Origin of the sequence: Streptomyces flavovariabilis, from assembly GCF_000725785.1 — a bacterium.
GTDB classification, from domain to species: Bacteria; Actinomycetota; Actinomycetes; order Streptomycetales; family Streptomycetaceae; genus Streptomyces; species Streptomyces hawaiiensis.
This window is the reverse complement of sequence record NZ_JNXD01000014.1, coordinates 57,672-113,585: the sequence shown is the minus strand read 5'-3', so window position 1 is coordinate 113,585 and position 55,914 is coordinate 57,672. Positions and strand designations below refer to the sequence as shown.

The 55,914-nt window shown below is 71.9% G+C and carries 53 protein-coding genes and 1 riboswitch (2 of these 54 running past the window's edge); of the genes, 38 read left to right on the top strand and 15 right to left on the bottom strand.

Features of this window, described 5'->3' with window-relative positions; all coding sequences use genetic code 11:
- The 8 genes from IO24_RS0124660 to IO24_RS0124625 all read left to right on the top strand — a co-directional run.
- Positions 1–459: the end of a quinone-dependent dihydroorotate dehydrogenase gene (locus IO24_RS0124660; RefSeq protein ID WP_031138952.1), read on the top strand. Its footprint begins 648 nt before the window's first position; the window shows 459 of its 1,107 coding nt (coding positions 649–1,107); its start codon lies off the left edge, out of view; it ends in the stop codon at positions 457–459.
- A complete protein-coding gene (pyrF, locus tag IO24_RS0124655; protein WP_031138950.1) occupies positions 456–1,301 on the top strand; it encodes an orotidine-5'-phosphate decarboxylase in 846 nt (281 codons plus the stop codon). Before IO24_RS0124660 ends, pyrF begins: the two co-directional genes overlap by 4 nt.
- Before the next feature lie 277 nt (positions 1,302–1,578).
- Positions 1,579–1,902 (top strand): integration host factor, encoded by a 324-nt coding sequence (locus IO24_RS0124650; RefSeq protein WP_003977346.1) that lies wholly within the window; start codon positions 1,579–1,581, stop codon positions 1,900–1,902.
- Between the two features lie 58 nt (positions 1,903–1,960).
- Complete coding sequence (gmk, locus tag IO24_RS0124645) at positions 1,961–2,554, top strand: guanylate kinase (protein ID WP_031138943.1); 594 nt, start codon at positions 1,961–1,963, stop codon at positions 2,552–2,554.
- 68 nt (positions 2,555–2,622) lie between these two features.
- The gene (rpoZ, locus tag IO24_RS0124640; RefSeq protein ID WP_003988945.1) at positions 2,623–2,895 is read left to right on the top strand and encodes a DNA-directed RNA polymerase subunit omega; all 273 of its coding nucleotides are present in this window, start codon (positions 2,623–2,625) and stop codon (positions 2,893–2,895) included.
- A 114-nt stretch (positions 2,896–3,009) separates the two neighbouring features.
- Positions 3,010–4,212: a bifunctional phosphopantothenoylcysteine decarboxylase/phosphopantothenate--cysteine ligase CoaBC gene (gene coaBC, locus IO24_RS0124635; protein WP_031138940.1), complete on the top strand. Its 1,203-nt coding sequence runs from the start codon at positions 3,010–3,012 to the stop codon at positions 4,210–4,212.
- 237 nt (positions 4,213–4,449) lie between these two features.
- Complete coding sequence (gene metK / locus IO24_RS0124630; protein ID WP_031138938.1) at positions 4,450–5,658, top strand: methionine adenosyltransferase; 1,209 nt, start codon at positions 4,450–4,452, stop codon at positions 5,656–5,658.
- Between the two features lie 104 nt (positions 5,659–5,762).
- Positions 5,763–7,916 carry a primosomal protein N' gene (locus tag IO24_RS0124625; RefSeq protein ID WP_031138936.1) on the top strand — a complete coding sequence of 718 codons (2,154 nt, stop codon included), beginning with the start codon at positions 5,763–5,765 and terminating at the stop codon, positions 7,914–7,916.
- A 276-nt stretch (positions 7,917–8,192) separates the two neighbouring features.
- Here IO24_RS0124625 and IO24_RS0124620 read toward each other — a convergent pair whose 3' ends face one another.
- Positions 8,193–8,744, bottom strand: a complete 552-nt coding sequence (locus IO24_RS0124620; protein ID WP_031138934.1) for a hypothetical protein — start codon at positions 8,742–8,744, stop codon at positions 8,193–8,195.
- A gap of 315 nt (positions 8,745–9,059) precedes the next feature.
- Between IO24_RS0124620 and fmt the strand changes: the two genes are divergently transcribed.
- Together fmt and IO24_RS0124610 are read left to right on the top strand one after the other, a co-directional pair.
- Positions 9,060–9,992 carry a methionyl-tRNA formyltransferase gene (gene fmt, locus IO24_RS0124615; protein ID WP_031138932.1) on the top strand — a complete coding sequence of 311 codons (933 nt, stop codon included), beginning with the start codon at positions 9,060–9,062 and terminating at the stop codon, positions 9,990–9,992.
- Between the two features lie 68 nt (positions 9,993–10,060).
- The gene (locus IO24_RS0124610) at positions 10,061–11,488 is read left to right on the top strand and encodes an RsmB/NOP family class I SAM-dependent RNA methyltransferase (protein ID WP_031138930.1); all 1,428 of its coding nucleotides are present in this window, start codon (positions 10,061–10,063) and stop codon (positions 11,486–11,488) included.
- Here the strand turns inward: IO24_RS0124610 and IO24_RS0124605 are convergent.
- Positions 11,469–13,607, bottom strand: coding sequence for an MMPL family transporter (locus tag IO24_RS0124605; RefSeq protein ID WP_031138928.1), 2,139 nt, complete (start codon positions 13,605–13,607; stop codon positions 11,469–11,471). The genes IO24_RS0124610 and IO24_RS0124605 overlap by 20 nt on opposite strands.
- Before the next feature lie 140 nt (positions 13,608–13,747).
- On the opposite strand from IO24_RS0124605, the gene rpe reads away from it, so the two are divergent.
- The 7 genes from rpe (at position 13,748) to IO24_RS0124570 (ending at position 21,125) form a co-directional block, all read left to right on the top strand.
- Positions 13,748–14,434, top strand: a complete 687-nt coding sequence (gene rpe / locus IO24_RS0124600; protein WP_031138926.1) for a ribulose-phosphate 3-epimerase — start codon at positions 13,748–13,750, stop codon at positions 14,432–14,434.
- Positions 14,435–14,512: 78 nt separating this feature from the next.
- Positions 14,513–15,556, top strand: coding sequence for a sugar-binding transcriptional regulator (locus tag IO24_RS0124595; protein WP_031138924.1), 1,044 nt, complete (start codon positions 14,513–14,515; stop codon positions 15,554–15,556).
- A gap of 3 nt (positions 15,557–15,559) precedes the next feature.
- Positions 15,560–15,931, top strand: a complete 372-nt coding sequence (locus tag IO24_RS0124590) for a barstar family protein (protein ID WP_199808860.1) — start codon at positions 15,560–15,562, stop codon at positions 15,929–15,931.
- A gap of 109 nt (positions 15,932–16,040) precedes the next feature.
- Complete coding sequence (locus tag IO24_RS0124585; RefSeq protein WP_031138920.1) at positions 16,041–17,483, top strand: GuaB1 family IMP dehydrogenase-related protein; 1,443 nt, start codon at positions 16,041–16,043, stop codon at positions 17,481–17,483.
- 375 nt (positions 17,484–17,858) lie between these two features.
- Positions 17,859–19,328 carry an amino acid permease gene (locus IO24_RS0124580; protein ID WP_031138918.1) on the top strand — a complete coding sequence of 490 codons (1,470 nt, stop codon included), beginning with the start codon at positions 17,859–17,861 and terminating at the stop codon, positions 19,326–19,328.
- A gap of 10 nt (positions 19,329–19,338) precedes the next feature.
- Positions 19,339–19,791 carry an Lrp/AsnC family transcriptional regulator gene (locus IO24_RS0124575; protein WP_031138916.1) on the top strand — a complete coding sequence of 151 codons (453 nt, stop codon included), beginning with the start codon at positions 19,339–19,341 and terminating at the stop codon, positions 19,789–19,791.
- Between the two features lie 137 nt (positions 19,792–19,928).
- Positions 19,929–21,125: an MFS transporter gene (locus tag IO24_RS0124570; RefSeq protein ID WP_031138914.1), complete on the top strand. Its 1,197-nt coding sequence runs from the start codon at positions 19,929–19,931 to the stop codon at positions 21,123–21,125.
- On the opposite strand, the gene IO24_RS0124565 is transcribed toward IO24_RS0124570, so the two are convergent.
- Entirely contained in the window at positions 21,094–21,630 is a 537-nt protein-coding gene (locus IO24_RS0124565; RefSeq protein WP_031138912.1) for a hypothetical protein, read from the bottom strand. The two genes, IO24_RS0124570 and IO24_RS0124565, sit on opposite strands and share 32 nt — an antisense overlap.
- Positions 21,631–21,929: 299 nt before the next feature.
- Between IO24_RS0124565 and IO24_RS0124560 the strand changes: the two genes are divergently transcribed.
- Both IO24_RS0124560 and IO24_RS0124555 read left to right on the top strand, forming a co-directional pair.
- Entirely contained in the window at positions 21,930–22,718 is a 789-nt protein-coding gene (locus IO24_RS0124560; protein ID WP_031138910.1) for a carbon-nitrogen hydrolase family protein, read from the top strand.
- 49 nt (positions 22,719–22,767) lie between these two features.
- Positions 22,768–24,465: a flavin monoamine oxidase family protein gene (locus IO24_RS0124555; protein WP_031138908.1), complete on the top strand. Its 1,698-nt coding sequence runs from the start codon at positions 22,768–22,770 to the stop codon at positions 24,463–24,465.
- Here IO24_RS0124555 and IO24_RS0124550 read toward each other — a convergent pair.
- Entirely contained in the window at positions 24,462–25,175 is a 714-nt protein-coding gene (locus IO24_RS0124550; protein WP_031138906.1) for a DUF5995 family protein, read from the bottom strand. The genes IO24_RS0124555 and IO24_RS0124550 overlap by 4 nt on opposite strands.
- 175 nt (positions 25,176–25,350) lie before the next feature.
- Between IO24_RS0124550 and IO24_RS0124545 the strand changes: the two genes are divergently transcribed.
- Positions 25,351–26,487, top strand: a complete 1,137-nt coding sequence (locus IO24_RS0124545; RefSeq protein WP_031138904.1) for a glycoside hydrolase family 6 protein — start codon at positions 25,351–25,353, stop codon at positions 26,485–26,487.
- A 3-nt stretch (positions 26,488–26,490) separates the two neighbouring features.
- Here IO24_RS0124545 and IO24_RS0124540 read toward each other — a convergent pair whose 3' ends face one another.
- On the bottom strand, positions 26,491–27,870 hold the full coding sequence (locus IO24_RS0124540; protein ID WP_031138902.1) for a uracil-xanthine permease family protein: 1,380 nt from the start codon (positions 27,868–27,870) through the stop codon (positions 26,491–26,493).
- A gap of 101 nt (positions 27,871–27,971) precedes the next feature.
- Positions 27,972–29,177 carry an MFS transporter gene (locus IO24_RS0124535; protein ID WP_031138900.1) on the bottom strand — a complete coding sequence of 402 codons (1,206 nt, stop codon included), beginning with the start codon at positions 29,175–29,177 and terminating at the stop codon, positions 27,972–27,974.
- Positions 29,178–29,311: 134 nt separating this feature from the next.
- Here IO24_RS0124535 and IO24_RS0124530 point away from each other — a divergent pair, with 134 nt between their 5' ends.
- The gene (locus IO24_RS0124530; RefSeq protein WP_031138898.1) at positions 29,312–30,601 is read left to right on the top strand and encodes an ROK family transcriptional regulator; all 1,290 of its coding nucleotides are present in this window, start codon (positions 29,312–29,314) and stop codon (positions 30,599–30,601) included.
- A gap of 71 nt (positions 30,602–30,672) precedes the next feature.
- Here IO24_RS0124530 and IO24_RS0124525 read toward each other — a convergent pair whose 3' ends face one another.
- On the bottom strand, positions 30,673–31,464 hold the full coding sequence (locus tag IO24_RS0124525; protein WP_037668359.1) for an SDR family oxidoreductase: 792 nt from the start codon (positions 31,462–31,464) through the stop codon (positions 30,673–30,675).
- A gap of 102 nt (positions 31,465–31,566) precedes the next feature.
- The gene (locus IO24_RS0124520) at positions 31,567–32,454 is read right to left on the bottom strand and encodes an RNA polymerase sigma-70 factor (protein ID WP_031138893.1); all 888 of its coding nucleotides are present in this window, start codon (positions 32,452–32,454) and stop codon (positions 31,567–31,569) included.
- Between the two features lie 303 nt (positions 32,455–32,757).
- A riboswitch (FMN riboswitch) is annotated at positions 32,758–32,888 on the top strand.
- A 145-nt stretch (positions 32,889–33,033) separates the two neighbouring features.
- Here IO24_RS0124520 and IO24_RS0124515 point away from each other — a divergent pair.
- From IO24_RS0124515 to IO24_RS0124475, 9 genes are all read left to right on the top strand, one after another.
- Positions 33,034–33,642, top strand: a complete 609-nt coding sequence (locus IO24_RS0124515; RefSeq protein ID WP_031138891.1) for a riboflavin synthase — start codon at positions 33,034–33,036, stop codon at positions 33,640–33,642.
- Positions 33,639–34,280: a nicotinamide mononucleotide transporter family protein gene (locus IO24_RS0124510; RefSeq protein ID WP_031138889.1), complete on the top strand. Its 642-nt coding sequence runs from the start codon at positions 33,639–33,641 to the stop codon at positions 34,278–34,280. The genes IO24_RS0124515 and IO24_RS0124510 overlap by 4 nt, the downstream gene beginning before the upstream one ends.
- A complete protein-coding gene (locus tag IO24_RS0124505) occupies positions 34,277–35,566 on the top strand; it encodes a bifunctional 3,4-dihydroxy-2-butanone-4-phosphate synthase/GTP cyclohydrolase II (RefSeq protein WP_031138887.1) in 1,290 nt (429 codons plus the stop codon). Before IO24_RS0124510 ends, IO24_RS0124505 begins: the two co-directional genes overlap by 4 nt.
- Positions 35,567–35,586: 20 nt before the next feature.
- The gene (gene ribH / locus IO24_RS0124500) at positions 35,587–36,072 is read left to right on the top strand and encodes a 6,7-dimethyl-8-ribityllumazine synthase (protein ID WP_004002733.1); all 486 of its coding nucleotides are present in this window, start codon (positions 35,587–35,589) and stop codon (positions 36,070–36,072) included.
- 34 nt (positions 36,073–36,106) lie between these two features.
- The gene (locus IO24_RS0124495; protein ID WP_003988914.1) at positions 36,107–36,379 is read left to right on the top strand and encodes a phosphoribosyl-ATP diphosphatase; all 273 of its coding nucleotides are present in this window, start codon (positions 36,107–36,109) and stop codon (positions 36,377–36,379) included.
- 55 nt (positions 36,380–36,434) lie between these two features.
- Positions 36,435–37,283, top strand: a complete 849-nt coding sequence (gene hisG, locus IO24_RS0124490) for an ATP phosphoribosyltransferase (RefSeq protein WP_031138882.1) — start codon at positions 36,435–36,437, stop codon at positions 37,281–37,283.
- Positions 37,284–37,296: 13 nt separating this feature from the next.
- Entirely contained in the window at positions 37,297–37,752 is a 456-nt protein-coding gene (locus IO24_RS0124485) for a PH domain-containing protein (RefSeq protein WP_031138880.1), read from the top strand.
- Positions 37,753–37,997: 245 nt separating this feature from the next.
- Positions 37,998–39,332 (top strand): hemolysin family protein, encoded by a 1,335-nt coding sequence (locus IO24_RS0124480; RefSeq protein ID WP_031138878.1) that lies wholly within the window; start codon positions 37,998–38,000, stop codon positions 39,330–39,332.
- Positions 39,329–40,414, top strand: a complete 1,086-nt coding sequence (locus IO24_RS0124475) for a hemolysin family protein (RefSeq protein WP_031138876.1) — start codon at positions 39,329–39,331, stop codon at positions 40,412–40,414. The genes IO24_RS0124480 and IO24_RS0124475 overlap by 4 nt, the downstream gene beginning before the upstream one ends.
- A 30-nt stretch (positions 40,415–40,444) precedes the next feature.
- On the opposite strand, the gene IO24_RS0124470 is transcribed toward IO24_RS0124475, so the two are convergent.
- The gene (locus IO24_RS0124470; RefSeq protein WP_031138874.1) at positions 40,445–42,304 is read right to left on the bottom strand and encodes an AAA family ATPase; all 1,860 of its coding nucleotides are present in this window, start codon (positions 42,302–42,304) and stop codon (positions 40,445–40,447) included.
- Positions 42,305–42,736: 432 nt separating this feature from the next.
- Positions 42,737–43,393: a uridine kinase family protein gene (locus IO24_RS0124465; protein ID WP_031138872.1), complete on the bottom strand. Its 657-nt coding sequence runs from the start codon at positions 43,391–43,393 to the stop codon at positions 42,737–42,739.
- A 194-nt stretch (positions 43,394–43,587) separates the two neighbouring features.
- On the opposite strand from IO24_RS0124465, the gene IO24_RS0124460 reads away from it, so the two are divergent.
- From IO24_RS0124460 to IO24_RS0124450, 3 genes are all read left to right on the top strand, one after another.
- On the top strand, positions 43,588–44,967 hold the full coding sequence (locus IO24_RS0124460; protein ID WP_031138871.1) for a peptidase C39 family protein: 1,380 nt from the start codon (positions 43,588–43,590) through the stop codon (positions 44,965–44,967).
- Between the two features lie 91 nt (positions 44,968–45,058).
- The gene (locus IO24_RS44555; protein WP_107063011.1) at positions 45,059–45,199 is read left to right on the top strand and encodes an SCO1431 family membrane protein; all 141 of its coding nucleotides are present in this window, start codon (positions 45,059–45,061) and stop codon (positions 45,197–45,199) included.
- Between the two features lie 76 nt (positions 45,200–45,275).
- On the top strand, positions 45,276–45,932 hold the full coding sequence (locus tag IO24_RS0124450) for a TetR/AcrR family transcriptional regulator (protein ID WP_031138869.1): 657 nt from the start codon (positions 45,276–45,278) through the stop codon (positions 45,930–45,932).
- Positions 45,933–45,983: 51 nt separating this feature from the next.
- Here IO24_RS0124450 and IO24_RS0124445 read toward each other — a convergent pair whose 3' ends face one another.
- Complete coding sequence (locus IO24_RS0124445; protein ID WP_031138867.1) at positions 45,984–47,249, bottom strand: glycoside hydrolase family 18 protein; 1,266 nt, start codon at positions 47,247–47,249, stop codon at positions 45,984–45,986.
- 330 nt (positions 47,250–47,579) lie between these two features.
- On the opposite strand from IO24_RS0124445, the gene IO24_RS0124440 reads away from it, so the two are divergent.
- On the top strand, positions 47,580–48,752 hold the full coding sequence (locus IO24_RS0124440; RefSeq protein ID WP_031138865.1) for an acyl-CoA dehydrogenase family protein: 1,173 nt from the start codon (positions 47,580–47,582) through the stop codon (positions 48,750–48,752).
- On the opposite strand, the gene IO24_RS47670 is transcribed toward IO24_RS0124440, so the two are convergent.
- Together IO24_RS47670 and IO24_RS0124435 are read right to left on the bottom strand one after the other, a co-directional pair.
- A complete protein-coding gene (locus IO24_RS47670; protein WP_078899372.1) occupies positions 48,715–48,963 on the bottom strand; it encodes a hypothetical protein in 249 nt (82 codons plus the stop codon). The two genes, IO24_RS0124440 and IO24_RS47670, sit on opposite strands and share 38 nt — an antisense overlap.
- Before the next feature lie 165 nt (positions 48,964–49,128).
- On the bottom strand, positions 49,129–49,563 hold the full coding sequence (locus IO24_RS0124435) for a hypothetical protein (RefSeq protein WP_031138863.1): 435 nt from the start codon (positions 49,561–49,563) through the stop codon (positions 49,129–49,131).
- 270 nt (positions 49,564–49,833) lie between these two features.
- Here IO24_RS0124435 and IO24_RS0124430 point away from each other — a divergent pair, with 270 nt between their 5' ends.
- The 4 genes from IO24_RS0124430 (at position 49,834) to fxsA (ending at position 53,937) form a co-directional block, all read left to right on the top strand.
- Positions 49,834–50,274, top strand: a complete 441-nt coding sequence (locus IO24_RS0124430; RefSeq protein ID WP_016434164.1) for an Lrp/AsnC family transcriptional regulator — start codon at positions 49,834–49,836, stop codon at positions 50,272–50,274.
- A 59-nt stretch (positions 50,275–50,333) separates the two neighbouring features.
- Positions 50,334–51,935: an amidohydrolase gene (locus IO24_RS0124425; protein ID WP_031138859.1), complete on the top strand. Its 1,602-nt coding sequence runs from the start codon at positions 50,334–50,336 to the stop codon at positions 51,933–51,935.
- A gap of 534 nt (positions 51,936–52,469) precedes the next feature.
- Positions 52,470–53,273 (top strand): polyprenol monophosphomannose synthase, encoded by an 804-nt coding sequence (locus IO24_RS0124420; RefSeq protein ID WP_031138857.1) that lies wholly within the window; start codon positions 52,470–52,472, stop codon positions 53,271–53,273.
- Positions 53,274–53,361: 88 nt separating this feature from the next.
- On the top strand, positions 53,362–53,937 hold the full coding sequence (fxsA, locus tag IO24_RS0124415; RefSeq protein ID WP_031138855.1) for an FxsA family membrane protein: 576 nt from the start codon (positions 53,362–53,364) through the stop codon (positions 53,935–53,937).
- Positions 53,938–54,055: 118 nt separating this feature from the next.
- On the opposite strand, the gene IO24_RS0124410 is transcribed toward fxsA, so the two are convergent.
- Positions 54,056–54,430, bottom strand: coding sequence for an RNA polymerase-binding protein RbpA (locus IO24_RS0124410; RefSeq protein WP_030247095.1), 375 nt, complete (start codon positions 54,428–54,430; stop codon positions 54,056–54,058).
- Positions 54,431–54,696: 266 nt separating this feature from the next.
- Positions 54,697–55,914, bottom strand: partial view of an MFS transporter gene (locus IO24_RS0124405; RefSeq protein WP_031138851.1) — the 3' portion only. 129 nt of this gene lie beyond the right edge of the window; only the last 1,218 of its 1,347 coding nucleotides appear in the window; its start codon lies beyond the right edge, outside the window; the stop codon is at positions 54,697–54,699.

Here is a 55,914-nt window from a genome sequence, read left to right as displayed (position 1 = left end):
GTCCCGCTCCTGGTCAAGATCGCGCCGGACCTCGCCGACGAGGACGTCGACGCCGTCGCCGACCTCGCCGTGGAGCTCGGCCTGGACGGGATCATCGCGACGAACACCACCATCGCGCGCGAGGGACTCGGCCTGAAGTCCGGCCCCGGTCTGGTCAAGGAGACCGGCGGCCTGTCCGGGGCGCCCCTGAAGGAGCGCTCCCTGGAGGTCCTGAGGCGCCTCTACGCGCGCGTGGGCCACCGGATCACCCTGGTGGGCGTCGGCGGCATCGAGAACGCCGAGGACGCCTGGCAGCGCATCCTGGCCGGTGCCACGCTGGTCCAGGGCTACAGCGCCTTCATCTACGAAGGGCCGTTCTACGCTCGCGACCTCCACAAGGGGCTCGCCGCACGCCTGGCCACGAGCCCCTACGCCACGCTCGCCGACGCGGTGGGCGCCGATGTGAGGAAGACGGCATGAGTGGTCTCGAGCCCTTCGGCGCGCGCCTGCGCCGGGCGATGGACGAGCGCGGCCCGCTGTGCGTGGGCATCGACCCGCACGCCTCCCTGCTCGCCGAGTGGGGCCTGAACGACGACGTGGCGGGCCTGGAGCGGTTCAGCCGCACGGTCGTCGAGGCGGTGGCCGACCGGGTCGCCGTGCTCAAGCCGCAGAGCGCGTTCTTCGAGCGGTTCGGCTCGCGCGGGCTGGCCGTCCTGGAGACCTGCGTGGCCGAGGCGCGGGAGGCGGGCGCGCTGGTCGTGATGGACGCCAAGCGCGGCGACATCGGCTCCACCATGGCCGCCTACGCCGAGTCCTTCCTGCACAAGGACGCCCCGCTGTTCTCCGACGCCCTGACGGTCTCGCCGTACCTCGGCTACGGCTCGCTCAGCCCGGCCGTCGCACTGGCCCGGGAGAGCGGCGCGGGCCTGTTCGTGCTGGCGCTGACCTCCAATCCGGAGGGCGGCGAGGTCCAGCACGCCGTGCGGTCCGACGGCCGGAACGTCGGAGCGACGATGCTCGCGCATCTGGCCGCCGAGAACACGGGGGAGGAGCCGCTGGGGTCCTTCGGCGCGGTCGTCGGCGCCACCCTCGGTGATCTGTCGACGTACGACCTGGACATCAACGGCCCGCTCCTCGCGCCCGGCATCGGCGCCCAGGGGGCCACGCCGGCCGATCTTCCCGGGGTCTTCGGGCCGGCGGTGCGCAACGTCGTGCCGAACGTCAGCCGGGGAGTGCTACGCCACGGTCCCGACACGGTCGCTCTGCGTGACGCCGCGGAACGCTTCGCGGAGGAGATCCGTCACACAGTGACGGCCTCGTGAGGCGGTCCAGACCTTGTCGCGAGACCTCCGATGAGTGGTCCGCGACCCGCTTGAGTCTGAATACATCCTCAAATCCGGGGCAGTATGTCCTAAATGTCCGTTCAGATGAAGGCTGACCAGGACTTTTCCGCTGTTCTCGCTGACTCTGGCGGACTTGCCCGCTAGTCTCCGACGAGAGTGAACGGGCAAGCGTGTTGCTCGTAGCTCCCCAGGTGTGGGGCGACTAGGTTCCTCACCGGTCCGTATCCGACAGTTCGACATCCGAGGTGACGTAGGCGTGGCTCTTCCGCCCCTTACCCCTGAACAGCGCGCAGCCGCGCTCGAAAAGGCCGCCGCGGCTCGCCGGGAGCGGGCCGAGGTCAAGAATCGACTCAAGCACTCCGGCGCCTCCCTTCACGAGGTCATCAAGCAGGGCCAGGAGAACGACGTCATCGGCAAGATGAAGGTCTCCGCCCTCCTCGAGTCGCTGCCCGGCGTGGGCAAGGTCCGCGCCAAGCAGATCATGGAGCGACTCGGTATCTCCGAGAGCCGCCGTGTGCGTGGTCTCGGTTCCAACCAGATCGCTTCCCTGGAGCGTGAGTTCGGCAGCACCGGCTCCTGAACCGGGCTCTCCGGGGAAGCGAGTCCCGGGCACTCCGGGATTGCTGGATAATCGCTGCATGGCTGCAACACCCCGGGGGACGACCCCCGTACCCCCGGACGTACGTCCGCGGCTGACCGTGCTCTCCGGCCCCTCAGGGGTCGGCAAGAGCACGGTCGTCGCCCATATGCGCAAGGAACACCCCGAGGTCTGGCTCTCCGTGTCGGCGACGACCCGCAAGCCCCGCCCCGGCGAGCAGCACGGAGTCCACTACTTCTTCGTCTCAGACGACGAGATGGACAAGCTGATCGCCAACGGGGAACTGCTGGAGTGGGCCGAGTTCGCCGGCAACCGTTACGGCACGCCGCGTGCGGCCGTGCAGGAGCGCCTGGAGAACGGCGAGCCCGTGCTCCTGGAGATCGACCTGCAGGGCGCTCGCCTGGTCCGGGAGTCGATGCCCGAGGCCCAGCTGGTGTTCCTGGCTCCTCCCTCCTGGGAGGAGCTCGTGCGCAGACTCACCGGGCGGGGCACCGAACCGCCCGAGGTGATCGAGCGCCGGCTCGGGGCGGCGAAGATCGAACTCGCTGCCGAGCCGGAGTTCGACACCACCCTGGTCAACACCTCCGTCGAGGACGTAGCACGCGAGCTGCTAGCCTTGATGGACGTCGTGTGACCATCGCTGATCGTTCCGGTCTGCTGATCACCCCGACAAATTCTTTCCCATCCATCGGAAGGTAGAGCGTGTCCTCTTCCATCTCCGCGCCCGAGGGCATCATCAACCCGCCGATCGACGAGCTCCTCGAGGCCACCGACTCGAAGTACAGCCTCGTGATCTACGCGGCCAAGCGTGCCCGCCAGATCAACGCGTACTACTCGCAGCTCGGCGAGGGTCTCCTCGAGTACGTCGGTCCGCTCGTCGACACCCACGTCCACGAGAAGCCGCTCTCGATCGCCCTCCGCGAGATCAACGCGGGGCTCCTGACGTCCGAGGCCGTCGAGGGCCCGGCGCAGTAAGTAGGATTTACAGCTTGACGCTGACTCATCCACAGGCCCGGCAGGCCGACTGCCGGGCCTGTGGTGTGTCATGGAGTCGTACGGTGTGCCGGTTGCCGAGGTCCGGGGAGAGACGTGGACAAGCCGAAGGTCGTTCTGGGGGTCAGCGGAGGCATCGCCGCGTACAAGGCCTGTGAGCTGCTGCGGCGGCTGACGGAGTCAGGCCACGACGTGCGCGTGGTGCCCACCGCCTCCGCGCTGCACTTCGTCGGCGCCGCCACCTGGTCCGCGCTCTCCGGCAACCCGGTCTCCACCGAGGTCTGGGACGACGTGCACGAGGTCCCGCACGTCCGCATCGGGCAGCACGCGGACCTGGTCGTCGTCGCCCCGGCCACCGCCGACATGCTCGCCAAGGCGGCCCACGGCCTCGCCGACGACCTCCTCACCAACACGCTGCTCACCGCCCGCTGCCCGGTCGTCTTCGCCCCCGCCATGCACACGGAGATGTGGGAGCACCCGGCCACCTGGGAGAACGTGGCGACGCTGCGCCGCCGCGGCGCTCTGGTCATCGAGCCGGCCGTGGGCCGCCTCACCGGCGTCGACACCGGCAAGGGCCGGCTGCCCGACCCGGGCGAGATCTTCGAGGTCTGCCGCCGCGTGCTGGCCCGGGGCGTGAGGGAACCGGACCTCGTGGGCCGGCATGTCGTCGTGAGTGCCGGTGGCACCCGCGAACCCCTGGACCCCGTCCGGTTCCTCGGCAACCGCTCCTCCGGCAAGCAGGGCTACGCCCTCGCCCGCACCGCCGCCGCCCGCGGCGCCCGGGTCACGCTGATCGCGGCCAACAGCACCCTGACCGCCCCGGCGGGGGTCGACGTCGTACCGGTCGGCACCGCCGTGCAACTGCGTGAGGCGGTGCTGCGGGCCGCCCCTGAGGCCGACGCCGTGGTGATGGCGGCCGCGGTGGCGGACTTCCGCCCGGCGGCGTACGCGGCAGGGAAGATCAAGAAGAAGGACGGCCAGGAACCGGAGCCGATCACCCTGGTGCGGAATCCGGACATCCTCGCCGAGATCTCCGCGGACCGTGCCCGCGCCGGACAGGTGATCGTCGGCTTCGCCGCGGAGACGGACGACGTTCTCGCCAACGGTCGCGCCAAGCTCAAGCGAAAGGGCTGCGATCTGCTGGTGGTGAACGAGGTGGGGGAGCGCAAGACCTTCGGATCCGAGGAGAACGAGGCGGTCGTGCTCGGCGCCGACGGCAGCGAGACCGCGGTGGCGCACGGGCCCAAGGAAGCCCTGGCCGAAACCGTATGGGACCTGGTGGTCGAGCGCCTCCGCTGATGTCGCAGTCGCCGCGTACCCCCTCGAAAGCGGGCGGATCGGGCCGTGGCGCCTCTGGCCAACGCCGCTCGGCATTGGGCAGAATGCCCGTGCCGCAGGTCACAGCACTCCCGAGTGGCGAGACAGGGGGGCCGTGGCCGAAGCGTGACCCGTAAACTGTTCCACGGACGGCGCCGGGTGCAGCCCCCGCCGTCCGCCACTGATCAGCCAGCAGCCGCTGCAACCCCAGGGAGCGTTGTGTCCCGTCGTCTGTTCACCTCGGAGTCTGTCACCGAGGGTCACCCCGACAAGATCGCTGACCAGATCAGCGACACCATTCTCGACGCGCTCCTGCGCGAGGACCCGTCCTCCCGGGTCGCCGTCGAGACCCTGATCACGACCGGCCTGGTGCACGTGGCCGGCGAGGTCACGACCAAGACGTACGCGGACATCGCGACGCTGGTCCGGAACAAGATCCTCGAGATCGGCTACGACTCCTCCAAGAAGGGCTTCGACGGCGCCTCCTGCGGCGTGTCGGTGTCGATCGGCGCGCAGTCCCCGGACATCGCCCAGGGCGTGGACACGGCGTACGAGACCCGGGTCGAGGGCGACGACGACGAGCTCGACAAGCAGGGTGCGGGTGACCAGGGCCTGATGTTCGGCTATGCGACGGACGAGACGCCGACGCTGATGCCGCTGCCGATCTTCCTGGCGCACCGCCTGTCGAAGCGTCTGTCCGACGTGCGCAAGAACGGCACGATCCCCTACCTGCGCCCGGACGGCAAGACGCAGGTCACCATCGAGTACGACGGTGACAAGGCGGTCCGTCTGGACACGGTCGTCGTCTCCTCCCAGCACGCCTCCGACATCGACCTGGACTCGCTCCTGGCTCCGGACATCAAGGAGTTCGTCGTCGAGCCGGAGCTGAAGGCGCTGCTGGACGAGGGCATCAAGCTCGACACGGAGAACTACCGTCTCCTGGTCAACCCGACCGGCCGTTTCGAGATCGGCGGCCCGATGGGCGACGCCGGCCTGACCGGCCGCAAGATCATCATCGACACCTACGGCGGCATGGCCCGTCACGGCGGCGGCGCCTTCTCCGGCAAGGACCCGTCCAAGGTCGACCGTTCCGCGGCGTACGCGATGCGCTGGGTCGCGAAGAACGTCGTGGCCGCGGGTCTCGCCACGCGCTGCGAGGTCCAGGTCGCGTACGCGATCGGCAAGGCCGAGCCGGTCGGCCTGTTCGTCGAGACCTTCGGCACCGCCAAGATCGACACGGAGAAGATCGAGAAGGCGATCGACGAGGTCTTCGACCTCCGTCCGGCCGCCATCATCCGCGACCTCGACCTGCTCCGCCCGATCTACTCCCAGACCGCGGCGTACGGCCACTTCGGCCGCGAGCTGCCCGAGTTCACCTGGGAGCGGACGGACCGCGTGGACGCGCTGCGCAAGGCTGCGGGGCTGTAAGTCCCGCGATCGTGAGCCCGGCCCCTCAGGGGCCGGGCTTTGCCGTGTCCCGGGCGCCTCCCGGGCGGCGCCGGTTGTCAGTGGTGTTTGGTAAGAATGCAAGCGTGAGCAGCGAGAACGAACAGACGGGCGACGGGGCCGAGGGTGCGCCGCCCGAGCAGCTCGCGCTCATCCGGGACAGTGTGCGCAAGGCGAAGACGCCCCGGGCCAAACCCCGGACCTGGCGGGGGGCCGCGCTCGCCGAGGAGCTGCCCGTCGCCCGCGTCCTCGTCGACAAGGGCGTCCTGCATCTCGACCGGTACTTCGACTACGCCGTGCCCGAGGAGCTGGACGCGGACGCCCAGCCGGGTGTGCGGGTGCGGGTGCGCTTCGGGGCCGGGCGGCATCGCGTGCGGGAAGGACGGCGCGAGGGGGGCGGGCTGATCGACGGGTTCCTCGTCCAGCGGCTGGCCGAGTCCGACTACTCCGGGCCGCTGGCCGCCCTCGCCCAGGTCGTGTCGCCCGAGCAGGTGCTGAGCGAGGAGCTGCTGGGTCTGGCCCGGGCGGTCGCCGACCGGTACGCGGGCAGCCTCGCCGACGTCCTGCAGCTCGCCGTACCGCCGCGCAACGCACGAGCCGAGCAGCGGCGCTCACCCGAGCCGCTGCCACCGCCCCCCGCTCCCGAGGCGGGATCCTGGCAGCGGTACGAGCGGGGAGCGGCCTTCCTGGAGTCGCTGGCCTCCGGCGGAGCGCCCCGGGCCGTGTGGAACGCGCTGCCCGGGCCGCTGTGGAGCGAGGAGCTGGCCCGGGCCGTCGCCGCGACGCTGGCCTCCGGGCGCGGGGCGCTCGCCGTCCTGCCCGACGGACGCGCGGTCGCCCGGGTCGACGCCGCCCTGACCTCCCTGCTGGGGGAGGGACGGCATGCGGTGCTCACCGCCGACGCGGGCCCCGAGAAGCGGTACGCGCAGTGGCTCGCGGTGCGGCGCGGTTCCGTACGGGCTGTGATCGGGACCCGGGCCGCGATGTTCGCGCCGGTCCAGGACCTCGGCCTGGTCGCCCTCTGGGACGACGGCGACGACAGCCACAGCGAGCAGCACGCCCCGCAGCCCCACGCCCGCGAGGTGCTCCTGCTGCGGGCCGCCCAGGACAAGTGCGGCTTCCTGCTGGGGAGCTGGGGCTGCACGGTGGAGGCCGCGCAGCTCGTCGAAAGCGGCTGGGCACGGCCGCTCGTCGCCGGCCGGGACCAGGTGCGGGCGGCCGCTCCGCTCGTCCGGACCGTCGGGGACCAAGACCTCGCCCGGGACGAGGCCGCCCGGGCCGCCCGGCTGCCGACTCTGGCCTGGCAGGCCGTCAGGGACGGCCTGCGGCACGGACCGGTGCTGGTGCAGGTGCCCCGCAGGGGGTACGTGCCGCGCATGGCGTGTGCCGCCTGCCGGGCGCCTGCGCGGTGCCGGCACTGCTCCGGGCCGCTGGAGGCGCCGGACGGCGGTGTCCTGAACTGCGGGTGGTGCGGACGCGAGGAGAGCGGCTGGCACTGCCCGGAGTGCGGTTCCTTCCGGCTGCGCGCCTCGGTCGTCGGGGCGCGGCGGACCGCGGAGGAACTCGGCCGGGCCTTCCCCGCCGTACCGGTACGCACCTCGGGGCGGGAACACGTGCTCGACACGGTGCCGGGGGCGCCCGCGCTGGTCGTGAGCACGCCGGGAGCAGAGCCCGTCGCCGAGGGCGGGTACGCGGCGGCGCTGCTGCTGGACGGGTGGGCCATGCTCGGGCGGCCCGATCTGCGGGCCGGGGAGGACGCGTTGCGGCGGTGGATCGCGGCCGCGTCCCTCGTCAGGCCGCAGTCGGACGGCGGCACGGTGGTGGTCGTGGCCGAGCCGACCCTGCGGCCCGTGCAGGCACTCGTCCGGTGGGACCCCGTCGGTCACGCGGTGCGGGAACTCGCCGAGCGGGCCGAGCTGGGGTTTCCGCCGGTGTCGCGGATGGCGGCCGTGTCGGGCCCGGCGGAGGCGGTGGCCGGCTTTCTCCGCACGGCCGAGCTGCCGCCGGAGGCCGAGGTGCTGGGGCCGGTGCCGTTGCCCGTCCTCGCCGCCGGGCGCCCGCGACGGGCGGGGGCGCCGCCGCCCGGGGAGCAGTGGGAGCGGGCGTTGGTGCGTGTGCCGCCGGGGAGGGGGGCAGCGCTGGCCGCCGCGCTCAAGGCGGCGCAGGCCGCGCGGATGGCCCGGGGGAGCGGAAGCGGCCCCGGTGTGTGGGTGCGGGTCGATCCGGCCGACATCGGGTGATCCGTGGTCGGCGGGGAGCGATCGGCGGTCGGGTGGGAGCGGGTCGGCGGGAGCGATCCGTGACCGGGTGGGAGCGGCACGTCGGGTGATCCGTGTCGGCGGGAGCGGGGCGTCGGGTGATCCGTGGCCGGCGGGGAGCGATCCGGCGGCCGGATGGGAGCGGGCCGGCGGGAGTGAGCCGTGGCCGGCTGTGGCGGCGCTGGTTGACGCTGGGCGTCGTCCGGATACGAGGCCGCCCTCCCGGAGGTGTTCCAGGAGGGCGGATGCGAGCGTGCGTCAGCCGTTGCGCGGACCCGGGAAAGCCGTGGGCCTCGCCTCGTCGCGGAGCGCAGGACTGCCGGCCGTCGGCTGCGTGGGCATGGAGCGGGCCGCGGGGACCGTCGGCACCGTGGGCAGGCCGGTGGTCACATTGACCGAGCGGCCGCCGGTCGGAGTCGGCTCCGGCGTGCGCTCGGGCTCGGGCGCCGCCGACGGGGTCGTGGCCCGTCGGGCGCCGTAACGGCGGTGGACCGCCTGCTTGGTGACTCCGAGCGCGGAGCCCACCGCGTCCCACGAGAAGCCGAGTGAGCGGTCGAAGTCCACGGCCGCCGTGACCAGGGTCTCGACGCTGTCCCGCAGCTCCTGGGCGAGACGTACCGTCGGGGCGGGGGCGCGTCCGTAGACGACGAAGCCCGTGGAGGAGCCGGAGCGGCGCGGGCGGTAGACGTTGCCCAACTGGGCGGTGAGTGTGCGCAATGCGTCCACCTGCCGGCGGACCCGCTCGATGTCCCGCACCAGCAAGTGCAGGCTGGCCCGAGCCTGGGCGTCGTGGGTTGCGTGGTCGGCCATGAACAAGCCTCTCGAACCGGCGTTGAAAGGAATGGGCCGCGATCGCGGCCCGTTGTGGTCAACTCTGTCTTGACCAACGCGGATTCGCTCCGCGGGTCACGGTGTGGGGGCGCGGGGGAATATGCGTGCGCCCGTTTGCGCGGGGTGTGCGCCTCGGCCTTCGGCTTTCGTCTCCGGCATGCGCACCACCCGTGACTCCCCGTCGAGTGGCCCGGCTCTCCCGTGGGGCGGGCACCGTCGGCGGCTTTCCGTTTCCGGCTCATAGACTTGGGCGCTGCCCGTCATCGACCCCGTCCGAGAGGCCCCCACCACCCCATGAAGCTCGTCTTCGCCGGTACACCCGAGGTCGCCGTTCCCGCTCTGGACGCTCTGCTCGCCTCCGGGCGCCACGAGGTGGCCGCCGTCGTCACCCGGCCCGACGCGCCGGCCGGGCGTGGACGCAGGCTCGTCGCGTCGCCCGTCGCCGACCGGGCGGAGGAGGCGGGGATCGAGGTGCTGAAGCCCGCGAAGCCGAAGGACCCCGAGTTCCTGGAGCGGCTGCGGGAGATCGGGCCGGACTGCTGCCCCGTCGTCGCCTACGGGGCGCTGCTGCCCCGGGTCGCGCTCGACATCCCCGCGCACGGGTGGGTCAATCTGCACTTCTCCCTGCTGCCGGCCTGGCGTGGAGCCGCGCCCGTGCAGCACGCCATCATGGCCGGCGACGAGATCACCGGGGCGTCGACCTTCCTGATCGAGGAGGGGCTCGACTCCGGGCCGGTGTACGGCACGGTGACCGAGGAGATCAGGGCCACCGACACCAGCGGGGACCTGCTGACACGGCTGGCGTTCGCAGGTGCGGGGCTGCTCGCGGCGACCATGGACGGCATCGAGGACGGCACGCTGAAGGCCGTACCGCAGCCGGCCGACGGCATCAGCCTCGCCCCGAAGGTCAACGTCGGGGACGCGCACCTCGACTGGAGCGCGCCCGCCCTGCGCGTCGACCGGATGGTGCGGGGCTGTACCCCGGCTCCCGGCGCCTGGACCACCTTCCGCGGGGAGAGGCTCAAGCTCATCCAGGTCACCCCCGTGCCGGACCGGACGGATCTCGCGCCGGGGCAGATCTCCGCCGGGAAGAACAACGTGTACGTCGGCACCGGCTCGTACGCCGTCGAGCTGGTCTGGGTGCAGGCCCAGGGCAAGAAGCCGATGCGGGCGGCGGACTGGGCACGCGGGGTGCGGATCGCCGAGGGCGAGCGGCTCGAGGGCTGACACAGCGACACGTCCGGGGCGGCGTAGGCTTGACGGCGCACCTCTTCTCACCCCCGGAGCACCTTTTCGTGAGCGAACAGCCTCGCCGAGCCCGCACGTCGGGCAAGCCCTACCGCCGGCCCAAGAAGGACCCCGTCCGCATCCTCGCCTTCGAGGCCCTGAGGGCCGTGGACGAGCGGGACGCCTACGCCAACCTCGTGCTGCCGCCCCTGTTGCGCAAGGCGCGGGAGAAGGAGGGACCCGAGACGTTCGACGCCCGGGACGCGGCGCTCGCCACCGAGCTGGTGTACGGGACGCTGCGGCGGCAGGGGACGTACGACGCGGTCCTGGCGTCCTGCGTGGACCGGCCGCTCAGGGAGGTCGACCCGCCGGTGCTGGACGTGCTGAGCCTCGGCGCGCACCAGCTGCTCGGCACGCGGATCCCGACGCACGCGGCCGTGTCCGCGACCGTCGAGCTCGCGCGGGTCGTGCTCGGCGACGGGCGGGCCAAGTTCGTCAACGCCGTGCTGCGCAAGGTCGCGCAGCACGATCTGGACGGCTGGCTGGAGCGGGTCGCACCGCCCTACGACGAGGATCCCGAGGACCATCTCGCCGTCGTCCACTCGCATCCGCGGTGGGTCGTGTCCGCGCTGTGGGACTCTCTCGGCGGCGGGCGCGACGGCGTCGAGGAGTTGCTGCGCGCCGACAACGAGCGGCCTGAGGTGACCTTGGTGGCACGGCCCGGGCGCGCCACCGCGGAGGAACTGCTCGACGAGGACGCCGCGGTACGGGGGCGCTGGTCGCCGTATGCCGTGCGGCTGACCGAGGGCGGGGAGCCGGGCGCCATCACGGCCGTGCGCGACGGCCGTGCGGGCGTGCAGGACGAGGGCAGCCAGCTCGTCGCGATCGCCCTTGCCGCCGCGCCGCTGGACGGGCCCGACCGGCGCTGGCTGGACGGGTGCGCGGGGCCCGGCGGCAAGGCGGCGCTGCTCGGTGCGCTGGCCGCCGAGCGGGGCGCCCTGTTGGTCGCCTCCGAGAAGCAGACCCATCGGGCCGGCCTCGTCGCGAAGGCGCTGGAGGGCAATCCCGGGCCCTATCAGGTGATCGCCGCCGACGGGACGCGTCCGGCGTGGCGGCCCGGCAGCTTCGACCGGGTCCTGGTCGACGTGCCGTGCACCGGCCTCGGCGCCCTGCGGCGGCGCCCCGAGGCGCGCTGGCGGCGCCGCCCGGAGGACCTGGAGGGCTTCGCGCCGCTGCAGCGCGGGCTGCTGCGCACCGCCCTGGAGTCGGTCCGGGTCGGCGGCATCGTGGGCTACGCGACCTGTTCGCCGCACCTCGCCGAGACCCGGGCCGTCGTCGCCGACGTGCTCAAGCAGCACCCGGACACCGACCTCGTCGACGCCCGGCCGCTGCTGCCCGGCGTACCGGACCTGGGCGAGGGGCCCGATGTGCAGCTGTGGCCGCACCGGCACGGGACCGACGCGATGTACCTCGCGCTCATTCGCCGGACCGGCTGACCCCCGCACCGACACTCTCCCGGGCCGACGCGCCGTCCTCCCGCGCCAGCCGGTGCGGCCACCACACCTTCGGTCCGACGTCCAGGAACAGCGACGTCACCAGGACCGAGCGGACGATGAAGGTGTCGATGAGGACGCCGAGGGCGACCGTGAAGCCGATCTCGGCGAAGGCGACCATCGGGAGGGTGCCGAGGGCGGCGAAGGTGCCGGCCAGGACCAGGCCGGCGGAGGTGATGACCGCCCCCGTGGCGGCCAGGCCCGTGACCACGCCCGCTCTGGTGCCCTGGCGGGCCGCCTCCTCGCGGATACGGGTGGTCAGGAAGATGTTGTAGTCGATGCCCAGGGCGACCAGGAACACGAAGACGAACAGCGGGAAGTCGGTCGCCTCGCCCGCGTAGTCGAAGACGTACCGGAACGCGAGCGCGCTGATGCCGAGCGCCGCCGCGAACGACAGGATCACCGTCCCGATCAGCAGCAGCGGGGCGATCAGGGCGCGCAGCAGGGCGCACAGGATCAGCAGGACGACCACCAGCACCAGCGGGATGATCAGCATGTTGTCGTGCGTCGTCGCCTCGTCCATGTCCAGCAGGGCCGCCGTACCGCCGCCGACCTGGGCATCGGCGTCCGGCACCTCGTGCACGGCGTCCCGCACCCGCTCGACCGTCTGTTTGGCGGCCTCGCTGTCCGCTGGCGCGGTCATGGTGGCCTCGAAGAGGACCTTGCCCTCGAAGGCCGGTTTGGTGCCGGGTGGCAGACCGAGGGACTGGGGGACCACACCCGGCGTTCCGGCGACGGTCCGGCCCACCTGCTCGGCCTGCGCCTGGTTGCTGACGATGACCAGGGGGTCGCCGCTGCCCGCCGGGAAGTACCGCGCCGACACCTCCTGCCCGGTGATCGAGTCCGGTTTCCCGGTGAACGCGTCCGCGTTGCCGATGCCCTCCGCGCGCAGCTGGATCAGGCCCAGCGAGCAGACCGCCAGCGCGAGTGCCGTCACGATCCAGGTCATCCGGGGGCGGCGGGCGATACGGCGGCCCGTGCGGGTCCAGATGCCGCGCTCGGTCGGGTCCGGCGTGCCGTGGTGCGGGACCACCGGCCAGAAGATCCAGCGGCCGAAGATCACCAGCAGGGCCGGGAACAGGCTCATCATCGCCACCAGGGCGACGGCGACGCCAATGGCGGCCACCGGGCCCAGGCCGCTCGTGGAGTTCATCTCCGCGGCGAGCAGCACCAGCATGCTCAGCACGACCGTCGCGCCGGAGGCGAGCACGGCCGGGCCGGCGCGGTGCAGCGCCAGGGCCATCGCCTCGTGCCGGTCCTCGTGCCGGCGCAGTTCCTCCCGGTAGCGGGCCACCAGCAGCAGGGCGTAGTCCGTCCCGGCTCCGAAGACCAGCACCGTGAGGATGCCGGCGCTCTGGCCGTTCACCGTCAGTCCGCCGTGCTCGGCCAGCAGGTAGATCAGCGCCTGGGAGGTGAACAGCGCGCAGACCACCGCGACCAGGGGGACCAGCAGCAGGGTCAGGCTGCGGTACGTGATGAGCAGCATGACGACGACGACCACCATCGCCGAGAGCAGCAGGGTCGAGTCGATGCCCTCGAAAGCCTCCGCGAAGTCCGCGGACGTGCCGCCCGGGCCCGTGATGTGCACGCTCAGCCCGTCGCCGCCCGTACCGACGTCGTCCCGGATGGACTCCACGGCGGGTGAGATCCGCTCCCAGCCCTCCTCGTCCATCATGATCGGCACGAAGACCTGGGCCGCCCGCGGATCGGTCTGCCGGTCGAACACCGGCCCCCGCGTCTGCTCACCGAGAATGCCGTGGTCACGCAACTGCTTCAGCTGCGTGACGTCCTCGGCGATCTCCGTACGGTCCTGCGCCGTCAGGCCGCTCTCCCGCGCGTAGATCACCACCGCCGGGATCTGCTCCGGACGGAAGTCCTCGGAGATCTGGAGCACCTGCGTCGACTCCGCGGATCCCGGCAGCCACGACGCGGCGTCGTTGTCCTGCGCGTCGGTGAGCTTCATGGCGAACGGCGCGGCGATGAACAGCACGACCACCCACAGGCCCAGGACCAGCCACTTGGCCCGCCGCCCGCAGACGAGATGCGCGACGCCCTGCTTCATGCCGACCCCCTCGGCGGCATCGCCCCGCGAGGGACGCGGGCAACTGCGCGAGTGACCCACAACGGCCCGCGGCCGACGTCCCACCATTCCCACCCGGGACCGATGCCCACAACCCCCGGAGGGCATGGCAGTCTTAGGCCATGGCCGCGCAGATCAACCCCAGCATCCTCTCCGCCGACTTCGCCCGCCTCGCGGACGAGGCGAAGGCCGTGGAGGGAGCCGACTGGCTCCACGTCGACGTCATGGACAATCATTTCGTCCCGAACCTCACCCTCGGCGTGCCGGTCGTAGAGTCGCTCGCCCGTGCGACGGACACCCCGCTGGACTGCCATCTGATGATCGAGGCCCCCGATCGCTGGGCGCCCCAGTACGTGGAAGCGGGGGCGGGTTCCGTCACCTTCCACGTCGAGGCCGCCGCCGCCCCGGTCAGGCTCGCCCGGGAGATCCGTGCCAAGGGCGCCCGCGCCTCCATGGCGCTGAAGCCCGCGACCCCCATCGAGCCGTACGAGGACCTGCTCCCCGAGCTCGACATGCTGCTGATCATGACGGTCGAACCGGGCTTCGGGGGACAGGCCTTCCTCGACATCATGCTTCCGAAGATTCGCCGCACCCGCGAGTTGATCAGCAAGCACGGCCTGGAGCTCTGGCTCCAGGTCGACGGCGGGGTTTCCGCTTCCACGATCGAGCGGTGCGCCGACGCCGGAGCCGACGTCTTCGTGGCCGGATCGGCGGTCTACGGGGCAAACGACCCGGCCGAGGCGGTACGTGCACTACGCACACAGGCGGAGGCGGCCACCGCGAAGGCCTCCTGGGCCTGCGACCACTGAGCCACAGCAAAGTGAACGGCTCTCATCAGGGCTGATCAACCGCGCCGGATCTGCAAGGATGAACGGCGAATCCAGAGTGTGAACAGCAGTGAGGAGAACGCCGTGTCGGGTATGTCGGCGGGCCGGTCAGCCATGCGGATGGGACCCGCTGAGCTGGTGCAGGCGGCGGCCATGGCCCGCCGCTTCTACCTCGAGGGGAAATCCAAGATCCAGATCGCGGAGGAGTTCGGCGTCAGCCGCTTCAAGGTGGCCCGGGTCCTGGAGACCGCCCTCGAACGGGATCTCGTACGCATCGAGATCCGTGTGCCCGCCGAGCTGGACGCCGATCGCTCGGACGCGCTCCGCGCCCGCTACGGCCTCAGGCACGCTGTCGTGGTCGAGTCCCCGGCCGAGGCCGAGGAGTCACCCGACCCCGAGAACCTGGGAGAGGTGGGCGCCGACCTGCTCGGCGAACTGGTCGACGAAGGTGATGTGCTGGGCCTGGCCTGGGGCCGCTCCACCATCCACATGGCGGCGGCGCTCGACCGGCTGCCCCCGTGCACGGTGGTGCAGCTGACGGGCGTGTACGACGCCGGGACCGCCGAACGCGGCTCCGTCGAGGCCGTCCGCCGCGCCGCCCAGGTGTCCGGCGGCGACGCCCATCCCATCTACGCCCCGATGCTGCTGCCCGACGCGGCCACGGCCACGGCGCTGCGCAACCAGACGGGCATCGCCCGGGCCTTCGAGCACTTCGACAAGGTCACCGTCGCCTGCGTCTCCATCGGCTCCTGGGAGCCGGGCATCTCCACGGTGCACGACATGCTCACCGAGGAAGAGCGCGCGCACTACGCCTCCCTCGGTGTCGCCGCCGAGATGTCCGCGCACCTCTTCGACGCCGATGGGCGCCGGATCGGACGGGACCTGGGCGAGCGGTGCATCACCGTGAAGGCCGACCAGCTCCGCCGGATCCCCGAGGTCGTGGCGATCGCGGGCGGGCAGCGCAAGGGGCCCGCGATCGACGCGGTGCTGCGCTCCGGGCTCGTCACCAGCCTGGTGACGGACACCTCGGCCGCGGACTACCTGTTGACGGCCGGCCCGGCGCCGAAGTCGGCGCTCAACAGGTCCGACCCGGACGGAGTCTGAAGGGTGGCCGGACAGGCGCACGGAGTGCACGACCCGGCGGGGCGGGTCGTGGTCGTCCTGGACCTGGACGGGGTCACGGACAAGGCGGGCCTCATGGACCGCTGCGCCCGCGACCTGGCCCTGCCCGACTGGTTCGGCCGCAACTGGGACGCCCTCGCCGACTCCATGGCCGACCCCGCCCTCTGGCCCGAGGGGGCCGGGGAGCGGGGCCTGCTGGTCGTCGTCGCGGGCTGGCGGAAGTACGCCGAGACGCGGCCCGAGGAGTGGCAGGTCGCCGAGGAGATCTTCGCCGAGGCGACGGACCGGGGCCCGGGGCTGTTCGTGACCCTCGGCCTTGGAGAATCCTCCGAGAGCACCCCTGACCAGCCTGGATGATCCGCTGGGGGTGGTTCGGGCGTCCGTCATGGGAGAATGAAGTACGTGCTCTTTTCCCCCTGGCCGGCCGGTCCGGGGGTCACCTCTGATCGACTGGGATGTGCAGCACGTGCGTTTCCTCAATGACATCCAGCCCGGGTACGACCTGACGTACGACGACGTCTTCATGGTGCCGAGCCGCTCCTCCGTGGGCTCGCGGCAGGCCGTCGACCTCAGCTCCCCGGACGGCACGGGCACCACCATCCCGCTCGTCGTCGCCAACATGACCGCCATCGCCGGCCGCCGCATGGCCGAGACCGTGGCCCGCCGCGGCGGCCTCGTGGTGATACCTCAGGACATCCCGATCGAGGTGGTCACCGAGGTCGTCTCCTGGGTGAAGAGCCGCCATCTGGTGCTGGACACCCCGATCATCCTGTCCCCGCACCAGACGGTCGCGGACGCGCTGGCCCTGCTGCCCAAGCGCGCGCACGACGCCGGTGTCGTCGTCGACGAGAACCACAAGCCGGTCGGCGTGGTCACCGACGCCGACCTCTCCGGCGTGGACCGCTTCACGCAGCTCGCCGAGGTCATGTCCCGGGACCTGCTGCTCATCGACGCGGACATGGACCCGGGCGAGGCCTTCGACACCCTCGACCACGCCAACCGCCGCTACGCCCCGGCCGTGAACAAGGACGGCACGCTCGCCGGCATCCTGACCCGCAAGGGCGCCCTGCGCGCCACGCTCTACACGCCGGCGACCGACGCTCAGGGGCGGCTGCGCATCGCCGCCGCCGTCGGCATCAACGGCGACGTCGCGGGCAAGGCGCAGGACCTGCTGGACGCGGGTGTCGACGCACTCGTCATCGACACGGCGCACGGGCACCAGGAGTCGATGATCAGCGCCCTGAAGCTGGTGCGCGACCTCGACCCGCAGGTGCCGATCGTCGCCGGCAACGTGGTCGCCGCCGCGGGCGTGCGCGACCTGATCGAGGCGGGCGCGGACATCGTCAAGGTCGGTGTCGGCCCCGGCGCCATGTGCACCACGCGCATGATGACCGGCGTCGGCCGGCCGCAGTTCTCCGCCGTCCTGGAGTGCGCCGCCGAGGCGAAGAAGTACGGCAAGCACGTCTGGGCCGACGGCGGCGTCCGCCACCCGCGCGACGTGGCCATGGCCCTCGCGGCCGGTGCGTCCAACGTGATGGTCGGCTCCTGGTTCGCGGGCACCTACGAGTCCCCGGGCGACCTCCAGCACGACGCCCAGGGCCGCGCGTACAAGGAGTCCTTCGGCATGGCCTCCGCCCGGGCCGTGCGCAACCGCACCTCGGAGGAGTCGGCGTACGACCGCGCCCGCAAGGCGCTCTTCGAGGAGGGCATCTCCACCTCCCGCATGTTCCTCGACCCGGCCCGTCCGGGTGTCGAGGACCTGATCGACTCGATCATCGCGGGCGTCCGCTCCTCGTGCACCTACGCCGGTGCGGGCTCCCTGGAGGAGTTCGCCGAGAAGTCCATCGTCGGCATCCAGAGCGCGGCGGGCTACGCGGAGGGCAAGCCGCTGCACGCGAGCTGGAGCTGACCGGCCCCGGCCCCCGTCGTACGGCCCCCGTCGCCCCGCTCCGCGGGGAAATCGGGGGCCGTTTCGCATGCGTCGGCCCTTGCCCCGGCGCATGGAGATCGTCGAGTGCGGGGCAGAGGACCTCGAGCTGCCGGAGCGCTCTGAAGGCTCCCGGGCGCAACGGTCCGCAGCCCTCTCGCAACGAACACCCGCCGAGCCCCCGGCAACGCAAAGATCTTGCGGGGATGCGCAAGGTTGCTGCATTTCGACAGCAACGCCGTTGCTCATAGGCTGTCGCCTCGTACGTGGCGTGGCGGGGACTCCGCTCGGTGGGTCCCTGCTCAAGGGCGCCCGCGGTCCCCGCCGCCCTGACCGGCAGCGATAAGGAGCCAGCGCGTGCTCGACCAAGGCGCACCCCCGCAGAACCCAGGCCAGACAGCCGCCCCCGCGCCCCCCGGCATCGGTGCGCGCCTCATGCGCCGCAAGCCCGTGGAACGCCTGGTCGCGGAGGGTGGCCAGGGCGAGGGAGGGTCGCTGCGCCGCACCCTCGGGCTGTGGCAGCTCACCATGATCAGCATCGGGGCCACCCTCGGCACCGGCATCTTCGTCGTCCTCGGCGAGGCCGTCCCCAAGGCGGGCCCGGCCGTCACGCTCGCCTTCGTCATCGCCGGCCTCACCGCCCTGTTCTCGGCCCTGTCCTACGCGGAACTGGCCGGTACCATCCCGGTCTCCGGCTCCTCGTACTCGTATGCGTACGCAACGATGGGCGAGCTGATCGCCTGGATATGCGGCTGGTGTCTGGTCCTGGAGTACGGCGTGTCGGTCGCCGCCGTCGCCGTCGGCTGGGGTGAATACCTCAACGAACTGCTCGACGGGACCATCGGCGTCACCATCCCGGCCGCCCTGTCCGCCCCGCCCGGTGACGGGGGCGTGTTCAACCTGCCGGCGCTGATCGTCGTGCTGCTCGCGATGGCGTTCCTGCTGGGCGGCGCCCGCGAGTCCGCCCGCGCCAACACCGTCATGGTCATCGTGAAGATCGCCGCGCTGGTGCTGTTCTGCGCCATCGGCGTCCAGGGCTTCCGCTCCGGCAACTACGACAACTTCATGCCGCTCGGCATGGCCGGCGTCAGCGCCGCCGGGGCGACGCTGTTCTTCTCCTACATCGGCTTCGACGCGGCCTCCACCGCCGGCGAGGAAGCGAAGAACGCCCAGCGTGACCTGCCGCGCGCGATCATGCTGTCGCTGGTCATCGTCACCGCGCTGTACGTCCTGGTCGCCGCCGTCGCGGTCGGCGCCAAGCCCTGGAAGAACTTCACCGACTCCGAGGCCGCCCTCGCCCAGATCATGCGCGAGGTGACCGGGCAGACCTTCTGGGGCACGCTGCTGGCGTTCTGCGCCGTCATCGCCATCGCCAGCGTGGTCCTGACCGTGCTGTACGGCCAGACCCGCATCCTGTTCGCCATGTCCCGCGACGGGCTCGTGCCGAAGGTGTTCGCCAAGGTCCACCCGAAGACCGGCGCCCCCCGGGCCAACACCCTGATCGTGTCGCTGTTCTGCGGTGTCCTGGCCGCCGCGATCCCGCTCGGGCAGCTCGCCGACGCCACCAGCATCGGCACCCTGTTCGCCTTCGCGCTCGTCAACGTGGCCGTCGTGGTGCTGCGCCGCACCAAGCCGGACCTGCCCCGCACCTTCCGGGTGCCGCTCTCCCCGGTGCTGCCCGCGCTGGGCTTCGCCTTCTGCCTCTGGATGATGGGCAGCCTGTCGGCCGTGACCTGGGTGGTCTTCGGTGTCTGGATGGCCGCCGGGCTCGTGTTCTACTTCCTGTACGGCTATCGCCGTTCCCGACTCGCGCCATCCGAAAAGTGATCCACCCACTGTGCTGAACGATCTCGACGAACGCATCGTGCACGCCCTCGCCGAGGACGCCCGCCGCTCCTACGCCGACATCGGCGGGCTCGTCGGCCTGTCCGCGCCCGCCGTGAAACGGCGCGTGGACCGGCTGCGGGCCACCGGAGCCATCACCGGCTTCACCGTAAGGGTGGACCCGGGTGCCCTCGGCTGGGAGACCGAGGGGTTCGTCGAGATCTACTGCCGCGGGAACACCTCCCCGGAGACCATCCAGCGGGGCCTGGAGCGCTACCAGGAGGTCGTGGCCGCGTCCACCGTCACCGGGGACGCGGACGCGATCGCCCAGGTCTTCGCCTCCGACATGCGCCACTTCGAACGGGTCCTGGAGCGGATCGCCGGGGAGCCGTTCGTCGAGCGGACCAAGTCCGTGCTCGTGCTCTCGCCGCTGCTGCGGCGCTTCTCGTCCGGATCGCCCACGTAAGTCTGTGGCCCGGGCCCGGGCGCCGGGCCTAGCATCGATGCCATGACCTGGCGACATTGATCCACCAGCCGTGCCTCCCGAGGACCGCCTCGGACGCCGTACCTCCGGCGTCCGATCCGTCCTTGCGGGAAGGCCTCATGACACTCTCACCCGCACGCGTGCCCGCCACCGGTGTCCGGCGGCTGACGACCACGCTGTACGGCTACGCGTTCCTCGACGACTTCGTCCTGCTCTACCCGGTGTACGCCCTGCTCTTCGCCGACACCGGCATGTCGCTCTGGCAGATCTCCTCCCTGTTCGCCCTGTGGTCGGTCACCGGCGTGCTGCTGGAGGTCCCCTCCGGTGTCTGGGCCGACGCCGTGTCGCGCCGGAGGCTGCTGTGGATCGGCCCGCTGCTCACCGCCGCCGGCTTCGCGCTGTGGGTGGCGGCCCCGTCGTACTGGGCCTTCGCGGCCGGCTTCGTCCTGTGGGGCGCGGGCGGCGCCCTCGGCTCCGGTGCGCTGGAAGCGCTGGTCTACGACGAGCTGGACCGGCTCGGTGCCGTCGGCCGGTACGCGCGGGCCATGGGCCGGGCCCGGGCCGCGCGCCTGCTGGGCACCGTCGCCGCCACCGGCCTCGCGGGGCCCCTCCTCGCCGGGGGCGGCTACGCGGCAGTCGGTGCCGCGAGCTTCCTGGCCTGTGTGCTGACCGCCCTCACCGCGACCCGGTTCCCGGAGCACCGGGTGCGGCCCGAGAGCGCCGGCGAGAGCTGGGTGACGACCCTGCGGACCGGACTCGCCGAGATCCGCGGGGACCGTACGGTGCGCGGCGCCCTGCTGCTGGTCCCCGCCGTGGCCGCGGTGTGGGGCGCCCTCGACGAGTACACCCCCCTGCTGGTCCGGGACATCGGCGTCGCCGAGGCGACCGTGCCCTACCTGATCATGCTGATCTGGGCGGGCGTCACCGTCGGCAGCCTCCTGGCGGGACCGGCCGAACGCCTCGGCACGACCGGGCTCGCGGTGCTGCTCGCGGGTGCCGCCCTCGCCCTGGCCGTGGGAGCCGCGGCCCGCTCCCTGGCCGGTGTCGCCCTCGTGAGCCTCGCCTTCGCCGGGTTCCAGCTGGCCGAGGTACTCGCCGACGTCCGTCTCCAGCACCGCATCGACGAGTCCCGCCGGGCCACCCTCACCTCGGTGGCGAGCCTGGGCACCGAGGTGGCGACGGTCGCGACGTTCGGTGTGTACGCGCTGCTGGGGACGGACATGGCGCACAGCACCGTGTTCGCGGTCCTGGCGATTCCCTACCTGGTGACGGCCCTGGCCCTGGCTAGAGCTCGGGCTGCCACGGCACGACCGTGAAGTCGCCCGTCCCCCTCTCGACCCGCTCGAAGGGGGCGGAGCTCACGCACTTGGGCAGCTCCTTCGTCTCGACGGGACTGCCCGTGGCAGCCCAGCTGTAGCCGAGCCGGTCGTGGCGGCCGAGGTCGTGGACGGTGACGCCGACCCGCCTGCCCTCGGCGCCCGGGAGGTCGGACTCGGTGATGACTCCGGAGACGACGGCCACTTTGCCGCCGGTCAGCAGGCAGTCGACCTTGGCCTTCGCCCGGGCGCCCTCGCCGTTCAGGTAGTGGCTGAACTCGAAGGTACCGGTGGCCTTCGTCGGGTCGGCGGTGTCCCGCGCCGCCAGATGCGCGTCGAACGAGAACGTGATGTCGTCCCCTGCCGAGCGGTACAGCATGGCGGTGCCGGTGAGCGCTGCGGCCTCCCGCTGCCGGGGCGCGTCCGACGCGGTCGCGGCCGAGGCCGCCCCGGCCGTGAGCAGCAGCGCGGAGCCGAGCACGACGATCTTCGTACGACGCTTCATTTGGTTCCTTTCCGCAGGCCGAGTGGACAGCCCCCACTCTCCCGGCCCGGCGGGGAAGGGACATCGCGCTCCGGGCCGGACTCCGTCTCCGCCGGGCGGCGGGGGAGAGGAGACGGACCCGGGCTGCGAGGAGGAGCCGGGCTACGCCTCAGGGCGCGCAACGAATCGCCGTCCGGCCCCGGACGTACGCAACGAACCGTTCACCGGCGCGCAACGGCTCCTGCTTGTCCGCCCTGGTCAGCCGCCCGTACCGTCTACGTGGCCCCTCCAACCACCCTTCCGCCCGGTGAGGAACACGCATGCGCACCGCCCTGCTCCAGAGCTCCGGCCGCCCCGGCTCCACCGTCGAGAACCTCAAGGTCCTCGACGAGGCCGCGGGCCGGGCCGCCGCCGCGGGTGCCGGGCTGCTCGTGACGCCGGAGATGTTCCTGACCGGGTACGCGATCGGCGACGGCATCGGCCGCCTCGCCGAGCCCGCCGACGGCGACTGCGCGGACGCGATCGCCGAGATCGCGACGAGTCACGGCCTGGCGATCGCCTACGCCTACCCCGAGCGCGACGGCGACGCCGTGTTCAACTCCGCCCAGCTGATCTCGGCCGACGGCACCCGGCTCGCGAACTACCGCAAGACGCACCTCTTCGGCTGCTTCGAGCGCGACCACTTCACGCCCGGGGACCAGACGGTAGTCCAGGCCGAACTCGACGGCCTGCGGGTCGGCATCCTCATCTGCTACGACGTGGAGTTCCCGGAGAACGTCCGCGCCCATGCCCTCGCCGGAACCGACCTGCTCGTCGTCCCGACCGCGCAGATGCACCCGTTCCAGTTCGTCGCCGAGTCGATGATCCCGGTGCGCGCCTTCGAGAACCAGATGTACGTCGCCTACGTCAACCGGGTCGGCCGGGAGGGCGAGTTCGAGTTCGTGGGGCTGTCCACGCTCGCCGGGCCCGACGGGGTCGCCCGGACCCGGGCCGGGCGGGACGAGGAACTCGTGCTCGCCGACGTCGACCCGGCCTTCCTCGCCGCGTCGCGCGCCGACAACCCGTATCTGCACGACCGGCGGCCCGGCCTGTACGGCCCGCTCGTCTGACACCCCCCTGAACCGCCCCGTTCGCATCTGTGCAAGGAGTCCGCACCCCATGACGTCCACCGTGCCCAACGCCGTCGAGCACGCTGACGCGCAGCAGCCGCCGATCACCATGTTCGGCCCGGACTTCCCGTACGCCTACGACGACTTCCTCGCCCATCCGGCGGGCCTCGGGCAGATACCCGCGACGGAGCACGGCACGGAGGTCGCGGTCATCGGCGGCGGCCTGTCCGGCATCGTCGCCGCGTACGAGCTGATGAAGATGGGGCTCAAGCCGGTCGTGTACGAGGCCGACCAGATCGGCGGCCGGCTGCGCACGGTGGGCTTCGACGGGTGCGACGAGTCCCTCACCGCCGAGATGGGCGCGATGCGCTTCCCGCCGTCCTCCACGGCCCTCCAGCACTACATCGACCTCGTCGGCCTGCAGACGCGGCCGTTCCCCAACCCCCTGTCCGAGGCCACCCCGTCGACCGTCGTCGACCTCAAGGGCGAGTCGCACTACGCCGAGACGATCGACGACCTGCCGCAGGTGTACCGGGACGTCGCCGAGGCCTGGGGCCGGTGCCTGGAGGAGGGCGCCGACTTCTCCGACATGAACCGCGCCCTGCGCGAGCGGGACGTGCCGCGCATCCGCGAGATCTGGTCCAAGCTCGTCGAGAAGCTCGACAACCAGACCTTCTACGGCTTCCTCTGCGACTCCGAGGCGTTCAAGTCCTTCCGCCACCGTGAGATCTTCGGCCAGGTCGGCTTCGGCACGGGCGGCTGGGACACAGACTTCCCGAACTCCATCCTGGAGATCCTGCGCGTCGTCTACACCGAGGCCGACGACCACCACCGCGGCATCGTCGGGGGTTCCCAGCAGCTGCCGCTGCGCCTGTGGGAGCGCGAGCCGCAGAAGATCGTGCACTGGCCCCTCGGCACCTCGCTCGCGAGCCTGCACGAGGGCGGCGAGCCCCGCCCGGCGGTGACCCGGCTGCACCGCACGGCCGGCAACCGCATCACGGTGACCGACGCGCACGGCGACATCCGCACCTACCGGACGGCGATCTTCACCGCCCAGTCCTGGATGCTGCTGTCGAAGATCGCCTGCGACGACTCGCTCTTCCCGATCGACCACTGGACGGCGATCGAGCGCACCCACTACATGGAGAGCTCCAAGCTCTTCGTGCCGGTCGACCGGCCGTTCTGGCTGGACAAGGACGAGGACACCGGCCGGGACGTCATGTCGATGACGCTCACCGACCGTATGACGCGCGGCACCTACCTGCTCGACGACGGCCCGGACAAGCCCGCCGTCATCTGCCTCTCCTACACCTGGTGCGACGACAGCCTGAAGTGGCTGCCGCTGTCCGCGAACGAGCGGATGGAGGTCATGCTGAAGTCGCTCGGCGAGATCTATCCCAAGGTCGACATCCGCAAGCACATCATCGGCAACCCGGTGACCGTCTCCTGGGAGAACGAGCCCTACTTCATGGGCGCCTTCAAGGCCAACCTGCCCGGCCACTACCGCTACCAGCGGCGCCTGTTCACGCACTTCATGCAGGACCGGCTGCCCGAGGACAAGCGCGGCATCTTCCTCGCCGGCGACGACATCTCCTGGACCGCCGGCTGGGCCGAGGGCGCCGTCCAGACCGCCCTCAACGCGGTCTGGGGCGTCATGCACCACCTCGGCGGCACGACCGACCCGAGCAACCCGGGCCCGGGCGACCTCTACGACGAGATCGCGCCCGTCGAGCTGCCGGAGGACTAGCGCCACACCCCCGGCTCGGTCAGGGGCGTGAGCAGCATGCGCCCGGCGAAGCCCACCGCCGTGTCCAGGCGCTCGGTGAACTCGCCCGCGACATCGGGGAGTTCCCGCAGGGCCCACAGGGCCCGGGCCGCCGTCCACGCGGCGTCCCGGGCGCGGTCCAGGCTCCAGGACCCGAGCAGGTGGGTCAGCGGGTCGGCGATCCGGAACAGGTCGGGGGCCGGCATCAGATCTTCGCGGATGCGCTCCTCCAGCGAGGCGAGGAGATCGCCCACCATGTCGAACTCGTCCTCCAGATCGACGGGTGCGCAGCCGAGCGTACGGCAGGTGTCCACGACGGCCAGCGCGAGATCGTGCCCGATGTGCGCGTTGATGCCCGCCAGCGCGAACTGCAACGGCCGTACCCCGGGGTGGCGGCGGAACTGGAACAGCGGCCGCCAGCAGGCGGGCGGGCGCCGCTCGTCCGCCACCGTCTCGACGGCCGCCAGGTACCGCTGCGCGAACCGTACGTCCAGCGTGATCGCGGCGTGGGCGTCCGCGAACCGCCCGGTGTCGACGTACCGGTCCACCGCCTCCGTCACGGCGAGGTAGACGCGGTTGAAGACCGCGACCCCGTCCCGCGGGTGGAGGGCCGCGTCGAGCGCGCGCATACGGGAGATGACGGCGTCGACCGGAGTGTCCACGGCCGGGGGGACTTGTTCGCATCGCGGCATGCGGGCAGAGTCGCAGCTCTAGGCTGGCGGAAGTACCGGCGGGCCCGGTGCTTCCCCGAAACGGGGGAACACCGCCCGCCGCAGGGGGAGGGGGAGCGGCACCGTGTCAGGCTCGCGTGTGCAGCGCCTGGCCGCCCGCAGGGCCGGGCGCAGGCGCGCCGCCCGGCGCGGCGCGATGGTCGTGGCGGCCTCGCTCGTCGTCGCGGCCGGCGCGTTCGCAGGGGTCCTCTCCGCGTTCGACGACGGACGGGCCTCGGACGAGGCCGGGCCTCCCGAGGTGTCGGCCTCGCCCCGCCCGGCGCCCGTGCCGGCCGTGCCGTCGCCGTCCGCGTCGGCCACCACCGAGTCCGCTTCGCCCACGCCCTCGCCGTCACCGTCCGTACGCCGGACGCAGAGCTCCACGCCGTCGAAGACCGAGACGAAGCGGGAGCGCACCCCCACCGGGGCCGGGCGGCTCTACCGCCACCCCGATTCGCAGGTGCTCGAGTGGGTCCGCTCCCACTCCGGCGACCCCCGGCACGCGGTCATCGCGTCCCGCATCGCCGGGCAGCCCGCGGCCGTCTGGTTCGCCGACCACTCCCCGGAAACCGTCACCGCCCGCGTCGCCGCGGTGACGTCGGGCGGCGCCGCGCTCGGCCGGGTGCCCGTCGTCGTGCCGTACGCGATCCCCGGCCGGGACTGCGGCGGCCACTCCCAGGGCGGGGCGCCCGACCTGGACGCGTACGACGCCTGGATCGACCGGTTCGCCGCCGGGCTGGGCTCCGGGGAGGTCATCGTCGTCCTGGAGCCGGACTCGGTCGCCCAGTCCGAGTGCCTCTCCGCCGGTGAACGCGCGGACCGCTTCGCCTCACTGGCCCGGGCCGGCCGCGTTCTGAAGGCCGCCGGCCCCCGGGCCCGTGTGTACTTCGACGCCGGTCATTCGGGCTGGAATCCGCCCGCCGAGCAGGCGGCCTGGCTCCGGCAGGCCGGTGCCGCCTCGCCCGAGTCCTCCGACGGCATTTTCAGCAACGTCTCCAACTTCCACACCACCGCCGCCGAGGTCGCCTACGACCGGCGGGTCCTCGACGCGCTCGGCGGCCCGGCGAGCCTCGGCGCCGTCATCGACACCAGCCGCAACGGCAACGGCGCCCCGGCCGACGGCGAGTGGTGCGACCCGGCGGGCCGGGCGCTCGGCCGGTCCCCGACCCTGAGCACCGGCGAGCCCCGGATCGACGCCTACCTGTGGGTGAAGCTGCCCGGGGAGTCGGACGGCTGCAAGGGCAGGCCCGGGACGTTCACGGCGTCGTACGCGTACGACCTGGCCTCGCCGTAGCGGCTACGACTTGGCGTCGTCGTAGGAGGAGGTGCCCTCGTCCAGCAGCGGCGCCTGCGTCTTCAAGTGGGCCGGGGCGAAGGCCCGCAGGGCGTGGTAGCCGGTGATGACGACCACCGTGCCGAGCGCGATGCCGCTCAGCGAGAACGTGTCCGAGAACTTCAGGGAGACGTTGCCGACGCCGATGATGATGCCCGCCGCCGCCGGGACCAGGTTCAGCGGATTGCGCAGATCGACGCCGGCGTTGATCCAGATCTGCGCGCCCAGCAGGCCGATCATGCCGTACAGGATGACGGTGATGCCGCCGAGCACCCCGCCCGGGATCGCCGCTACGACCGCGCCGAACTTCGGGCAGACGCCGAACAGCAGGGCGAAGCCGGCGGCGGCCCAGTAGGCGGCCGTCGAGTACACACGGGTCGCGGCCATCACGCCGATGTTCTCGGAGTACGTGGTGTTGGGCGGGCCGCCCACCGCGGTGGACAGCATCGAACCGACGCCGTCGGCCGCGATCGCCGTGCCGAGCTTGTCGTCCAGCGGGTCGCCGGTCATCTCGCCGACCGCCTTCACGTGCCCGGCGTTCTCCGCGACCAGCGCGATGACGACCGGCAGGGCGACCAGGATCGCCGACCACTCGAAGGACGGGGCGTGCAGGGTGGGCAGCCCGATCCAGTCGGCCTGGCCCACGCCGGAGAGGTCGAGCCGCCAGTGGTCGGTCAGCTTGCCGCTCGCGTCGACGGAGTGGATCTTGCCGAAGACCAGGTCGAACACCCAGGAGATGCCGTACCCGAAGACCAGTCCCAGGAAGATGGCGATCCGGGACCAGAAACCCCGCAGGCAGACGACCGCCAGACCGGTGACCAGCATCACCAGCAGGGCCGTCCACTGGTCCTGCGGCCAGTACGTCGAGGCCGTCACCGGCGCCAGGTTGAAACCGATCAGCATCACCACCGCGCCGGTCACGATCGGCGGCATCGTGGCGTGGATGATCCGCGCACCGAACCGCCGCACGGCCAGCCCCACCAGGAACAGCGCGCCCCCGACGACGAACACCGCTCCCGTCACGGTCGCGCTGCTGCCGCCCTGCGCCCGGATGACCGCGGCCACGCCGACGAAGGAGAGGGAGCAGCCGAGGTAACTGGGCACGCTGCCGCGGGTGGCGAGCAGGAACACGACGGTCGCGACGCCCGACATCATGATCGCGAGGTTCGGGTCCAGGCCCATCAGGACCGGGGCCACGAAGGACGCCCCGAACATCGCCACCACGTGCTGTGCGCCCAGTCCGGCCGTGCGGGGCCAGGAGAGCCGCTCGTCGGGGCGGACCACCGCGCCGGGCGCCGGGGTGCGTCCGTCGCCGTGCAGTTTCCAGCGGACGCCGAGATCCATGGTGCGGTTTCGCTTTCGTCGTGCCTGCGCGTGTCCGGACCATTGTCGGGGTGCGCCGGGAGCGGCGGTGACCGGGGCGACCTGGACGGACGCCCGTCTGGTCAGGGGCGGGGGCCGGGGACCGCCGCGTCCGGGCGGCCGACCTTCGTCCGCTCGCCGGGTCGCAGCACGCCCGCGAACGCCACCAGCCCGCACGACAGCGCCGTCACCAGGCAGAACGACACCATCAGGCTGGTCGCCTGCGCCAGCATGCCGATCGCGCTCGGCGCGATCAGGCCCGAGGTGTAGGTGATGGTCGCCACGCCCGCGATGGCCAGGCTCGGGTTGGATCCGCTGCGGCCCGCCGCCGCGAAGCACAGCGGCACGACGACGGCGATGCCCAGACCCATCAGCGCGAACCCGCTCATGGCCACCGCCGGATGATCCGCCAGGACGATCAGCAGCCCGCCGAGGACGGCGAACACACCGCTCGCCCGTACCGTCCGCACCGCACCGAAGCGGTCCACGATCTTGTCACCGGCGAGCCGGGCGACAGCCATGGTGAGGGTGAAGCCCGTCGTGCACGCCGCCGCGAGACCGGCCGAGGTCTCCAGCTGCTCGCGCAGATAGACCGCCGACCAGTCCAGGCTCGCGCCCTCCGCGAACACCGCGCAGAACCCGATCGCGCCGATGAGCAGCGCCGAGCGGGGCGGCAGCGCGAAGCGCGGCGGCGGCTCCTCGTCCTCGGCGGGCTGCAGGTCGAGCACCCACTGGCAGGACAGCACGCCGACGACGGTGAGGACCGCGGCGGCCAGGAGGTGGTGCAGCCGGGCGTCCGAGCCGAGGTGCGCGGCGAGCGTGCCGGCCGCCGAGCCCACCAGGGCGCCCGCGCTCCACATGCCGTGCAGCCCGGACATGATCGACCGGCCGAGGCGGTTCTCGACCTCGACACCCAGCGCGTTCATGGCCACGTCCGCCATGCCCGCCGTCGCGCCGTAGATGAACAGGGCCAGGCAGAGCGTCAGGAGGTTCGGGGCGAGGGAGGGCAGGATCAGGGACAGCGTCCACAGGGCGATCAGTCCGCGCAGCGCGTTGCGGGCGCCGAAGCGGTGGCTGATGCTGCCGGCGAGCGGCATCGCCACGGACGCGCCGAGCGCGGGGAAGGCGAGCGCGATCCCCAACTGGCCCGCGCTGACGCCCGCGTGGTCCTGGATCCATGGCACGCGGGTCGCGAACGAGCCGGTCACGGCGCCGTGCACGGCGAAGACGGCGGCCACCGCGTACCGGGACCGCTTCACCTCGCGCTGTTCGTCGACCACCTTGCCCATTCTGCGGTCCCCCTCCAGGTCTCTGCCGTGCTCGTGCCCGGTGCGGGCGTAAACTATCAGGAACCCTGCCTGATAATAAGAGGGTCTCCCGGCGGGCCCGGTCGACGGTCCCGCCGATCTGGAAGGATCCCGGCATGCCCGCATCCCCGAGCACCGCCCGGGCCATCAACGACCGGCTCGCCCTGCGTCTGCTCCAGCAGGAAGGCCCGTTGACGGCAGGGCAGTTGAAGCAGCTGACCGGTCTGTCCCGGCCGACCGTGGCCGACCTCGTCGAACGCCTCACCGCCGCCGGACTGATCGCGGTGGTCGGCGAGGCGGGGGAGCAGCGGCGCGGCCCCAACGCGAAGGTCTACGGCATCGTCGCCGACCGGGCGCACCTGGCCGCCCTCGACATCCGCACCGAGGGCGTCGCCGTGGCCGTCGCGGACCTGGTGGGGCGGGTGCTGGCCGAGGCGTCGGTGCCGATCGGCGGGGATACGGGGACGGGTCCGGCCGTGGAGCAGGCGGTCACCCTGGTCGAGCGTGTGGCGAAGGAAGCCGGCGCCGACCGCTTGCACACCGTGGGGATCGGGGCGCCCGGCCTGATCGACCCGTCCAGCGGCGAACTCCGTGACTCCACCGGGCTGCCGGAGTGGCACCGCCGGTTCGTCGCCACCCTCCAGGAGCGGCTGCCCGAGGCTCGTGTCCGCGTCGAGAACGAGACCAACCTCGCGGCGCTGGCCGAGCAGCGCGACGGGGCGGCCCGGGACCGGGACACGTTCGTCCTGCTGTGGCTGGGCCACGGGACGGGGGCGGCCGTGGTCCTCGACGGCGCCCTCCGCCGCGGCGCCTCCGGCGGCACCGGCGAGATCGGCTTCCTCCCGGTCCCGGGTACGACCGCACTGCCGACCTCGACGGACTGCGAGGGCGGTTTCCATTCGCTGGCCTCGTCGGCGGCGGTCGTGGAACTCGCTGCCGAGTACAGGGTGCCGACGGAGCCGGGGCAGGAGGCGTCGCGGGCCCCCGGGGTCGTGCGGGCGGCGGCCGGTGTGGTGCGGGGGGCGGTGGCCCGGGCCCGGGAGGAGGGAGCCGCGGCCGGTCCGGCGCCCGGATCCACCGAAGAGCACCCGCCCGCCGTCCCCGCTGCCCGTTTCCTCGACGCCCTCGCCGATCGCCTGGCCGTCGGAGTCGCGTCGGTGGTCGCGATCCTGGACCCCGGGTGCGTGGTGCTCGGGGGTGAGGTCGGTGAGGCCGGCGGCAAGGAACTCGCCGCACGCGTGCAGGACCGCATCGCCCGGATGACACCGCTGCCCACGGAGGTACGTACGACCACCCTGGGCGGCGGCGCGGTCCTGCGCGGCGCGCTGCTGACGGCCCGGGACCGCGCCCAGGAGGAACTCTTCACGCCGGGGGAGCGGTTGCCGCAGCCGTCCCCGGGCCGGTAGGACGCGACGCCAGGGCTGTCACACCCGGGCGCCCGGGCCCATGGCCGCTGCTTCCCGCTCCGCTCCGGTGCCTACGCCCCCGGCCGGCCCTCCCCGCCCCGCCCGCTCGCCGCCCGTACCTGGCCGCTCGTGAACCGCCTCGCCAGGTACTCCTCGAACGACCCGGTGCCCACGGCCTGCTCCGGTGCCAGATGCCCCCCACTCCGGAAGCCCTGGTACGCCGCCCCCCACAGCGGCACGTTCACCACCGCCCGCCGTCGCCCGGACGCCTTCAGGTACGCGCGGGCCAGCGACTCGAACGTCCGCACCTCGGGCCCGCCCATGTCCTCGACCCGCCCCGCCGGCCCACCCGCCGCGAGTCCGGCCAGCCGGTCCGCGACCTCGGCGACCTCGACCGGCTGGTCCCGAAGGCCGGCCGGCAGGAACAGCACCGGCAGCTTCGACAGCCCCTGGAGCAGCATGGCCAGCAGGTCGTGGAACTGGGTCGCCCGCAGCACGGTCCATCCGAGCCCCGACTCCTCGACGAGCCGCTCCACCGCGAGCTTGCTCTTGTAATAGCGGAACGGCACCCGGTCGACGCCGACGATGGAGACGTACACGAGGTGGGGCACACGCGCCCCGCGCGCCGCCCTGATCAGGTTCGCCGCCGCCTCCTCGTCGCCCTTCTGCGACGACGCGCAGTGCACGATCGTGTCCACACCGGCGACCGCCGCGTCCAGCCCTGCACCGCCCTTCCGCAGATCGACCGCGTACGGCTCACTGTGCCGGCTGAGTACCCGCACCTCGTGCCCGTCCGCGCGCAGCCGCTCGACGACGAGCCGGCCGAGCGTTCCGGTACCGCCGGTCACCAGGATCGTGGTCATGCTGTTCAGTCCCTTCCGACGCCCGGCGCTCCCGGATGGAGCGCCCCACGCCAGCTAGGACCGAACACCCCCCGCGGAATGTGACAGGCGCACCCGGCGGTCCTACGCCCGGGTGAGCTGACGCCGCGCGAACGCCAGCTTCTCCGGGTTGACCACGGCCCGCACCCCCGTGACCAGCCCGTCGCGCACCTCGAACGCCGCCAGTCCCACCAGGGTGTCGCCGGCCCAGGTGGCCAGCCCGGTCGCTCCGTTGACCTCCACCGGCGTGAAGTCCAGGCCCGCCGCGAACTTCGGGCCCCCGCCCGCCAGGAAGTGGGCGATCCGCTGCCCGCCCTCGATCGGCCAACGCGCTGCGGTGACCTTGCCGCCGCCGTCGCTCCACCAGGTCGCCTCGGCCGCGAGCAGCTTCTCCAGCCCGGCCAGATCACCCTCGCGGGCCGCGGTGATGAACGACGTGACCAGCTCCTCCTGCTGTTCGGACGCGGGCTCGAACCGGGCCTGCGGCGCACTCACCCGCTGCGCGGCCCGCCGGTACAGCTGGCGGCAGTTCGCCTCGCTCAGGTCCAGCACCCCCGCGATCTCCCGGTGCCCGTAGCCGAACGCCTCCCGCAGCACGTACACCGCCCGCTCGGTCGGTGTCAGCCGCTCCAGCAGCACCAGCATCGCCATCGACACGGCGTCCCGCTGCTCGGCCGACTCCAAGGGCCCGAGCGTGCCGTCCCCGGTGACCACCGGCTCGGGCAGCCAGGTCCCGACGTACTGCTCGCGGCGGGCCCGCGCGGAGGTCAGCCGGTTCAGGCAGAGGTTCGTGACGACCTTGGCGAGCCAGGCCGCCGGCTGCTCGATCACGGCCCGGTCGGCTCCGCTGAAGCGCAGATACGCGTCCTGGACCGCGTCCTCGGCCTCCTCGGCGGAGCCCAGCAGCCGGTAGGCGAGCGAGAACATCCGGCGCCGGTGGATCTCGAACTCGTCGGCGGTCGTCGTGGTCATACGACTCACCCTGCCAGAACGCCGTGCGCACGGCGTGGGAAGGCCCGACGGCGGGCAAGGGCCGTCGTCACCGCCGCCGGGCCGGTCTGCGGGGGGTGTCGGCCCTGGCGTCGACCCTAGAAAGGACTAGACCATTGCGTCAATAGGTGCGTACCGATCCCGGGCGTCAAGAGGGTGCGCCGACCGGCAAGTTGGGGCTCCGGTCGCGCTCGGGAAGGGGGGTGACACGTTCTGTGAGGCAGCCCACACACTCCGCCTCTCTGAACGTCGATCAGGCATGGCACACTGGCCGTGTACCAGTAGCAGCGCACTCCGGGGTCGGTGAAAGTCCGAACCGGCGGTTACAGTCCGCGACCCGGTCGCCTCCAGCGGCCGGTTGACCAGGTGAAATTCCTGGACCGACGGTTAAAGTCCGGATGGGAGGCAGTGCGCGGCGAGCGGGCATTCGTGCGCGCCGCCCAGAAGTCCGTCCCTCGCGGCGGACTCCGTCCGGCGTCGTCCGCGGTGTCCCTGCTCGTATCCTCTGTCGTCATCGACAGCCCCGGAGTCCGTGCCCGAAGAGGCAGGAGGACCCGGGAAGTGTTCACCGGAATCGTCGAAGAGCTGGGCGAGGTCACCGCCGTCGAGACCCTCGACGACGCCTGTCGCTTCCGCCTGCGCGGCCCAGTCGTCACCGAAGGCGCCAAGCACGGCGACTCGATCGCCGTGAACGGCGTCTGTCTCACGGTCGTCGACCACGAGGGCGACGAATTCACCGCCGACGTCATGGCCGAGACCCTGAACCGCTCCAGCCTCGGTGTCCTCGAGGCCGGCTCCCGGGTCAACCTCGAACGCCCCATGGCCGTCGGCGAACGCCTCGGCGGGCACATCGTGCAGGGCCATGTGGACGGCACCGGCGAGATCCTGGAGCGCAAGCCGTCCGAGCACTGGGAGCTCGTGAAGATCTCCCTCCCTGCGGACCTCACCCGGTACGTGGTCGAGAAGGGCTCCATCACCGTCGACGGCATCAGCCTCACCGTCGTCGACGCGGGCCCCGACCACTTCACCGTGAGCCTCATCCCCACCACCCTCGCCCTGACCACGCTCGGCCACAAGCAGCCCGGCGACCCGGTCAACCTCGAGGTGGACGTCATCGCCAAGTACGTCGAGCGGATGCTGGGCGACCGGGCGCAGGGGGCGACCCGGTGAACACGCTGAACTCCGAGGCGTTCGTCCTCTTCGGTCAGCACATCCTCTGGTCCGACATGGTCGGCAACCTCTTCGGCCTGGCCGCCCTGGCCCTTGGCTGGCGGCGCTCCATCTGGACCTGGCCCGTGCAGTTCCTGGCCGGCCTCATCCTCTTCGGCGCCTTCTTCGGCCACCTCACCGGCAGCGCCGGCAAGCAGGCGGTCGTCATGGTCGTCGCCCTGTACGGCTGGTGGCAGTGGCGGCGCGGCCAGGGACAGGACGAGGACGGCCACATCGCCGTCCGGTTCGCCACCTGGCGCGAGCGCGCGGCGATGGCCGCGGCGGCCGCCGCCGGCACGGTCGCGGTGGCGCTGCTCTTCACGGCGTACCCGACCCTGTCCTGGGACCCCTGGCCGGACGCGTACATCTTCGTCGGCACCGTCGTCGCCATGTACGCCCAGGCGCGCGGCATGGTCGAGTTCTGGTTCGCCTGGCTGCTCGTCGACCTCGTGGGCGTGCCCCTCAACTTCGCCAACGGCTACGCCTTCTCAGGCTTCGTCTACGTCATCTACGGCGCGCTCGTCCTGTGGGGCATGCGCGACTGGTGGCTGCGCTCGCGTCAGGCCGCGCGGCCCACCCTGGAAGGAGCGCCGGCATGAATCCCGCAACCGCCCTGTACAGCACCGACGACGTCGAGAACTTCGCGCTCGACCCCGTCGAGCAGGCCATCGCCGACATCGCGGCCGGCCGCCCCGTCGTGGTCGTCGACGACGAGGACCGGGAGAACGAGGGCGACCTCGTCATCGCCGCCGAGAAGGCGACCCCCGAGATCGTCGCCTTCATGATGAGCGAGTGCCGCGGCCTGATCTGCGCCCCCATGGAGGGCGACGAACTGGACCGGCTGAAGCTCCCGCAGATGGTCGAGGACAACACCGAGTCGATGAAGACCGCGTTCACGGTCTCCGTCGACGCCTCGGCCGCGCACGGCGTGAGCACCGGCATCTCCGCCTCCGACCGCGCCACCACCCTCCGGCTGCTCGCCGACGGCATCTCCGGAGCCGACGACTTCGTCCGCCCCGGGCACATCTTCCCGCTGCGGTCCCGGCCCGGAGGGGTCCTCACCCGCAACGGCCACACCGAGGCCGCCGTCGACCTCGCCCGCCTCGCGGGCCTGCGCCCGGCCGGCGCGATCGTCGAGATCGCCGGGGAGGACGGCACCATGCTGCGCCTGCCCGAGCTGATCCCCTTCGCCCGCAAGCACGGCCTGACGATCATCTCCATCGAGGACCTGATCACCTACCGCCGCAGCAGCGAACCCACCGTCCGCCGCGAGGCGAAAACCCAACTGCCCACCGCTCACGGCACGTTCACCGCCTACGGCTACCGCTCCACGGTCGACGGCGTCGAACACGTCGCCCTCGTGCACGGCGACATCGGTGACGGCCAGGACGTCCTCGTCCGCGTCCACTCCGAATGCCTCACCGGCGACGTGTTCGGCTCGGTCCGCTGCGACTGCGGCCCTCAGCTGGACGCCTCGCTGGCCCGGATCCAGGCCGAGGGCCGGGGAGTCGTGGTCTACCTGCGCGGACACGAGGGCCGCGGCATCGGCCTGATGTCGAAGCTGCGCGCCTACGAACTCCAGGAGCAGGGCCGCGACACCCTCGATGCCAACCTGGAACTCGGCCTGCCCGCCGACGCCCGCGACTACGGCGCCGGAGCGCAGATCCTCGCCGACCTCGGCGTGCGCGGCGTCCGGCTGCTGACCAACAACCCCGACAAGACCGATGCGCTCGTCCGCCACGGCATCGCGGTGAAGGCCCGCGTGCCGATGCCCGTGAGCGCCGGCGAGCACAACCTCCGCTACCTGCGCACCAAGCGGGACCGGATGGGCCACGACCTGCCCTGGCTGGACACGACCACCGTGCCGGCCTGCGGCAATCAGTAAGAGAGCACAGAGGGAGAGACGTGAGCGGCAAGGGTGCACCGGAGCTGTCCGTACGCAATGTGGGTGACCTCCGGGTCGCCGTCATCGCGGCACAGTGGCACGAGAAGGTGATGGACGGTCTGGTCGACGGCGCCCTGCGCGCCCTGCACGACCTGGGCATCGACGAGCCGACCCTGCTCAGGGTCCCCGGCAGCTGGGAGCTCCCGGTGGTCGCCAAGGTCCTCGCGGGCCGCGGCTACGACGCGATCGTCGCCCTCGGCGTCGTCATCCGCGGCGGAACCCCCCACTTCGAGTACGTGTGCCAGGGCGTGACCCAGGGCCTCACCCAGGTCTCCGTCGACACCGGCGTCCCCGTCGGCTTCGGCGTGCTGACCTGCGACACCGAGGAGCAGGCCCTGGACCGGGCCGGCATCGAGGGCTCCAGCGAGGACAAGGGGCACGAGGCGGTGACGGCGGCGGTGGCGACCGCGGCCACCCTCCGCTCAGTATCCGAACCCTGGCGCTGACGAAAGCCGCGTGTGGCATAGGCTGAGCGACACCATGTCCAAGAAGACGTTCGAGGAGCTCTTCACCGAGCTCCAGCACAAGGCCGCCCAGGGCGATCCCGCCACTTCCCGCACCGCAGAACTGGTCGAGAAGGGCGTCCACGCCATCGGCAAGAAGGTCGTCGAAGAGGCCGCCGAGGTGTGGATGGCCGCCGAGTACGAGGGCAAGGAAGCCGCCGCCGAGGAGATCTCGCAGCTGCTGTACCACGTCCAGGTGATGATGGTCGCCCGCGGCATCTCCCTCGACGACGTCTACGCCCACCTGTAAGCCGCGACCGCCCCCCGTACGACACCACAGACTCCACGCGAAGGAAGCCGACCTCATGCTGCGCATCGCCGTCCCCAACAAGGGTTCCCTGTCCGGCCCTGCGGCGGAGATGCTGCATGAGGCCGGCTACCAGCAGCGCCGGGAGTCCAAGGAGCTGCGGATCGTCGACCCGGTGAACGAGGTCGAGTTCTTCTACCTCCGCCCCCGCGACATCGCGATCTACGTCGCCTCCGGCCAGCTGGACATCGGCCTCACGGGCCGGGACCTGCTCATCGACTCCGGCGCCGAAGCCGAGGAGATCCTCGCCCTCGGCTTCGCCCGCTCCACCTTCCGCTACGCCACCAAGCCCGGCACCGTCAGCGGTCTGGCGGACCTGGCGGGCAAGACGATCGCCACCTCCTACGAGGGCATCGTCGCGGCGCACCTCGCCGAGCACGGCATCGACGCCTCCGTCGTCCACCTCGACGGTGCCGTCGAGACCGCCATCCAGCTGGGCGTCGCCCAGGTCATCGCCGACGTCGTCGAAACCGGCACCTCGCTGCGCAACGCGGGTCTGGAGGTCGCCGGCGAGCCGATCATGCAGTCCGAGGCGGTGGTGATCCGCCGCACCGGCGCGGACGCCGACGACCTCAAGGTGCAGCAGTTCCTGCGCCGCCTCCAGGGCGTCCTGGTCGCCCGGACGTACGTGATGATGGACTACGACTGCCGCGTCGAGCAGCTGGAGAAGGCCGTCGCCCTCACGCCGGGCCTGGAGTCCCCGACCGTGTCCCCGCTGCACAACGAGGGCTGGGTCGCCGTCCGCGCGATGGTCCCGGCCAAGGAAGCCCAGCGGATCATGGACGACCTGTACGACATCGGCGCCCGGGCCATCCTGACCACGGCCATTCACGCCTGCCGTCTCTGAGAGGCGCGGTCCGATGTCCGAGCTGCCCACCCTGCCCGTCACGTTCCGGCCGAGCAGCACGCGCGTGGTGCTGCTCACCGCGGCCGTCGCCATCTTCGTGGTGATCACGGCGGTCGCGATGCTGCTGAAGCAGCTCAGTCCCGGCGAGCGCGTCAGCTTCGTCTTCACGGCGCTCCTTCTGGACGCCGTGCTGCTCCTGCTGGCGCGTCCCAAGGTCGTCGTCGACGAGGACGGCGTCACTGTCGTCAATCTCACGAACAAGCGCCGGCTGGAGTGGGCCGAGATCCTCCAGGTGACCCTCCGGGCCGGCGACCCGTGGGTGTTCCTCAACCTCAGCGACGGCACCAGCCTGCCTGCTCTGGGCATCCAGCCGGGCCTGGCCAGGCAGCGTGCGATCGCCGATGCCCGGGCGCTGCGGGCGCTCGTCGAGGCCCGTTCCGCAGCGGGCCCCGAACGGCGTCAGGACTGACTCGGACGATCCCCCGGGCGGCCGCCACTGCCGCACCGGGCCGTGTCTTGATTAATCTGTTGGCGGAGGCGCGATCGATGCGCCTCCGCCTCTGCTGCCCCGACCGGTGCGCAGAGGCTCCTGCTAACCGAGGAGTGACCCTCTCCGGCGATGGACGGATCGTCCTGCAGTACCTGCGCCGCCCCCTGCCGACATAGCGCGGACCCCGTTTTCGAGGTCCGCGACCGTGCGGAGGCGGCGGCATCATGAGCACCCCCCTGCTGCTTCTGGCAGCCGCGTTCCTGCTGATTCTCGCCAACGGATTCTTCGTGGCGGCCGAGTTCGGACTCGTGACGGTCGAGCGGGCCGAGGCCGAGAAGGCCGCCGCCGAAGGCGACCGGCGCGCCCACCGGGTCGTCGAATCACTCAAGGAACTGTCCTTCCAGCTCTCCGGCACCCAGCTCGGCATCACCATCACCTCGCTCGTCGTCGGCATGCTCGCCGAACCGGCGCTCGCCGAGCTGCTGCACGGCCCGTTCACCTCCATCGGCATCCCCCGGGGAGCCGTCTCCGGTGTGACGGTCGTGGTCGGCATGCTGCTGGCCTCAGCCGTGCAGATGGTGATCGGCGAGCTGCTGCCCAAGAACTGGGCGGTGTCCCGGCCGCTGCAGGTCGCGCGCTTCGTCGCGGGCCCGCAGCATGTCTTCGCCCGGCTGTTCCGTCCGGTCATCGCCGGCCTCAACGCCGTCGCGAACCGGCTCGTGCGCGCCCTGGGCATCGAACCCACCGCGGAGCTGGCCTCCGCCCGCACCCCCGGCGAACTCGTCTCGCTGGCCCGTCACTCGGCCCTGGCCGGCGCCCTGGAGCAGGACACCGCCGACCTGTTCGTCCGGACCCTGTCACTGGGCGAGCTGACCGCGCAGCACGTGATGACGCCGCGCGTGAAGGTCAGTGCCCTCCAGTCCTCGGCCACCGCCGAGGACGTCGTCAACCTGACCCGCGCCACCGGCCTGTCCCGCTTTCCGGTCTACCGGGAGAAGATCGACGAGGTCGTCGGCATGGCTCACCTCAAGGACGCCCTGGCCGTGCCCGTCCAGGACCGGCTGCGCACCCCCGTCGGCCACATCGCCCGCCCGGCGCTGCTCGTCCCCGAGACGCTGCCCGTACGGCCGCTCCTCACCCGCCTGCGCAGCGAGCAGCCCATCGCGGTCGTCGTCGACGAGTACGGCGGCACCGCCGGTGTCGTCACGCTGGAGGACATCGTCGAGGAGCTCGTCGGCGAGGTCCGCGACGAGCACGACGGACACGACCTGCCCGAGCTGGCCGCCGCGCCGCCGGAGGACGGCAGGCCCGCCTGGGACGTCGACGGCAGCTGCCGGGTCGACATCCTGCAGCGCATAGGCTTCGACGTGCCCGAGGGGCCGTACGAGACGGTCGCGGGCCTGATCGCCGACCGGCTGGGCCGTATCCCTGCCGTCGGCGACAGAGCCCAGCTGCCCGGCTGGCGGCTCTCGGTGCGCCAGGTCGGCCACTACCGCGCGGAACGGGTCCGGCTGGTACGGACCGCCCCGGTGGTCTCCATGGCGGAGGCCGTCCGATGAGCGTGCTCCAGCTTCTCTTCGCCGCGCTGCTCGTGCTCGCCAACGGCTTCTTCGTCGGCGCCGAGTTCGCGCTGGTCTCGGTACGCCGCAGCCAGATCGAACCGCTCGGCACCGCCCGCTCCCGGCAGGTCCTCTACGGGCTGGAGCGGCTGCCGCAGATGATGGCGGCGGCCCAGTTCGGCATCACGATCTGCTCGCTGACCCTCGGCGCGGTCGCCGAACCGACGGTCGCGCATCTGCTGGAGCCGGTCTTCGAGCGGATCCGGCTGCCCGAGGGCATGATCCATCCGCTGACCTACGTCATTGCTCTCGCCGCCGTGGTCTTCTTCCACCTCGTCATCGGCGAGATGCTCCCGAAGAACCTCGCGATGGCCGCGCCGGAGAAGGCCGCGCTGTGGCTCAGCCCCGGCCTGGTCTGGTTCGCGCGCTTCTGCAAGCCCATCACCGCCGCCCTCGGCGCCTGCTCCCAGGGCATCCTGCGGCTCTTCCACGTCGAGCCGAAGGACGAGGTCGAGGCCGTCTTCACCAGCGAGCAGCTCAACCGGCTGGTGGAGGACGCCGGCCAGGCGGGCCTGCTCGACCCCGAGGAGGCCGAACGCCTGGAGGACGCCCTGGAGCTGGGCTCCCGCCCGGTGACGGACGTCCTGCTGAAGCGGGAGTCCCTGGTGACGGTCAGCCCGTCGGTCACCCCCGGGCGCATCGTCGAGCTCACGGCCCGCACGGGATACTCCCGGTTCCCGGTCGCCGCGGACAACGGCGTGTTCATGGGCTACCTGCACGTCAAGGACGTCCTCGACCTGGAGGACTCGGACCGGGCCGTGCCGCAGCACCTGTGGCGCCCCATGACGACCCTGCGGTCGGAGCTGCCGCTCGACGACGCGCTGACGGTGATGCGGCGGGCGGCGACGCACCTGGCCCAGGTGGCCGACGGGTCCGGGAAGGTGCTCGGGCTGGCCGCACTGGAGGATGTGCTGGAGCTGCTGGTGGGCGAGGTGCGGGATCCCGCGCATCGTGAGGTGCGCGAGGTGCGGCTGACCGAGCCCAGGAGCAGCGGGGCGTCGGAGGAGGTGCTGGCCACCTAGAGGCGCGGCCCCTACCGCGGGGCCGGTTCCTCACAGTCCGGGCGGATTCTGCGGCCCCCGCCCGGACAGCACCTCCCCGTACGCCTGCATCAGATCCGGCAGCCGCAGCGTCGCCAGATCCTCCCTGCCCAGCACCCCGGGATACACGGACAACCGCAGATCCCGGTACGCGCAGCTCTTCTCGTACAGCGTCCGCAGGAACCGCCCGTTGCCCAGCTCGTCGATCCACCCCTGGTCCACCACGTGTCCCGCGATGGACCGCAGCTCGTCGAGGGCCTCCTCGTCCCACAGGTCGCCGTTCTCCGCCGCGAGCACCTTGCCGATCTCGGTGAGTTCGAGGGGCCGGTACGAGGGGAAGTCGACGCGGGTGGTGAAGCGTGACGACAGGCCGGGGTTCGCGCCGAGCAGGCGGTCCATGCCCTCCGGGTAGCCGGCCAGGATCACCACGAGGTGGTCGCGGTTGTCCTCCGCGCGCTTCAGCAGCACCTGCAAAGCCTCGTCGCCGTACGCGTCCCCCTTGCCGTAGCCCGAGTTGGACAGCGCGTAGGCCTCGTCGACGAAGAGGACTCCACCGAGGGCCGAGTCGATCAGTTCGTTCGCCTTCACGGCCGTCTGCCCGAGGTACTCGCCGACCAGATCGGCCCGCTGCGCCTCCACGAGGTGGTCGCCGCCGAGCAGCCCGAGGGCGTAGAAGACGCGGCCGAGGATGCGGGCGACGGTGGTCTTGCCGGTGCCGGAGGGGCCGGAGAAGACGAAGTGGCGTTTCGGCGGCTGGACCGGAAGACCCTGCCCGGCTCGCAGCCGGGCCATGTTCAGCTGCGCCGACAGCGCCTTGACCTGGCGCTTCACCGGCTCCAGACCGACCATGCGCTCCAGCTCGGCGAGTGCCTCCTCCAGTAACGCGGGGTCGGTGGGCCCGGCGGGCAGGGAGGGAGCGGGGCCCGTCCTCTCACGGACCGGCGGGCCGGTCACCGGCGGCAGGGGAGCGAGCGGCGGCTCGGGATCGGGCAGCCTCAGATCGCGCCCCTCGAGGCCGAAGAGCGGATCGAACCCGTCCGGCCCGTCCACGGCGTCCTGGCCCGCGCCGGTGAGCGTGATCGCCGCGAGGTCCGCCGCGTCGTCGTATCCGTCGCCCTCGGCGATGGCGGCGAGCCGGGCGGAGGTGTCCATGAAGGCCGGGTCGACGCGGTGCACGGCCCGGTACAGGGGGAGGGCGGCGGCGCTGCGGCCGGTGCCCTCGTGGGCCCGGGCCAGCCAGTAGCGCAGCTCCTTGCGCTGGGGCTGCTCGCTGCGGCAGCGCATCAGCGCGGCGGACAGCAGGGGTTCGGCCTGGCCGTACATCTCCAGGCGCACCCGGGCCATGCCGCCGAACAGGCCCGCCTCGATGCCGAGCATCGGATCGTCGAGCAGCGGGTCGGTGTGGCGGACCAGCTGCTCCCAGTCCTTGACCAGGTAGGCGCGGCAGGAGTGCAGGAAGCGGACCTGGTGGTCAGTGTCCACGGGCGGCAGCCCGGCCAGCGCCCGGTCCAGCTCGGGGACGTGGCGGCCGTCCAGCCAGTGGGAGGCGTGCGCGAGCAGCAGGTCGCGGGGGCTCTCCAGCACGGGCTGCACCCACCAGCCCAGCCAGTACCAGGAGTTGAGCGCGCGACGATAGCGGGAGCGCTGCTCCCCGAAGCGGTCCCGGTGCCGGAACATCCGCAGCAGTGCGGTCGTGGTGTCGACGCGCAGCGCGTGCAGCCCGAGCCAGCCGTCGGCCATCCCGGAGTCCATCCGCACGGCGGCGCGGAACTCCTCCTCCGCCTGCGGATACGCGCCCATCGTGTAGGCGTCCACGCCTCGCAGCCAGGCGAGGTCGGCGGGGGCCTGAGGGCCCTGCGTGCCGAAGTCCATCACGTCCCCCACAAACCGTGCCCCCGTCGGTATGCCAACGAGCCGTCCCCCAGCCGGCTGCCCTGCTCGAACCGCTGTGCCACGGACCGGAGTTGCACCGTGCGCGAAGCAACCGTCCGTAGGTCGCGACGAGGGCATCGTACCTGCGGGCGCGGCGCCCCCGTAGGGTGCCGCACGGGCCGTTCGGCGAGGTGGGAACGGATGCGGCGGACGCGCGCGCGGTGACCCAGGGTGAGCGCTCGGCGCCCCGCGGCGGCCGGAAAACCGGAAGAAGACAGAACGAAGCCCCCGATCACGGGGGAACAACCGGGGGCTTCGCGTCTGTGGGCGGCTCCGAAAGGCCGCACATTGAGAACGTAAGACCTGTACGGCCCAGCGGTCAAGCCGAGTTGAAGCACTCCGGCGACTTGTCCCGCAAGGCCCTTCACAAGTTCAGCACACTGCGGGCGGTCCGTCACCGTGCGTGAGGGACTGGTCCGGTCCAACGATCTCAGCGGGCCCCGCGAGCACCTCATATCCCTGATCTCGCTGCCGTACCAGAAGATCGGCGAACGGCCGCGAGGGATCGTCGGCGAAGTGCCGGCGCTCCGCCGGAACCCATCCGTTCCAGAACTCCCGCTGCTCCTCCCCGTCCCGCGACCGCCCCCGCGCCCAGGCCTCCTCGCGCGGCACCTCCATCCACAGCAGCAGAGCCAGGTGGGAGCGCAGCGCCCGGCGCCCCGCACCGACGCCCTCCACGAGGAGCACCGGTGCGGGCGGCAGCGGACGCGGCGGGCCGAAGCGGCGGTCCCGCCAGTCGTAGGGGGCGTAGTGCGCGGTCCGGGCGTGCGAGAGCGGCTCGATCACCTGGCTCAGCAGCCGCCCGGTCCAGTCGAACAGCGCGTCATGGCTGGCGATGTCGTCGAGGCGCAGCACCGGTGCACCGTCCAGGGCCGCGGCCAGCTGCCCGGCGAACGTGCTTTTTCCGGACCCGGCGTGCCCGTCGACAGCGACGAGCCGGACCGGGCCGCAGGAGGGGGCCAGGCGGCGGATCCGGGCGGCCAGGTCGCGGACGGCGGGGCCCGGTGCGGGGCGGAAGGGCGGATTCATCTCGCTCAGCACTCTAACGACGGGGCCCGCCGCGGATGCCACTGGTCGACGCCAATATTGATGGGCGCGGCGCGCGTCGAAGTGCTGGCAGGACACGGCGGGCTGTGCTCATATGTGGCGCACGCACGGATGCGACCGACCGTGCACGGACCCGCCCCGCCCCTGCCCGACTCCGACATCCGGGGGTCCCCGCCATGCGCAGAGCCGAACAGCCGTCCCGCAGAACCGTCCTGGCCGCCGCGGTCGCCGCCGCCGTCACCGCGGGCGCGGCTCCGGCGGCCGCCGACCCCGAGGCCCCCGTGACGACCGACACCGCCGACCCCGCCCGGGCTCTCCCGGCCCGTACCGTCGACAACCGGGCCTGGGTCTCGTACGGCGACTGGCGCGGGGGCACGGCCAAGGGCACCCGGCCTGTCGCGGGCGCCCGCCCGGGCCTGGTGATCGCGAAGCCCGCCGGAACCGCCGACTACAAGGATCCGCACACCGGCACCACCGCCGCGTGGGAGTACGGCACCTGGACCTCCCCCGTCCACCGGCTCGCCGTCCCCGCGACCGAGGCCATCGTCTCCTGGAACGCCCACACCCCGGCCGGCACCTGGATCCAGGCCGAGGTCAAAGGCACCTACACCGACGGCACCAGCACCCCCTGGTACGTGATGGCACGCTGGGCGGCCGGCGACCAGGACATCCGGCGCACCTCGGTCGACGACCAGAGCGACGGCAGGAGCACCGTCTGGACCGACACCCTGGCGGTCGACGACCCGTCGACCGGTCTGCGCCTGACGTCGTACCGGCTGCGCCTGACCCTGTACCGCAAGCCCGGCACCCGGGCCACCCCCACCGTGTGGCGGCTCGGCGCGATGGGCTCCGACGTGCCCGACCGGTTCACCGTCCCGGCGTCCGCTCCCGGCCTCGCGAAGGAACTGCGCGTCCCGCGCTACTCGCAGGAGATCCACAAGGGCCAGTACCCCGAGTACGACAACGGCGGCGAGGCCTGGTGCAGCCCGACGTCCTCCCAGATGGTCATCGAGTACTGGGGCGGCCGGCTCACCGGCGGGCAGCTGGCCTGGGTCGATCGCTCGTACGCCGATCCGCAGGTGTGCCACGCGGCCAGGTTCACGTACGACTACCAGTACGCGGGCTGCGGCAACTGGCCGTTCAACGCCGCCTACGCGGCCACGTTCAAGGACCTCCAGGGCGTGGTCACCCGGCTCGGCTCGCTCACCGAACTGCAGACGCTGATCGCCGCGGGCATCCCGGCCATAACCTCCCAGTCCTTCCTGAAGGAGGAGCTGACCGGCGCCGGGTACGGCACCGCCGGGCACCTGATGACCGTCATCGGTTTCACCTCGGACGGCGACGTGATCGCCAACGATCCCTACTCGGCGAGCAACGAGGCCGTACGCCGCGTCTACCGACGCCGCGAGTTCGAGAACATCTGGTTGCGGACCAAGCGGTACAACGCCTCCGGCAAGGTCGTCTCGGGCACCGGCGGCGTCTGCTACCTGTACTTCCCGGCCCGCCCGAGCGCGGCCCAGCGCAAGGCACTGGCGGCCGTGGGCGTCCGCGTGTGACCAAGCTCTCGGCCGCAAAAGCCACTCCCGGTGGCAAGGTGGACAGAGCTCCGGGGGGAGTCCGTCCGCACCACCGACCCTGCGAGAAGCCATGACCGCGCACTCAGCCACCGCCGCCCGCGTCCGCACCGGGGGCCCTCAGGAAGACGGCCCGAAGATCGTCGAGCACGCCATGGGCTGGGCCCTCGTCGTGGTCGTCGCGATGCTCGTGACCCAGCTCGGGCTGCTGTGACCTGACCCGAGACCCGGCAGTGGGGCCTGCCATACTGCGGAGGTCCCGCCCCCGCCCGTTGAGACCAGGGTCGAAATTGAGTATCAGCCCCCAGCCTGCCGCGCGTCCCAGGGCCCGCGGCACCGAGCGCTCGATGGCGCGCCGTGCCGAACTTATCGCCATCGGCCGGAGGTTGTTCGCCGACACGTCCTACGACGCCCTGTCGATGGACGACATCGCCCGGCAGGCGCACGTCGCCAAGGGGCTGATCTACTACTACTTCCAGTCCAAGCGCGGATACTACCTGGCCATCATCCAGGACTCGGTCACCGAGCTGGTCACTCTGGCCGCGAGCGGTCTCGAACTGCCCCCGGTCGACCGGGTCCAGCGCACCATCGAGAGCTATCTGCGTTACGCCGAGCACAACCAGGCCGCGTACCGCACGATCGTGAGCGGCGGAGTCGGCTTCGACACCGAGGTGCACGCCATCCGTGACGGAGTGCGCGAGGCCGTCGTGACCACCATCGCCGAGGGCGCGTACGGCCGTGTCGACATCACCGCGCTGGCGCGGATGGGCCTGCTGGCCTGGGTGTGCAGCGTCGAGGGCGCCACGCTCGAATGGATCGACCGCCCCGAACTGCCCCGCGACACGATGTGCGAGCTGCTGGTGAAGACCCTCGGTGGCGCCCTGCGCGCGATCGAGGAACTCGACCCCGCCCACCCGGCCCCGCAGTCCGCCCGCCGGGGCGCGTGAACAAGGGGCGGAGGCCCGTCGCCGGACCGCCGCCCCGCCCGGCCCTCCGCCCTACCTGATCGCCTTGATCAGCTCACCGTTCGCGGTGTCGCCGCTCAGCTCCCAGAAGAACGTGCCGCCCAGGCCCTGCTGGTTCTTGTAGTTCGACTTGGTCGCGATGGTCGCCGGGGTGTCGTAACTCCACCAGTCGCTCCCGCACTTGGCGTACGCCGTGCCGGCCACGGTCCCCGTCGCCGGGCACTTGGCCTTGAGCACCTTGTAGTCCTCGATGCCCTGCTCGTACGTGCCCGTCGCCGGGCCGGTCGCGGTGCCGCCCGGGGCGGACTGCGTGACGCCGGTCCAGCCGCGGCCGTAGAAGCCGATGCCGAGCAGCAGCTTCGAGGCGGGGATGCCGAGGCCCTTGAGCTTCGCGATGGTCGCCGAGCTGTGGTTGTCCGCCTTCGGGATGCCGGCGTACGAGGTCAGCGGCGAGTGGGGGGCCGTGGGGCCGGCGGCGTCCCAGGCGCCGAAGAAGTCGTACGTCATCGGGTTGTACCAGTCGACGTACGGTGCGGCGCCCGCGTAGTCCGCCGCGTCGATCTTGCCGCCCGGGGTGGCGTCGGCGGTGATCGCCGCGGTGACGAGGTTCCTCGAGCCGAACTCGGCGCGCAGCGCCTGCATCAGGTTCGTGAAGGCCGCCTTGCCGCTGGTGTCGCAGGTGGCGCCGCAGGCGTTCGGGTACTCCCAGTCGATGTCGATGCCGTCGAAGACGTCGGCCCACTTGGAGTTCTCGACCAGGTCGTAGCAGGACTGGGCGAAGGCGGCGGGGTTCTTCGCGGCCTCGCCGAAGCCGCCCGACCAGGTCCAGCCGCCGAAGGACCACAGGACCTTGAGGTTCGGGTGCTTCTGCTTCAGCTTGCGCAGCTGGTTGAAGTTTCCGCGCAGCGGCTGGTCCCAGGTGTCGGCCTTGCCGTCGACGGATTCGGCGGCGGTGTGGGCCCGGTCGGTGGCGGCGTAGCCGTCGCCCATGGCGCACTTGCCGCCGGTGACGTTGCCGAAGGCGTAGTTGATGTGGGTGAGCCTGGCGCCCGATCCGGATGTCTCGATGTTCTTGACGTAGTACTTGCGGTCGTAGGTGCCCCATTCGGTGAAGTACCCGATGACCTTGGATCCGGGGGCTTCGGCCCGGGGAACGGCCTTCGAACCGGCGGCGGCCTCCTGAGCCGAGGTCGCCGCGGTGGCGGAGGTGCCCGCGCCGGCCAGCAGACCGGCGCCGAGGACGGCGCAGCAGGCCGCGGACACGATGGCCCGGAAGCGGGAACGGTGGGGGGTGTGCATCCGGTGTCTCCTCGTGGGGAGGGGAGCGCGCGCTCATTGGCATGAACGCGGTGAATCGGTGGAGCGAAACAGTAGGAGGACTAGACCAGTTGGGTCAATGGTTCGGACCAATTTCGCCGCTCCGGCCACGCCCGGCCATTTCTTGAAGTAAGCGGTCGTTAACTGGTGACGGGATGCCTCCGATCGGGCATACTCACAGCGCACAGCCGCTGGTCAGCAGCTTCCGAGACCCGGGACTGCAAACATCGGCCAGGCACCAGAACGACCCGGCGGCGCCGCCCCCACCCATGGGCCCGCTCGCCAGTGCCCGACAGGGAGGAGAGCGTCGCCATGCCCGACCGCGCCCCGCAGCCGGTGGACCGACAACTGCCCACGGAGGAGGCCCGGGACCTGATCTCGCTCGTCCGCGACATCGCGGCGCAGGAGATCGTTCCGAACGCGGCCGAGGAGGAGGACGCCGGCCGCTTCCCGCGTGAGCTGTTCACCCTGCTCTCCCGCTCCGGCCTGCTCGGCCTGCCGTACGACTCCGAGTACGGTGGCGGCGACCAGCCCTACGAGGTGTACCTCCAGGTTCTGGAGGAGCTCGCCGCGGCCCGCCTCACCGTCGGTCTCGGCGTCAGCGTCCACTCCCTGGCCTCCTATGCGCTCGCCGCCTACGGCTCCAAGGAGCAGCAGGTCGAGCACCTGCCCGCGATGCTGGGCGGCGGCAAGCTCGGTGCCTACTGCCTCTCCGAGCCGCACTCCGGATCGGACGCGGCCGCCCTGCGTACCAAGGCCGTGCGGGACGGCGACGGCTGGGTGATCACCGGCACCAAGGCCTGGATCACCCACGGCGGGATCGCCGACTTCTACACGGTGATGGCACGCACCGGCGAGGAGGGCCCGCGCGGGATCAGCGCCTTTCTGGTGCCCGGCGACGCCGAGGGGCTGAGCGCCGCAGCGCCGGAGAAGAAGATGGGCATGAAGGGCTCGCCCACCGCTCAGGTCCACTTCGACGGCGTCCGCGTCCCGGACGACCGCCGCATCGGCGAGGAGGGGCAGGGCTTCGCGATCGCCCTGTCCTCGCTCGACTCCGGGCGGCTCGGCATCTCGGCGTGCGCCATCGGCGTGGCGCAGGCCGCGCTCGACGAGGCACTGGCCTATGCGGCCGAAAGGCGCCAGTTCGGCAAGCCGATCGCCGACTTCCAGGGGCTGCGGTTCATGCTCGCCGACATGGCGACGCAGATCGAGGCGGGCCGCGCGCTCTATCTCGCGGCGGCGCGGCTGAAGGACGCGGGCCGGCCGTTCGCGCGGCAGGCCGCCATGGCCAAGCTGCACTGCACCGACACGGCGATGCGGGTCACCACCGACGCCGTACAGATTCTCGGCGGCTACGGCTACACCGCCGACTTCCCGGCCGAGCGCTATATGCGCGAGGCCAAGGTGCTGCAGATCGTGGAGGGCACCAACCAGATCCAGCGGATGGTCATCGCCCGCCACCTCGTGGGTCCAGAGGGACGCTGAACTGATCGAGGCCCCGCCACGGGGCCGCGAGCCGCATCCACTCCGGGTCGTGCCGGCCCGGCAGGGTGCGGCCCCCTTCGGCCCATGTCCGCATCAGGTCGCGGTAGATCGGCGGGTCCTGATAGCGGGGCGGAGCGGGCCGAACCGATTCTGCGGGCGGCGGGACGTACAGGAGGCGCTGACGCCCGGTCGCTGAGGAGATGGGGGTCATACCAGGGCAACGCGGCGAAGCCCGGACAGGTCACCGGAAGGTGGAATCGGGCGTTCGTTCAGTGCCGTGCCCGCTCGGGGCACACTGAACCGCACCACGGCAGTCTGCGGGCCGTGGTGCGGGGCAGCTACGGGAGTGGAGCGAGCGGGCGAGGAGAGCCCGTGCTCAGGCCGCTTGGCGGCGCATGACCGGAACCCGGATGGGGCGCGAGCCCGGGCCGCCGACGTGCGAGAAGGGCTGCGTCCGCCAGTCGAGCCCCTGAGGGAGCGTCAACAACAGGGCGGTGTCCTGCTCCTGAGGTTCCACGGACTCGTCCGCGGGGCGGGCGTCCGTGGCCCTGCGGCCGGTTCCGGCGCAGACCGTGAGTCCGAAGGGGTTCCACGGCGAGGCGCACAGCGCGTGCTCCGGCAGAACCTCCTCGTCCGCCAGCAGGGCGATGGGCTGCGCGCAGTCCGGGCAGACGACCCGGAACATCTCGAACGTGTCGTAGGCGTCGAGTTCGTCGTCGTAGGCGTCGGGTTCGACGCCCTCCGGCTCGGGCTCGACGACGAGCTGCTGCCGCTTGGGTGCGGTGCGACCAGGGCGCTTAAGACTCTGCATTGGGTTCTCCCCCTAGGGCTGGGCCGTAATAGGCACTGCGGCCTCGACCACAGCAAGCACTTCCCGTCCCCCCTGGGCGGTAATCACGAGAACATCACGGAGACTGTTCGAGCCCTGTGGCGTTCGTCACATGCCCCGCGCAGGTGTCCGCTGCGGCGGGTTTGTCCCCCGGACGCCTGGACCGCCTGCTTCCGGCCACATCACGAACCGGGCATGACCTGGGCCGCTCAGGTATCCGAGGAGATCAACCGCACTGTAGGTTCTTGCGCCATGGAGGAGCTGGACCGACAGATCGTGCAGCTGCTCGTCAAGGACGGGCGGATGAGCTACACCGACCTGGGCAAGGCCACGGGGCTGTCCACGTCGGCCGTGCATCAGCGGGTGCGGCGGCTGGAGCAGCGGGGTGTCATCCGGGGCTACGCCGCTGTCGTCGACCCGGAGGCCGTGGGGCTGCCGATGACGGCGTTCATCTCGGTGAAACCGTTCGATCCGAGTGCGCCGGACGACATCGCGGACCGGCTGGCCGGCGTGCCCGAGATCGAGGCCTGCCACAGCGTCGCGGGGGACGAGAACTACATCCTCAAGGTGCGGGTCGCCACGCCGCACGAGCTGGAGGAGCTGCTGGCGCGGTTGCGGTCGCTGGCGGGGGTGTCCACGCGGACGACGGTGGTGTTGTCCACGCCGTACGAGGCACGGCCGCCGAGGGTCTGATCGCACGGCCCCGCGCCCCCTTTCCAGAGCGTGCGGCAAGGCCTGTGAGACTGTGCTCCATGAGTGAGTCCAGTGCGCCGCCGAAGACCGTTCTGCTTCGCCGTGGCGAGGTCCATAGCCCTGCCGATCCCTTCGCCACCGCGATGGTCGTGGAGCGGGGGCAGGTCGCCTGGGTCGGATCAGAGGGGGCCGCTGACGCCTTCGCGGACGGGGTCGACGAGGTCGTCGATCTCGATGGAGCGCTGGTCACTCCGGCGTTCACGGACGCGCACGTGCACACCACCGCCACCGGTCTCGCCCTGACCGGTCTCGACCTGTCGGGCGCCCCCTCCCTCGACGCCGCCCTCACTCTCGTACGGGACTTCGCCGCCGCCCGCCCCGCCGACCGCGTACTGCTCGGGCACGGGTGGGACGCCGCCCGCTGGCCCGGGGGCCGGCCTCCGGCGCGGGCCGAACTCGACGAGGCCACCGGCCACCGGCCCCTCTACCTCAGCCGGATCGACGTCCACTCCGCGGTCGTGAGCACCGCCCTGCTCGACCTGGTTCCCGATGTCACCCGTGAGGACGGTCCTCTCACCGCGGACGCCCACCACGCCGTGCGGGCCGCCGCGTTCGCCGCAGTGACGCCCCAGCAGCGCACCGAGGCGCAGCGCGCCGCCCTCGCGCACGCCGTCTCGCTCGGGATCGGGACGGTCCACGAGTGTGCCGGGCCGGAGATCTCCTCCGAGGACGACTTCACCGGACTGCTGCGCCTCGCGGGGGAGGAGCCCGGCCCGCGGGTCGTCGGCTACTGGGCCGAGCAGGACGTCACCAGGGCGCGGGAACTGGGCGCCGCCGGCGCCGCGGGGGACCTGTTCGTCGACGGCGCCCTCGGCTCGCACACGGCCTGCCTGCACCAGCCGTACGCCGACGCCGGGCACACCGGCATCGCCTACCTGGACGCCGCCGCGGTCGCGGCACACGTCGTGGCGTGCACGGAGGCGGGTCTGCAGGCCGGCTTCCACGCCATCGGTGACGCGGCCGTGGACGCAGTGGTGGAGGGCGTGCGCGCCGCCGCCGAGAAGCTCGGGCTCGGCCGGATCCGGTCCGCCCGGCACCGCGTCGAGCACGCCGAGATGCTCACCCCGGAGAGTGTCGCCGCCTTCGCCGAACTCGGCCTCACCGCTTCCGTGCAGCCCGCCTTCGACGCCCTGTGGGGCGGCGAGGAGGGCATGTACGCGCAGCGGCTCGGGCAGGAGCGGGCCCGTGCTCTGAACCCTTTCGCGGCTCTGCTGCGGGCGGGTGTCCCGCTCGCGTTCGGCTCCGACAGCCCGGTCACCCCGCTCGGCCCGTGGGGCACGGTCCGGGCCGCCGCATTCCACCGCACGCCGGAGCACCGGGTCTCCGTGCGCGCCGCGTTCACGGCGCACACGCGCGGCGGCTGGCGGGCCGTCGGACGGGACGACGCGGGCGTCCTGGTCCCGGGCGCCCCCGCCGACTACGCCGTGTGGCGTACCGGTGAACTCGTGGTCCAGGCCCCGGACGACCGCGTCGCGCGCTGGTCGACGGATCCCCGCTCCGGCACCCCGGGTCTGCCCGACCTGACCCCGGGCCACGACCTGCCCGTCTGTCTGCGCACCGTAGTGGGCGGACGCACGGTCTTCGTACGGCCGGGCGAGTGATCTACGGGGGTGGCGCGCCTGAAGTCGCGCGCCGCGCCCCTGGCGCGCGACCTGCGCATCCTCCGCCCTGACCAGGGCTTTGCCGGAAGATGCGCAGGTCGAACGGCTGTTGACAGGCGGCCGCAGGAGGCCGGTAGGTTCGGCCGAGTCCACCACCGGACGCCCGACTGGGGAACGTCCGAGCACTCGCCGCGGTGCCGCCGGGTCAGGGACGGTGTGCCGCACCGGGGCACCGCCACTGGGAGCCAGGCTCAGGCCGTCGCAGCGCCGAGGGAATGTTCTGGCCGGTCGGGGAGGTGTGACCCGGGTGGGGCCCGGGCGCTCAGTAGACAACGGCTTTCGGTCGATCCGCAGCCGGCGGATCCCAGGCCGGCCCGAAGGGCGCCGGGCCCCCATCCGCCGTACGCGCACAGCCGCAAGCGCGTTCTCACCCGCGTCCTGCGGATTCGACACCGCGATCCGAACGTCCTGTCACGTCATCGCAGGCCGGGCCCACTATGGTGGACCTCTGCGTATGAAGATGAAGGGGCAGCAGTGAACGACGGCGACGGAACCCTCGCGGCAGGAGCCCGGGTGAGGAAGTTCGGCCCGCTCGGCACGGCCTTGGTGATCATCCCGACCTACAACGAGGCGGAGAACATCAAGAGCATCGTCGGCCGGGTACGCAAGGCCGTCCCCGAGGCGCACGTGCTCGTGGCCGACGACAACAGCCCGGACGGCACGGGCAAGCTGGCCGACGAGCTGGCCGTCGAGGACGACCACGTCCACGTGCTGCACCGCAAGGGCAAGGAGGGCCTCGGCGCCGCCTACCTCGCGGGCTTCCACTGGGGCATGGAGCACGACTACGGCGTGCTGATCGAGATGGACGCCGACGGTTCCCACCAGCCCGAGGAACTGCCCCGTCTGCTCACCGCCCTCAAGAGCGCCGACCTGGTGCTGGGCTCGCGCTGGGTGCCGGGTGGCCGGGTGGTGAACTGGCCGAAGTCCCGCGAGGTGATCTCCCGCGGCGGCAGCCTCTACTCCCGGCTGGCGCTCGACCTGCCGCTGCGCGACATCACCGGCGGCTACCGCGCCTTCCGCCGCGAGACCCTGGAGGGCCTCGGCCTCGACGAGGTCGCCTCCCAGGGGTACTGCTTCCAGGTCGATCTCGCCCGCCGCGCGGTCAAGGCCGGCTATCACGTGGTCGAGGTGCCCATCACCTTCGTCGAGCGCGAACTCGGCGATTCCAAGATGAGCCGCGACATCCTCGTCGAGGCGCTGTGGCGCGTCACGGCGTGGGGCGTGGGGGAGCGTGTCGGCAAGGTCACGGGGCGCGGCGGCAAACCCTCGAAGCCGTAGCCGCACGCCGCTTCCTCGCCGGCCGCTCACAGAAAGAGCTGATGGCGGCCTTATCCCCTGCTGAGCCGGGGCCAGGCACACTGGAGGCATGACGACAGGCGCTCAGACCCCGCTGTCCCCTGCCCGGCCCCGGCGCTCCCGGCTGCGTACGTTCCTGCCGCTGGGCGTCGCCGCCTGGCTCGTGCTGGAGATCTGGCTGCTCACCCTGGTCGCGGGGGCCACCAGCGGGCTGGTGGTCTTCCTCGTCCTGCTGGCGGGTCTCGTCCTCGGCTCGGTCGTCATCAAGCGGGCCGGCCGGCGGGCCTTCCGCAAGCTGTCCGAGGCGCTGCAACAGCAGCAGAGCGGTGTGATGCCCGACGCGGCCCGGCCGGGCAGCGAGGGCAACGGCCTGATGATGCTGGGCGGCCTGCTCCTGATGATCCCCGGCCTGGTGTCGGACGCGGTGGGCCTGCTCCTGCTGCTGCCGCCGGTCCAGAAGGCCGTGAGCCGCTCGGCGGAGCGCACTTTCGAGCGCAAGCTCCGGGAAGCCCGCCCGGGCACCTTGGGCGGTGCCTTCCAGCAGGCCAGGATGCGCCAGCCCGACGGCAAGGTGGTCCAGGGCGAGGTCATCAGGGACGAGCCCGGGGACGCCCCGCAGCCGCCGCGTCCGCCGCTGACCCACTGAGCCGTCCCGGGGCCGGGCACCTGGGCACCGGACACGCGGAAGACCGCGGGCGCCGTACATCTCGTACGGCGCCCGCGGTCTTCTGATGCGCTGTTACTTCGGCCAGACCCTGGAGGGGCTATGCCGACTTGCGGCTGTCGCGGGGATGAACAGCGATGTTCATCGCACCGGAGCGCAGAACCGCCAGGCGCTCCTCGAGGACCTCTTCGAGTTCCTCACGGGTGCGCCGCTCCATCAGCATGTCCCAATGTGTACGCGCGGGCTTGCCCTTCTTCTCTTCAGGGACATCGCCGTCCACGAGGAGTGCCTGGGCCCCACAGACCTTGCACTCCCACTCCGGCGGGATCTCCGCCTCGACCGAGAAGGGCATCTCGAAGCGGTGCCCCTTCTCGCATGCGTACTCCACGGCCTGGCGCGGGGCCAGGTCGATGCCGCGGTCCGTCTCGTAGCTGGTCACCACGAGGCGCGTGCCGCGAAGAGCTCGCTCACTCATGAATCGTGCCTCCCGGGCTTGTCGCCCACAGGACAGGTGTCGCTGTCGTCGTCATCCGGTCAACGTCCGGTCGGCGGTAAAGATTCCCGTTCCGAGTCCCGTTCCGGGTCGTGCGTCGCCGTCGTAGCCGCCCTTGTTGTACCCACCAGCGCCCGGTTTGTCACATCTGATAGCAGATATAACCCAGCGTTTCAGCATCTTTGACGCGCAGTAACGGTACGCCTGGCAGGCCAAACGCGTACACTACAGCCCTTTCGCTCTGAGTGCTAAATCCTGTCAGGAACCGGATTCCCCGCTTCGCCGATCGCACGCCGCACCGGAACCCGCGCGAGCAGGACGAACCCGAGCACGAAGAAGACCACCAGCGAGATGATCGCGTCCCGGTAGCTCCCGGTCAGCTGGTAAGTGAGCCCGAACAGCAGCGGCCCGAGCCAGCTCATGCCACGGTCGCTCATCTCGTACGCCGAGAAGTATTCGGCCTCCTTGCCCGGCGGGATCAGATGGGAGAACAGGGACCGGGACAGCGCCTGGCTGCCGCCGAGGACCAGGCCGATCCCGGCGGCCAGGACGAAGAACCACACCGGCGCACCGGCCGGCAGGAAGTATCCGGCCGCCAGTGTCACCGTCCACGCGACCAGCGAGCCGAGGATCGTGCGCTTGGCCCCGTACACCCGGGCCAGCCGGCCCATGGTCAGCGCGCCCGCCACCGCCAGCACCTGCACCAGCAGCACGGCGCCGATGAGAGTGGACTGCCCGAGGCCGAGTTCCTCGGAGCCGTAGACCGAGGCCTGGGAGATCACCGTCTGGATGCCGTCGTTGTAGACGAGGTACGCGAGCAGGAAGGCCAGCGTCAGCGGGCGGCGGCGCATGTCGCGCACGGTCGCCGCGAGCTGCCGGAAGCCCGGGAGGGCCGCCTCGCGTCCGGCGGTCCTGCGATCGCGCAGCCGCCGCAGGGGGATGAGGGCGAACGCACCCCACCACAGGCCCGCCGAGGCCAGGCAGATGCGGACCGCCGCGCTCTCGGACAGACCGAAGCTGTCGTGCCCGGTGTACAGGACGAGGTTCGCGACGAGGACCAGTGAACCCGCCGCGTAACCGAAGGCCCAGCCGCGGGAGGAGACCGCGTCCCGCTGCTCGGGCGGTGCGATCTGCGGCAGGTAGGAGTTGTAGAGCATCATCGCCACGGACTGCGCGGCGTTCGCGACCACCAGGAGGAACCCGCCCAGCAGGTAACGGTCGCCGTCGAGGAAGAACATGGCCGCCGTGGCCGTGGCACCGGTGTAGGCGGCGGCGGCGAGGAGGGGCTTCTTGCGGCCGGTGCGGTCGGCGGCGGCGCCCACCAGGGGCATCACCAGCACGGCCGCGATCACCGACAGGGACACGGAGTACGCGAAGAAGGAGCCGGCCCGCACCGGGATGCCGAGGGGGTGGACGTACCCGTCGGCGTCGGCCGCCGCCTTGGCGACCGAGGTCAGGTAAGGGCC

What these genes read in the sequence shown, in the direction of transcription:
- IO24_RS0124440 (WP_031138865.1), top strand. Translation starts at nt 47,580, where the DNA reads ATGCCCGACCGCGCCCCGCAGCCGGTGGACCGACAACTGCCCACGGAG.
- IO24_RS0124525 (WP_037668359.1), bottom strand. Translation starts at nt 31,464, where the DNA reads ATGACCACGATCCTGGTGACCGGCGGTACCGGAACGCTCGGCCGGCTC.
- IO24_RS0124505 (WP_031138887.1), top strand. Translation starts at nt 34,277, where the DNA reads ATGAATCCCGCAACCGCCCTGTACAGCACCGACGACGTCGAGAACTTC.
- IO24_RS0124540 (WP_031138902.1), bottom strand. Translation starts at nt 27,870, where the DNA reads ATGGATCTCGGCGTCCGCTGGAAACTGCACGGCGACGGACGCACCCCG.
- IO24_RS0124620 (WP_031138934.1), bottom strand. Translation starts at nt 8,744, where the DNA reads ATGGCCGACCACGCAACCCACGACGCCCAGGCTCGGGCCAGCCTGCAC.
- hisG (WP_031138882.1), top strand. Translation starts at nt 36,435, where the DNA reads ATGCTGCGCATCGCCGTCCCCAACAAGGGTTCCCTGTCCGGCCCTGCG.
- IO24_RS44555 (WP_107063011.1), top strand. Translation starts at nt 45,059, where the DNA reads ATGACCGCGCACTCAGCCACCGCCGCCCGCGTCCGCACCGGGGGCCCT.
- IO24_RS0124550 (WP_031138906.1), bottom strand. Translation starts at nt 25,175, where the DNA reads ATGCCGCGATGCGAACAAGTCCCCCCGGCCGTGGACACTCCGGTCGAC.
- IO24_RS0124495 (WP_003988914.1), top strand. Translation starts at nt 36,107, where the DNA reads ATGTCCAAGAAGACGTTCGAGGAGCTCTTCACCGAGCTCCAGCACAAG.
- IO24_RS0124605 (WP_031138928.1), bottom strand. Translation starts at nt 13,607, where the DNA reads ATGAAGCAGGGCGTCGCGCATCTCGTCTGCGGGCGGCGGGCCAAGTGG.
- IO24_RS0124560 (WP_031138910.1), top strand. Translation starts at nt 21,930, where the DNA reads ATGCGCACCGCCCTGCTCCAGAGCTCCGGCCGCCCCGGCTCCACCGTC.
- fmt (WP_031138932.1), top strand. Translation starts at nt 9,060, where the DNA reads ATGAAGCTCGTCTTCGCCGGTACACCCGAGGTCGCCGTTCCCGCTCTG.
- IO24_RS0124485 (WP_031138880.1), top strand. Translation starts at nt 37,297, where the DNA reads ATGTCCGAGCTGCCCACCCTGCCCGTCACGTTCCGGCCGAGCAGCACG.
- IO24_RS0124465 (WP_031138872.1), bottom strand. Translation starts at nt 43,393, where the DNA reads ATGAATCCGCCCTTCCGCCCCGCACCGGGCCCCGCCGTCCGCGACCTG.
- fxsA (WP_031138855.1), top strand. Translation starts at nt 53,362, where the DNA reads ATGACGACAGGCGCTCAGACCCCGCTGTCCCCTGCCCGGCCCCGGCGC.
- pyrF (WP_031138950.1), top strand. Translation starts at nt 456, where the DNA reads ATGAGTGGTCTCGAGCCCTTCGGCGCGCGCCTGCGCCGGGCGATGGAC.
- IO24_RS0124530 (WP_031138898.1), top strand. Translation starts at nt 29,312, where the DNA reads ATGCCCGCATCCCCGAGCACCGCCCGGGCCATCAACGACCGGCTCGCC.
- IO24_RS0124430 (WP_016434164.1), top strand. Translation starts at nt 49,834, where the DNA reads ATGGAGGAGCTGGACCGACAGATCGTGCAGCTGCTCGTCAAGGACGGG.
- IO24_RS0124565 (WP_031138912.1), bottom strand. Translation starts at nt 21,630, where the DNA reads ATGAAGCGTCGTACGAAGATCGTCGTGCTCGGCTCCGCGCTGCTGCTC.
- IO24_RS0124445 (WP_031138867.1), bottom strand. Translation starts at nt 47,249, where the DNA reads ATGCACACCCCCCACCGTTCCCGCTTCCGGGCCATCGTGTCCGCGGCC.
- IO24_RS0124545 (WP_031138904.1), top strand. Translation starts at nt 25,351, where the DNA reads ATGGTCGTGGCGGCCTCGCTCGTCGTCGCGGCCGGCGCGTTCGCAGGG.
- IO24_RS0124410 (WP_030247095.1), bottom strand. Translation starts at nt 54,430, where the DNA reads ATGAGTGAGCGAGCTCTTCGCGGCACGCGCCTCGTGGTGACCAGCTAC.
- gmk (WP_031138943.1), top strand. Translation starts at nt 1,961, where the DNA reads ATGGCTGCAACACCCCGGGGGACGACCCCCGTACCCCCGGACGTACGT.
- IO24_RS0124460 (WP_031138871.1), top strand. Translation starts at nt 43,588, where the DNA reads ATGCGCAGAGCCGAACAGCCGTCCCGCAGAACCGTCCTGGCCGCCGCG.
- IO24_RS47670 (WP_078899372.1), bottom strand. Translation starts at nt 48,963, where the DNA reads ATGACCCCCATCTCCTCAGCGACCGGGCGTCAGCGCCTCCTGTACGTC.
- IO24_RS0124535 (WP_031138900.1), bottom strand. Translation starts at nt 29,177, where the DNA reads ATGGGCAAGGTGGTCGACGAACAGCGCGAGGTGAAGCGGTCCCGGTAC.
- IO24_RS0124520 (WP_031138893.1), bottom strand. Translation starts at nt 32,454, where the DNA reads ATGACCACGACGACCGCCGACGAGTTCGAGATCCACCGGCGCCGGATG.
- IO24_RS0124470 (WP_031138874.1), bottom strand. Translation starts at nt 42,304, where the DNA reads ATGGACTTCGGCACGCAGGGCCCTCAGGCCCCCGCCGACCTCGCCTGG.
- IO24_RS0124570 (WP_031138914.1), top strand. Translation starts at nt 19,929, where the DNA reads ATGACACTCTCACCCGCACGCGTGCCCGCCACCGGTGTCCGGCGGCTG.
- rpe (WP_031138926.1), top strand. Translation starts at nt 13,748, where the DNA reads ATGGCCGCGCAGATCAACCCCAGCATCCTCTCCGCCGACTTCGCCCGC.
- IO24_RS0124475 (WP_031138876.1), top strand. Translation starts at nt 39,329, where the DNA reads ATGAGCGTGCTCCAGCTTCTCTTCGCCGCGCTGCTCGTGCTCGCCAAC.
- IO24_RS0124555 (WP_031138908.1), top strand. Translation starts at nt 22,768, where the DNA reads ATGACGTCCACCGTGCCCAACGCCGTCGAGCACGCTGACGCGCAGCAG.
- IO24_RS0124480 (WP_031138878.1), top strand. Translation starts at nt 37,998, where the DNA reads ATGAGCACCCCCCTGCTGCTTCTGGCAGCCGCGTTCCTGCTGATTCTC.
- IO24_RS0124435 (WP_031138863.1), bottom strand. Translation starts at nt 49,563, where the DNA reads ATGCAGAGTCTTAAGCGCCCTGGTCGCACCGCACCCAAGCGGCAGCAG.
- IO24_RS0124425 (WP_031138859.1), top strand. Translation starts at nt 50,334, where the DNA reads ATGAGTGAGTCCAGTGCGCCGCCGAAGACCGTTCTGCTTCGCCGTGGC.